Origin of the sequence: Corynebacterium sp. HMSC055G02, from assembly GCF_001809065.1 — a bacterium.
Lineage (GTDB): Bacteria > Actinomycetota > Actinomycetes > Mycobacteriales > Mycobacteriaceae > Corynebacterium > Corynebacterium jeikeium_D.
In genome coordinates this window covers 1-57,205 of the sequence record NZ_KV795636.1, presented here as the reverse complement: position 1 = coordinate 57,205, position 57,205 = coordinate 1, and the positions used below count along the sequence as shown (strand labels likewise).

Below are 57,205 nucleotides of genomic sequence, written 5' to 3'. Positions count from 1 at the left end.
CCCGGAAAAGACACACTTTTCTTTACTTAACCCCCTACCCCGCATCCCCATCAACGGGCCCTACAAAAAAATCACCGCGAGAAAATTCTCGCGGTGATTTCACTGTGCCAGATGATGGATTCGAACCAACGAAGGCAATGCCGACGGATTTACAATCCGCTCCCTTTGGCCGCTCGGGCAATCTGGCGTGCACTCTTAAACGGTGCGAATGGAATGCTACCCACTACTCTGTCATTTACACAAATCGGCAGGTCGAGAGGATATTTCCCTACCTGGATTCACCCCTCAGCAGAACTCACCCCAGAGCAGAGCTCACCTCAGAGCAGTGCTCACCCCTAGGCCCATCTCGCCGATGGAGCTCAATCCACTACCCCACGCGCTCCACGGTGTAGCGAGCAACGTGACGCAGGGCCTCCTTGGCCGCACAGTCAGGAAGGTCAGCGATGACGCGGTCGGACTCATCCAGCAGTTCATTGACCTTCTCCATCGCGCGAGCCACACCGTTGGTCTGAGCCAGGAGCTCGAGGGCCTCGTCGACAAGCGCGTCGTCGGAGACTGGGCCGACGAGAATCTCACGGAGGCGGTCAGCGGCTGGGGTGTCCTCCTGCAGCGCGTAGAGAACCGGCAGCGTGAAGACGCCCTCGCGCAAGTCAGTGCCCGGAGTCTTGCCGGACTGATCGGTATTGGAGGAGATGTCGATGATGTCGTCGACAATCTGGAAAACGATACCGATTAGTTCGCCATAGCGGCGCAGCGCGTTGGAAATCTCGGCGGACGCACCGGCGTGATAGGCGCCGAGATAACCGGCCGATGCGATGAGCACACCGGTCTTTTCGGCAATGACCTTCAGGTAGCGCTCGATGCGCTCTTCAATCGGCAGGTCCAAGTCGTTGAGGCACTCGCGCATCTGACCTGTGACAAGAACACCGAAGGTCTCAGCGAAGTGAGCCACGCTCTCGGAGCCGAGCTCTGCCAGCAGGCGGGACGCAGCAGCGAAGAGGTAGTCACCGGCCAGAATGGCGACGGTGTTGTCCCAGCGCGAGTTTGCGGAGGGCACGCCGCGGCGCTTATCCGCTTCATCCATGACGTCGTCGTGGTAGAGCGTCGCCAGGTGCGTCAGCTCCAGCACCGTCGCGGCGGTGATGACCTTATCGCACTCCGGGTTCTCACCGAACTGCGCGGCCAGCATGGTAAACATCGGGCGGAAGCGCTTACCACCAGCGTGAGCTAGGTGGGAAACCCGCTCGACTAGGAAGTCCTCGCCGCGCCCCAGCTCGGTAATCAGGAGGTCCTCGCTCTTGCGCATTCCCTCGGTGATTGTTGCTTCCAGCGCCTCATCAACGAAGTGAGAACTAGTGGCGGTGTGCTCACCAGTGCCCTGAGCACTTCCGGAACTAAGCCCGGAGTAGTCTCCAGTACGCATTCGAGACCTGCCTAACTGACGATAAAAGATAAGAAACTGCTAAATAAACTACCTTACGAGCATAGTGGCTAGCAGACCAGTTCCCATATTTGTTTCAACGTCGTTATACGCTGGGGCAATGACCTCAAGCCCGATTTCGCGAGTTTCCCCCACGTTCGACGGCACCGTCGCTCTACCCAGCAGCACTGACGTGCTCATTGTTGGCGCAGGCCCCACCGGCTCCGCAGCCGCGATTCACGCCGCCCGCGCCGGTTTTTCGGTCACTGTGGTCGACTCCCAGCGCTTCCCGCGCGACAAAACTTGTGGCGACGGGCTCACTCCTCGCGCCATCGCTGAGCTACGTCGTCTAGGGCTTGACGACGAGCTCCTGCGCCGCAACCGCAACCGCGGACTCAAGCTGCACGGCTTCGGCGGCTCCATCACCGCACCTTGGCCAGATGATGCCTCGGGCACTTTCCCCGCTGTCGGATCCGCGATGTCGCGAGTTGAGCTCGACACTTTCTTGCTCAATGCCGCCGCTGATGCCGGTGCGCAGGTCTTTGATGGAGTCGCAGCGCGGAAGGTGGTTCTCGGAGCGCTGAACACTGGCGGCACGCGGGGTCATGGCGTGCGCGAGGTGGAGCTTTCCGACCGCGAGGGCAAGCCACACACCATCTCGGCCCGCTGGTTGCTCGTGGCCGATGGGGTCCGCAGTACCGTCGGCAAGCAGCTGGGGCGTGCGTGGCATCGAGACAGCGTCTTTGGCGTGGCCGCACGGTCGTATGTCAGCTTCGACAGCGCAGACGTAGCGGATGACTGGATTCACTCGCACCTGGAACTGCGCGACTCCGAAGGGCATACGCACCCGGGCTATGGCTGGATTTTCCCGCTGGGAGAAGGCCGGGCGAATGTGGGGTGTGGGGCGCTGGCGACATCGGCACGCCCGGCGCGCACGAACGTGAAGAAGTTGCTGCGTGAGTACCACGGACAGGTGCGCGATCAGTGGCAGATGAGCGAGCCGGAGCACGTGACGTCGGCGCTGCTGCCGATGGGCGGTGCCGTGTCGAATGTGGCGGGGCCGAACTGGGCGTTGCTCGGTGATGCTGCGTGCTTGGTCAACCCGCTCAACGGTGAGGGCATTGACTACGGCATGGAGTCGGCGCGGCTAGCGGTGGAGCTGATTAGTTCGATTGGTGCGGGCCGCGATGGGCTGACGCACTCCTGGCCCGCCCTACTTCGCGACCACTACGGCACCGGCTTCTCGCTGGCTCGCAAGTTGGCGCTGACGCTGACGTACCCGAGCTTCCTTCCCACGGTCGGCCCGCTGACCATCGGCGCCCCGTGGGGAAGCCAGCTCATGGGTGTTGCCGCACGCCTGATGGGAAACCTGGTCACGGAACACGACCGCGACGTAGTGGCGCGACTCTGGCGCGCTTCGGGGAGGACAGCGCTGGCCTCCGATAAGTGGTTCGGGCGCCAGCCCTGGCAGTAGGAATCGCTTTACGACGGACCCTGCGACCCAGCCCGACTGAGAGCTAGCGAGCTACTGCACGGGCTTGGTTGCCGAGTGCAGCGCTGCGATACCGAAGGTGAGATTCTGCCAACCGGCATCCTCCCAGCCAGAGGCATTGATGTCGCGGGCAAGCTGCGGCTGGTTTGGCCAGGCGCGAATCGACTCCGCCAAGTACACATAGGCCTCCGGGTTCGAGGAGACAACCTTGGCAATCTGCGGCAGTGCCCGCATCAGGTATTCCTTGTAGAAGGTGCTGAACACCGGCACCACAGGGGTGGAGAACTCACAGACTGTTAGCTGGCCTCCGGGCTTGGCCACGCGGGCTAGCTCAGCGAGGCCCGCCTTGTAGTCCACGATGTTGCGCAGACCGAAGCTGATGGTCACCGCGTCGAAGGTGTTGTCCGGGAATGGCAGCTTCATGCCGTCACCGCAGACCTTGGGAACATCGCGGTGTGCACCGGCCTTGAGCATGCCTCGGGAGAAATCACAGGCAACGACGTATGCGCCAGACTTTGCCAACTCCACTGATGAAACAGCCGTACCGGCGGCCAGGTCGAGGACTTTCTGGCCAGGCTGCAGGTTCAGGCGCTTTGCCGTGCGCACGCGCCAGTAGTGGTCAATGCCACCGGTGAGCACGGTATTAGTGATGTCGTAATTCTTCCCCACGCCGTCGAACATCGAGGCGACTTCGCTGGGATTTTTCGTTAAATCAGCCCTAGACACGATGTCCAGATTACGCGACCGACTTCTGACGCGTAGCAGCACCTGCATGGGAGGCATCAATCGCATCTGCTGCGACCTTGCTTGACGTCTCGGCCGCGGAAACCCCAGAAACCTCCTCGTAGTGGCGAACCAGGTCTGCACACAGTGCTTCCCAGGTGCGTTCGGTCACGGTGTCGCGGCAGCGGTTGCGCAGCTGCTTGCGTGCCAGCTCATCGTCGACGAGCAGTAGCTTGTCGACCGCCTCAGACAGATCGCGGGTGAAAGTCTTGGGTTCCAGCAGGTAGCCGTTGACGTCGTTGGTAATCAGGTCGCGCGGGCCGCCTGCGTTCGGAGCGATGGCCGGCACACCGGAGGCGTGGGCTTCCTGTACCGCCTGGCAGAAGGTTTCAAAGTCACCGGTGTGGACGAACACGTCCAGACTGGCGAATGCCGCTGCCAACTTATCGCCGGTGAGCTGTCCGGTAAAGACGGCATTCGGCATCTGCTTCTGCAGCTTCTGCAGCTCCGGGCCATTGCCGACAATGACCACCTGGATATCATCGCGGCCGTTCAGCGCTGCCAGCCGCTCCACAGACTTCTCCGCCGCGAGCCTGCCGACATAACCAACAATCGGCTTGCCCTCCGGGCTCCACTGCTTCCTGAGCTCTTCACTACGCTTTGTCGGAGTAAAGCGAACCGCATCAACACCGCGGCCCCAGCGGTAGACATCACGAATCTTGTGATCCTGCAGGTCCTCAATAGTCGGCGACGACGGCGCCAGCGTTCGGGCGCAGGAGTTGTGAATCACGCGCGTCCACAACCATGCGGCCGTGGAGAGCCCCGCCAACTTGTAGTTCTTGGCAAAACCCGCAACGTCCGTCTGATAGATGGCCACAGCCGGGATGCCCAGTGCCTTGGCAGTCAGCGCGCCCGCACCACCGAGCACAAATGGCGAAGCCAAGTGGACAACATCCGGCTTAAACTGCGTCAGCGCCGACGCTACCCGACGGTTCGGCACACCAATCGGTAGCGAATCAATCAACGGCACCATCACAGTGGGCACACGCTCAATGCGGTAGTCGCAGTAGAACTCTGCCTCTTCCTGCCAGTCCCGAGCACCCGGCGCAATCACCAGCGCCTCGTGTCCTTCACGGCGTAAGTGTTCCAACACCCGCAGCACGGAGTTTGTCACTCCATTGATGTTGGGCAAGAAGCTTTCAGCAATGATGGCAACGCGCATGGTGCTAGTTTTCCATCTCGTCGGAAAGCGAAAGTGACCCTCTGTTTACCTTTTGGGGATCTCTTTGTAAACGACGGGTTGCGCGCAACGACAACCACCACAACGGCGCGACGACGATAAACGCAACCGAAGCGATGCTGGTCGCCGGGAGAAGTGACAACGTCCATGTGCGTCCGGCGACGCGGACGACATTGGGATCAGTGCGGTCGTATTCGACGCGGACGCGTTGCCCCTCTTCCAGACCAACGGGATAGAGCAAACCGGTTGGTGGCGACTGAAAATCACCATTCTCGTCGACGAAATCAACCGTGGTGCGAAGGAGCTCGACCGAGCGCACATTGGCTACGGACTGCCCCATGTTCGACTCGATATTGCGGTCATTAATGAAGCAGCCAACCACCATGGCCAGACACGACAGCAGCAGGCAGATGATTACAAAAAGCAGTACCTGACGAAGGAGGCGCGGCCAATTGGCCAGGGCAGTTTTCCACTGCATGGCGGTCGCGACCTCCCTATTTTTCTGTCTCTGATTGTTTCCAGCTCTGATTGGATGCTGCCGGCCAGCTAGTGCTTGTTCAGCGAGCCTTGTCCAGCTAGTGCTTGTCCAGCACCCCAATCTCCGCATTGTATGCCAGCTTGTGATGCAACTGCCGACGCGTCGCACGCGTGGTCGCCACCTCAATGACGCGGATGCCATCGACGTCGGTATCCGGGTGCAACTGCGCGAGCAGATCTGGGAGGCGGTCAACGCGCACGTGCTCGACCCCGTAAGCCTGGCAGATGCCCTCAAAGTCCACGCCCTGCGGGGTGCCGAAGATGCGCTCAAAGCTTCCCCGCAGAACCGGGCTGCCCGCCTCCAGCGTCTCGAAAATACCGCCACCTGCATCATTGGCCACCACGATGGTGAGGTTTTCCGGCCTCGGCTCCAGCGGCCCAATTGCCAACGCTGCGGAGTCGTGCTGGAACGTCAGGTCCCCCATAAGTGCAATCGTCCGCGGCGGGCGGATCTCGTCGGCATGCTCGCGGTCGGACGCCAGCGCAATACCGATTGCCGTCGCCACCGTGCCGTCGATGCCCGCGGCACCTCGTCCCGCATACGTGTTCACACCGGGGAAAGGCAGGCCCGTGTACGACGCATCGCGCACCGGGTTCGACGCGCCCAGCACCACATTGTCACCCGTGCGCAGGCTGTCCGTCAGAGCCGCCGCCACATGAAATCCGGTCAGCGGTTCCTCCGCTTCAATCGACTCGGTAAGCGTCTCTCGCACGGACTTCACCGCCAACTCGCTGGCGGCCTCACAGATTTTCGTCCACTGCGGGTCCTGCTCCCCCACAGTCTGCACATGCCTAACGACGGCCCTTGCGTTCGCCGTCACATCCGGGAACTCCACCCCAAAACCGTGGTTTTCCGCTTCGGAGACAACGGTCAGCTCGATATCCGGATTGGCCAGCAGCTTAGAGATACCTCGGTGCAGCGTCGGCCTGCCGACCAGCACGATCTGCTCCGGCGGAATCTGCGCGAAAGTGCCCGCCGCGAGCGGGTGCACCGGGTGCGCCGGCGCATACGCATTCGGCTCAGCGATGGTTGGCAAATCCTCCAGCGCCGGCAGGTGCGGGGCATTCGAACCCGCAATCACGAGTGTGCGGCGGCTGATGTCAATTGTGGCTGTGCTAGCCGCGTTGGCCGGGCCGGTTGCGGTGGCGGCCACGCCGACGTTGTTGCTGTTGGTAGGCGCAATCGTGGTCCAGGGGCCGCCATCGGCGCGGCCCTCGGGGATGTCGGCGACGGAGTCGTCGTCAGGCACGAGCGGTTCGACAAAACGGACGTTAAGGTGGCCGGCGCCGGATGCCATGGCGGCGACAACGCGATCAATGCGAGCGCGGATCTGCGCGGCGGTGGCCTTCATGACCGGGGCGGTGCCGTCCAGATCGAACTCGACGACGGAGGCATCAGCGAACAGGCGGTCCTGGACGATGGTCTGGTTCGCGCCAGTGCCTCGATAATGCGCGGGGCGGTCGGCGGTCAGTGCCAGCAGCGGAATGCCCGACGCGGTGGCTTCCACCATGGCGGGCACGAGGTTCGCCACTGCTGTGCCGGACGTTGTAATTACCGGGGTCACCTTGCGGGTGCGCGAGGCCAGGCCGAGGGCGAGGAAGGCCGCGGAGCGTTCATCGATGCGCACGTGTAGGCGAACCTTCGCCGCGTCAGCGGCCTGGACCAGAGCGCGGGCGAGTGGGGCGGACCGGGAACCCGGGCACACCACGGCATCGACCATGCCGAGACGCAGCAGCTCATCGACGATGAGGCCCGCTACCACTGCGGATGGGGCTTGTGTGGACTGGACGGCGTGAGTGGTTTCGGCCGCGCCGGTGTCCGGGTCTTGAGGGGTGTCCTGGTTATTGTTCACACTCAATAGGCTACTTGCCGGAAGTTACTGACTAGGTTTATGTCAGTTTGGAAGCCGTTTTTCGGGCTCAAAGTGTCATAAACCTAGTCACTTTCTTGGCGTTATAGATGGGCATACGCCGCGCGGAGGCGGTCGAACCACCAATCGCGGCGGGGGCCCGGCGCGGCGAGCTCGGCCAGGCGGGAAGGGTCGGGCGCGGGGTTGGTGACGGGCAGTCGGCCATCGATAAGTGGCCGGGGCTCGATGACGTCCTCGATAAACAGCGAGGACGTGGCCAAACCCGCCGCGTTCGGCTCCGGCTGCAGCTCTGTGGCAGGCAGGGCCGCCGCCGTGAACAAACCGGCGGCCATGCCAACACCGGTGTCCAGGGCGCTGGCGACCGTCACCTTCATCGCGAGCTCCTCGGCCAACCGAAGCAAGCAGCGTGGTCCACCAAGCGGCGCGACCTTCATTACGCCCACGTCCGCCGCCTGTTCGCGCGCAACCAAATACGGATCCTCGGCCTTGCGAATCGACTCATCGGCAGCAATCGGACAAAACTCCCCCACTGCGTCGCGGACCGCGCGGAGCTCGGCGACAGTCGCAACGGGCTGCTCCATGTACTCCAGCGGCCCCAACTCATGAGCGGCGCGGATTGCCTGCTCCACCGACCAGCCACGGTTCGCATCGACCCGCACGACAGGTTCATAGCCATAAGCTTCGGCCACCGCGGTGCGGACGGCGGCTACGCGCTCGATGTCGTCGTTAAGCGATTGGCCGCTCTCTGCGACCTTGACCTTAAACGTGCGGCACCCGGGGTAGCGCGCCACGACCTCCGGCACCTGGTCGGGTGTGACGGCGGGGATGGTGGCGTTGACCTCGACAAACTCGCGCTTCGGGATGGGCAGGCCGACGTATGCGCATTCGATGGCCGAGCGCAGCCACGCGGCGGCCTCGGACGCCTCGTATTCCAGGAAGGGAGCGAACTCGCCCCAGGTGACGGGGCCGTCGATGAGGAGTGCCTCGCGGGTGGTGACGCCACGGAATTTCACTGCCATGGGCAGCGCGACGACGTGGGCGCGGTCGAGGATGTCGTCGATTGGCGGAAGCTGGATGTTGGGCGCAGCGGACACAGACATACCCCTCATGCTAGAGACCTTTATGCTGGGAGCCATGACTGATACCGCGAAGTACTCGACCGATAACCCCTTCCGCCCCGAGCAGTGGAAGACGGTTGATGGTTTTGAGGATTTGACCGACATCACCTACCACCGGCACGTCGGCGAGGGCCGCGAGAACGGCATTGTGCGTATTGCGTTTGATCGCCCGGAGGTTCGTAACGCATTCCGCCCGCATACCGTCGATGAGCTCTACCGCGCGCTCGACCACGCGCGTCGCACTCCCGATGTCGGCGTAGTGCTGCTGACCGGTAACGGCCCGAGCACTAAGGACGGTGGCTGGGCATTCTGTTCGGGTGGCGACCAGCGCATTCGTGGTCGTTCCGGCTACCAGTACGCAACGTCCCACGAGCATGACGACGCTACCGCGGACGCATCCACCATCGATACCGCGCGCGCCAAGGTCGAGGGAGGTCGCCTGCACATCCTGGAGGTGCAGCGCCTAATTCGCACTATGCCGAAGGTTGTCATTGCCGTGGTCAATGGCTGGGCCGCAGGTGGCGGACACTCCCTGCACGTCGTGTGTGACCTGACGCTGGCATCGCGCCAGGAGGCCCGCTTTAAGCAGACCGACGCTGACGTGGGATCTTTCGATGCCGGCTACGGCTCGGCTTACCTGGCGAAGCAGGTTGGTCAGAAGTTTGCCCGCGAGATTTTCTTCCTCGGCCGCTCCTACGACGCTGAGACCATGCACCGCATGGGAGCCGTCAACGAGGTCGCCGACCACGCTGACCTGGAAGATGTCGCGGTCGAGTGGGGTCGCATGATTAACGGTAAGTCCCCGACGGCGCAGCGCATGCTGAAGTTCGCCTTCAACCTGACCGACGACGGCCTGATGGGCCAGCAGGTCTTCGCTGGCGAGGCTACTCGCCTGGCGTACATGACCGACGAGGCCGTCGAGGGCAAGGAAGCGTTCCTGGAAAAGCGAGACCCGAACTGGGACGAGTTCCCGTTCTACTACTAGGGGCAGTTAGGGGGGGGCGCCGGCTGGGGCGCTCGTCGGGCCCTGCACTTTAGCGCTCATTCGTGGCTGTAGAACAGCCGAGAGCGTGCGCTACAGTCACGGGTCTGCGCTAGAGTGCCTCCGACGCTTCGACCGCCAGCCCGCCATTGCGGGTCGGGAGCACCGCACCTTCTACCTGATAAACCTCTCGCAGCATAGCTTCATTAATGACCTCTGCCGGAGGCCCTGCACTGCTGACCCGACCATCGGCTAGAACAACGACATGTTCGCAAAAGCGCGCCGCTTGCCCCAGGTCATGAAGTGTCATCACTACCGCGCAGGGCAATTCCCGCGCACACTTGCGTACCTGCCCGAGAAGCATCAATTGGTTACGCAGGTCGAGTGCGCTGGTGGCCTCGTCGAGAAGCAATACCCGAGGTCGTCGCACAACCGCCTGCGCAAAACTCACCAACTGCCGCTGTCCCCCAGACAACTCAGACATCAGCCGCGATGACAACGCAACCAACCCAAGTCGTTCAATGGTGGCCTGCACTTCTGCCCGCACTGTGGATCCGACACGCAGTGCAGAAAACCCAGAAAACGACTGTTGCCGGGCAAGCAGGACGCTTTCGTACACGGTCAATGAGCTCAGCGGCGGAGGGTCCTGTGGCAAATATAGAGATCTTTCAGCACGTACCTGCCCCGAGCAGTTTTCAAGGCCCGCCAAACACCTCAGCAGTGTCGATTTGCCAGCTCCGTTGGGACCGACCAACGCAGTCACGCTTCCCATCGGAAGAGGCCCAACGTCGACATTGTGCAGGACATGATGGCCGTCGTAAGCAAAAGACACTCCTCGCGCGCTAAGAGCGGACGATTCTGGAGGGGTTTCGCCGAGGGGTTTACCGTCAGATTTACTGGGGCTGTCGTGATGACCATGTACAGCGTCGTTCCCGACAAAGCGACTTGCCTTTAGCCAAGCCACATCTTCCTCCTCTGGCCAGCGATAATCGCGACAAATACGGGCACTCCTACAATTGCGGTAATAATGCCTACGGGAAGAATTACACCCGGTTGAATCACCTTCGACACTGCCGATGCCGCAACCAGAAGCAGCGCCCCTACCAAAGTCGAAGCAGTAAGAAAATAACGTTGATCTTCGCCTACCAGTAAGCGCGCAACGTGTGGGCCGACGAGACCGATAAATCCAATCGTACCGGCCATCGACACAGCGGTTGCCGCCATAAAGGACACCACGATAAGGGTCAGCGCACGCAGTCGATCAACGTCGACGCCAAGGGCTTTTGCGCGGTCATCTCCCATCCGGAATGCAGTCAGCGACCAGGCATTGAGGTAAAAGAAGAGTAGCCCCATCACGAATATCACCGCGAGCAACGCAATCTGCGTCCAGTTCGAGCGGGTGAGACTACCCATCGTCCAGAACACAACCTGTTCCAACTGCGTCTCCGAGGCCAGGTATTGCATCAGGGCCAGTAGAGCGTCGAAAAAGAATACAATCGCGATACCGAGAAGAATCATCCCCTCGACTCCTGGGCCACGAAATCGGGAAAAGAGCAGAATCGCAGCGCAGGCCAGCATCGCGAACACCCACGCAGTCCCGGCCATCCCCAGCACCGCACCGATTCCCTCAGAAGCGAAGCCGGTGACCACAGCCAGGGCAGCACCGAATCCGGCCGCCGCTGACACGCCCAGGGTGTACGGCTCGGCCAGGGGATTTCCCAGAATTGTCTGCATTTGTGAGCCCGCCACTGCCAGCGTCGCTCCGACGAGCACTGCAGTCACGGTCATCGGAAGCCGAATGTCGAAAACAATCTGGTGGTCAATGGGTCGCGCACCAACCGGATGGGTCAATGTATGCAAAACTTCGCTGGCAGGCATGCTACCGCCACCGAGTAGAAAGTCAGCAAGCGATGTCAAAGCCAACACCACAGTAATCAGAGCGATTATCACCCACTTCTTCCGTGCTGCGCGCTGATACCAGTGAAAGGTTGACTGCACCATTACTCTATCAGGGCTGTCTTCCTGCTCCCCGCGAACGGCGTCTCCGCTCCCCTGCGTTGTTGCCAGGTTTCCGTGCGAAACTTGCATGTTCGACATCACTCCAGCCCAGTCCAGAAGGTGCCCGAGGCCTCGATTGGCAGGAACTTATCGTGCAGGTCCTGTACCTCTCGTTCAGTGTCAATGTCGCCGAACAAGTCCGGGTGCATGGCCTTTGCAAACATCTCGACTGCCAGGAAGTTATATGGCGAATCGTAAAAATGATGCCATGCGACGAAAGTACGCTTACTTTTCACCGCGTCGACTTCACGCACAGCGGGCTGCTTACCGACGACATCGTGAAGGGCCTTTTGCGCCTCTTCCTTCGATTCCGAGTAACCCAGCGGTACGTAATTTCCTTCCTTGACCGGAGTCTTACCCTGATCCCAGTCTGCGCCTGTGGCAATGATGACTTCAGGATTCTTCCCGGCCAATGCCTCTGGCGATACCTGCCCTTGCTTCGCATCAATCATTTCGTCGCCAAGGTTTAGTCCACCGGCAGAATTGACAATCTGCGCCAGGTTGGACTTGGCGAAGGTTGAGCAGCAGTCAAAGTAACCGGGTGCTCGCCACAGGAATGTCGGTGTCGGTGCTGGTTTCTTCTCGGCAAGGCGGTCAGCGACCTTGTTGACCTTCTTCTCGTAGTAGTTGATAAAGTCTTCCGCCTGCTTTTCACGCCCCAGCAGTTGTCCCATCATTCGAATACTGGGCTCGGTGTTTTTCACTGGATCAATGAAGTAGTCGACAGTCACCGTCGGCACGCCTGCCTTTTCTAATCCATCAACGATTCCAGCATCTTTAGCCGCGTCGAAGACACCCGCATTTACTACGAAGACATCGGGTCGGGACTCCAGAGCCTGTTCCAGCGACATAGTGTTGTTGTAAATCTCGCCTGTGATCGGGATGTCCTTGATTTTGGGGAACTTCTCAACGTAGCGGTCGTAAGTGGCTTTGTCGTTTTCCTTCAGGTCCTCTGGCCAGGCAACGATCTTGTCAGTTGGATTGTCTGGGTTCAGAAGCGCCGTCGTGTAAAGCATCTTCTGCCCGCCCATCAGGATTCGCTCGACATTCTGCGGGACTTTAACTTCGCGTCCTAGCGCATCGACAACGGTACGCTTCTCACTGCTAGCGGATGCGTCTCCATTTCCATCTGAGCAAGCGGCGAGAAGGACGAGCGACATGCATAGGAGTACCGCGAAAAGCACCCTTGCGGGGAAGTCACGCAGTAGCACGCTTGGAGTAAGAGGAGAACTAACCTTCATTTTCTTCTTTCCGGAGCAGGCGGTCAGTCGACCGCATATTCAGCTCCTCGGATCCCCTTCGGTAGAGGGAAAACGTCATCTTTACGTGGATGGTTCAGAGGATTTCTGGATGGGTGTTACGAAGCTTCGGCCGTCACACGGAACTAGTGGGTTGCAGGTGACGCTGCAGAGCGCGGTAAAGCAGAGCAGCGGTCGTGGAAAAGCCAAGGATGAGCCCAACCCAAACGCCATATCCTTCCCAACGAAGGCCAAGGCCAAGAATCAGGAGAGCTGGAACCCCCACCGCCCAGTAGCCCCAAAGGGTCGCACTGAGACCCGACTTCGTGTCGCGCAGCCCACGAAGGAGCCCCACCAGCACGTTCTGGGAACCTTTAGCGAACTGCTGTAGCACGGCAAGGCACAACAAGATTGTCGCTATATGGCGTGCATCGGGATTGGCACTAACGTTGGAATCAGTAAGGAACAGTCCAACGACGTACTTTCCCAGTAGCAACCAGAGCAAACCGACGACGGCAAGATAAATACCCACTGCGTGCAAAACCCGACGTGATACCTGTTTGACTGCCTCGGCACCATCCGCTAATGCACGGCTGACCAGTATAGATCCTCCGTGCGAGAAGCCGATACATACTTGGTAGACGATATAAGCGAGTTGGTTAACAACGGTGTGCGCTGCCAGCATGACTGGGCTAACCAGGCCCATCGCTAGACCTGCGATAGTAGTAATCGCAGCTTCAGAGCCGTAGGTAAGCGAAACTGGAATCCCAAGCCGAATAATGCGCCTCATGCATGCTGCGTCGCCGGGCCTCGGAATGACCGCGAAGAATTTCCGTAGCTGACGGTCTCTTTGCAGCAAGCCAGCAAAGGACAGCAGGGTAAAAACCTGGACGCAGGTGGTCGACAGACCGATGCCCACCAGTCCCCATGCAGTTCCCCATTCATTGACGCTTGTTAGCCAGAGGAATCCAGCGTTGAGAGCAGCGTTGACAACGATGGAAATGAGCGTAACCACCAGCAGAGAGCCCGGCCGACGCATGCCGACTGCAAACTGCCGCAGGACATTGAGCCAAATCATCGGGATAAGGCCTGGTGCAAGCGCGACCGTCATCGAGAACGCTAGCTCGGCAACAGTGTCGTCGATGGGCAGGATGAGTGCAAGCGCACCAAACGAAATCACGATGAGGCCACCAATGATCGCAGTTGCGGTGCCGACGGTCATGCAACTGCGTACCGCTTGGCGGATTCGCTCAGCCGCAACTTCCTCGCCTGTCTTTTCCCACTCCGACGCGGCCTCGGCTACTAGGTTGCCTCCGGCGGTGACCATACCGACACACATGGTGCGAATCTGGTTGTAGAACTGCATTGCGAGTCCGCCGCCGGCAATTGCCACTACACCGAGGGTCTGCAGCATCAGCACATCGGTCGTGGTTAGCGCAACCCCCGCTAGTTGAACGCCCACGATGGGTAGCGCAAGCGAATAGACATCACGGTAGGACACGGTTTGCTGGCCAATTGCACGAGCTGGATCTATCACCCGGCCACCTCGAAGGAATTAGCAATGGCACGAGAATCACCATAGGCTCTGAGCATTCGCGAAACTTGACGCTCCATAACTTCTGAATACAAATGATTTTTCTGAAGCCAATCAGTATCAAAAATTGTGTCGAGATATTTCTCACCAGCATCACAAACAATGACGACCATTGTTGTTCCTGCCTGAAACTCGTGTAGATGACGCAAACCTTCGTAGATTGCAGCACCTGCTGTGCCTCCAACCATGAGCCCATGTTCCCTAGCCAACACTCGGGCCGCGGCGAATGCCTTGACATCGCTAACTTTGACTCCATGGTCGATGAGGTCGTAGCGGACGTTATTGCCGATTTTGAAACCCGACGGAGCACCGGCACCTGATTGCTTATATGCCCCTGGCACCCCACCAAAAATGATGGAGCCTTCGGGTTCAACAGCCAACGACTCGGCGGTATGCCCAAGCTTCCTCAGATGTTCCGTTGTACCGCACAACGTCCCGCCCGTTCCGATTGCCGCAACGAGAACGTCAACCTTTTCTGGGATTTGCTCATCGAGTTCGTATGCAAGCTGCCAGTAACCAGCTGGGTTGTTGGGATTATTGTGCTGGTCTGGCCACCATGCATCCGAGGTCTCGGCGACAATTTCTGCGGCCTTCGCACGTCTAAGGCTCGTAGACGGAACACAGGATTCTTTATCCCCGACGAAGACCAACTCTGCTCCAAGTGCTTGCATGGAACGCAGCTTGTCCTTGGCAGCGTGATGATCCACAATCGCCGTAAACTTGTATCCCCGCTGAGAGGCCACAAATGCCAGACCTAAACCAGTGTTTCCACTAGTGGGTTCAATGATTCTTCCGCCCGGCTTGAGCTCGCCGGAGATCTCCGCAGCAACAATCATCTCCAGCGCCATTCGCACCTTTACGCTTCCCGTCGGATTTAGGCAATCCATCTTCAGTAATAACCGGCTTCCGGATCCGGTATTACACAGTTCAAGAATTGGCGTGTTTCCAATTAAACTACAACTCTCAAGCGAACACGTTGCGCAAGGTTTTCTTAATTTTTTTTCAGAATATGGAAAATCAATCATGACAGACCCCAATTAGACATTTAAACCAATTCCCGATATAAAGGCCTATCTATTTTCGGCAAGCTTCCCTGACCTTCCCAAACAAACCGCATGGGCAGACGAATTTGATGAAATTCGCTTTCATTTTTATCCATCTGATAACCAGCCGTATTGTGATAAATAACCAAATCCCCAACTCTCGGAATTCGATTCATTTGGACCTTTCGCCAGGTGAGCATGTCATATTCCATACAGCTACTTCCGCCAACACAGACACCAACCGAGCGCGATAGACAATTACTGCCACCGCTAGGCCTGCCCATGTAATTGGCGACATCATCTGAGCAGGGATTCTCCCATAACGTCATGTCAGGCATGTATTCACTGCCTTTCCATTGCTCAGAAAGACTCATACTTAAACCCGCAACAGTAATAATTATGTAGTTGTCTCTCCATTTCACACCCTGAATTGGAAAAACGCTCAATCCACAACCATCTAACGCCGCTCGGCCTGGTTCAATGGCCAACTGAAATCGCCCATTTTTTAGCCGTTCCGCAAGCGAAGCGCTAGTTCTATCAATCCTCTCAACTGAAGGCGAATTAGCTAATCCCGAAAGAATTTCATCTAACATTTCAGGGCCATCATTGCCCTGCCCGCCATACGGATAAAGCCCTTCTGGAATTCGACCAGCATGAAAATAGTCTCGCTTATCCGGTGAATCAATAACTTTTTCCCGAAACATTTCCCACTGGGATGGCTCACAATACTGAACCGAAAATCCTCCACCTATGTCCAGCATCTCTGCCGTCCATCCTTTAATTCGAAGAATTTCCATAAAATCCAAAGCTTTATGTGCTTGGCGGTTACGCTGAGCGGGACTGTATCCGTTCAAATGGAAGGTCACGCCCCTACAGTCAATCCCATTACTAGATTGTTCTCGCAGGACCTCAAGCTCTCGAAGCCACTGTGCCATGGAGGTGCCGAAGCGAGTCTCAGGCTGTTCTTCAGGCAGTAACCTAATCAACACCGGAGCATCAACGACTCCAAGATCCTTAGCCAGCGAATTAATTCGGAATAGTTCGCTCGGAGAATCTACTGCAATTAGAACTCTCTGCTTGAGAGCAAGAGTCAAAAGCGATTGCGATTTTTCCGCACCCGTAACAACTAAGTCGGCAGCACACACACCAGCGCCTAAAGCGCCGGTGAGCTCCTCCCCGCTCGCAACATCTACGCGATGACCCTCTTCGGCGACTGCGGGGATCCAGCACGCAGACTTATTTGCTTTGTGAGCGAAGTAGATATGCGAGTCGACTCCGTGACGCTCGCAAACAGCAGCAAAAGCATTCAAATTCTGGCGAAAAACCTGAGTATTTAGAACATGAAAAGGCCCTGCCGCTAGTGTGGCTAAACGAGTTAGTTCCGAGACGCCGTCACTTGGAATTGACAGTAAATCTTTCGCCCAGTCACGTTGTTTCGGGACCAGGGTCGAGGTCTTGGGCACAGAGAGTGTAGAAGCAAAAATTTTATCGTTCACTTTTCATTTCCCGTAGTGCCGACAGCGAGCGTTACGACCATAGCGACACCTCCGTACCTCGCCCAGCAGAAAATGCACGAACCGCAAGTTCCTGAGCAACTGGAATATCCGTAATAATCATTCCCGTCGAGAATGCAAAAACTCGGTCAGTTTCATTCGTGCGCCCTGGGGCCTTTCGCGCGAGAATATCGGGTAGTGTTGCATCCAATTCCACTTCTTTGCCCTGGAGCAATCGCTGCCCAACTAGCTCGAACTGTCCGGCACTAGTAGCAATTACCCTGTCTGCAGCAGCAACAGCACCATCCGCAATTCCCTTGGAAGCAACAGAAATTAGCAGCCCACCTTCGGGAATCCATTCAGTTTGAATCGATGGGTGCCAGGCACGACCGGAAGCAACTACGGTGATATCGCTGCTTTGAACTGCCTTCATAACAGAAGCATCATCGCGTTCAACTAGTTCGATATTCCGCTCGGGAAACCAGTGATTAAGCGACTTCCGGCTTTTTTCTAATCCTCCCGGATGAGTTCCATGCAGCTGTAGTTTTTCGAGGCTCGGCACTGCTGTGACCAAGTAGGAAAGTGTGTTAACTGACTGAATCCCAGTGCCAAAAACAGTCACAGTCTTCGCATCAGCGCGTGCACATTCTCGCGCAATCAATGCTGTCGTAGCGGGAGTTCGCGAGGCTCCAACTTTTTGGCAGTCCATTAGCGCGTATGGCATGCCGCTTTCATCGTCGTAGAGACTAATGGTGGTGTAGTACTTATCTGGGTTGTCGCTTCCGTGGCGATAAGAGGTCTTGTATCCAACGAGATCACGGTTGGCATCAAAACCGAGCATCGAAAAAGCAATCGAGTCCCGGCTCTCAACCGGTAAGTCAATCATCATTTTTGTCGGGCACTGCGAGGAACCTTCCGCGAATGCCAAGTATCCATCTTCTACTGCACGGATAACCAGCGAAGGTTCGAGTTCGATATCTTCCAAGTCCGATCGGGTCAAAAGTCGAAGCTTTGGAGTTTTTGAATCAATCAATAGAAGTCCTTCAAGCAAGTAACGATTGATAGCCAACCATTCAACCAACAAAAGGAGAGCCTACACTACCTGTCATAGGTATGGCTACCCTAATTCCTAAATTCTATCGGCGATCACAGGCAGTGAAGGTTCAATGACTCCAAGCTGGGCGCTAAGCAATATCGCTACTCTAAGGCGACGACGCCGTCGCACACGGCGGCGAGAAGCCTGTGTTCATGGCTAATCATGAGAACACCGCCGCCAGATACGGCGAAATCCCGGATGACCTCGACGATTGCCGCGGAGTTGGCGGCGTCGAGCATGGCGGTCATCTCGTCGCAGATGAGGTAGCGTGGACCGGCGGCCAGGGTGCGAGCGACTGCGGCACGCTGGAGCTGCCCGTCTGAGACCTGGCTAGGGAAGCGATCGAGAAGGTCCGGAGTCAGCCCAACGTTTCGGATGAGCTCGTCGATGTCCACACTTTTCCCGGTTCGCTGACCATCCCGCCGCCCTTGCCGCCCCTGTCGTGCGGCTGAGCGAATGGTGCGCCCCAAAGTCATCCGCGGGTCGCAGGACCTTCGGGGAGACTGAAACACCATCCCAATCTGGCCACGAACCCGCTGCCCGGCGCGGCTGCGCACAGCGCCGACCGGCACCCCGTCGCAGAAGCACTGCCCTAAATCGGGCACTTCCAGGCCTGCGAGGATACGGCCGAGCGTGGACTTGCCAGCCCCCGAAGGCCCACGAAGCCCGACGATCTGCCCTGGATCAACCCTGATGGAAACGTCCGATAAAACGACTCTCGCAGAGCCGTCCTTGGCGCCGAATGACTTCGACACGTTCTCGGCGACCAGCGCTTTGCCACTCGCCTGCGCGTCACAGCTCACCGAAGCCTGCTCACTCACCAACGCCTTACTCACCACAGCCTCCTCGTTCATTTCCCCGCCTCCTCGAGCCTGCGCGCGTAGCAATAGTCCTCGTCCAGGTTCGTCAAGCTCGGCACCACGCCGGGCATCGGCTGCATGCCGTTTTCGGGCAGCGCTGCGAGCAGGTCGCGCATGTATTCGCTGGCTGGGGCCTCAATCACCTGTTTTGCCGGTCCCGTCTCCTCAAGGCGCGATGCGTACATCACTGCAACTCGGTCGGCGATGCCGCTATCGCGCAGCTCGGAAATGTCGTGCGTAATTAGCATGACTCCCACACCACTGTCGGCGATTTGGCGAAGCATGCGCAGCAGGGCCATGGTCAGGTCGGGGTCGAGGGAGGCCGTCGGCTCGTCAGCAATCACCAGAGCAGGGTCGCCAGCCAGGGCGAATGCCACTGCTGCGCGCTGCGCCATACCCCCGGAAAGTTCGTGGGGATACAGCGCCGCGACCTCCGCATCCAGGCTGACTCGCCGCAGCATCTCCTCCACCGTGTGGTTGCGCCCCAGAACGGAAATTGTTTCTTTTAGCTGTGCCCCGACCGTGCGCACCGGTGTCAAAAACGTCGCCGCCGACTGCGGTACTAGCGCGATTTGCCGCCCCGCCAGCTCCTCGTCAGTGCGAGCAAGGCCCGCGCCGGTACGTCGCCGCGCCAGAATTTCGATGGGCTCGGCGTTCCTCTCCGCTTCTGCACCACTGTCAGCTGCCCCTTCGCGCGGATAGAAACGCACCTGCCCCTCTACTCTCGCGTGCGGCGGCAGCATGCCAACCACCGCCGAGGCAATAATCGACTTTCCGCAGCCCGACTCACCCACAACCGCGACGACCTCTCCCCTACCCACAGTCAGGGACACGCCCGTCGCGGCATGCACCACGTCACCACCGCGCAGGGGAATCCGCACTGTCAGTCTCTCAATGTCCAGCAGCTTCTCTCGCTTGCCGACGCCCTCCCGAGCACTCACACCAGCACCTCCTGTCCGGTCACCCGCTCCTTCAAATGCGTGCCGACGGCCGCAATACACAACGTTGTGGCGACGAGGAAAAACGAGGGAAACACCAAAATCCACCAATGGCCGAGAAGCAGGGCGCCCTCGGCGTCGGCAAGCAGAGTCCCGAGAGACGGCTTGTGCGGAGGCAGGCCCACCCCAAGGAAAGACAGCGTCGACTCGTGCCAGATTGCGTGCGGGATCAGCAAGATAAGGCCGACCAAGGACTGCCCCAGTGCCGCCGGAACAACGTGCCGAGCTAGCACGCGTGCGCGGCTCATTCCGGACAGGAGCGCGGCCTCGACGAACTCGGCGCCCCGCAGATGCAGCACGGACGCACGGACCGTTCGGGTGATGGTCACCCAGTGCGTCAGTACCAGGGAGATGATGATTGCGGGGACCGAGCCTCGGAAAAGGCTGACGATGAGCAGCCCCAGTAGCAGGTGCGGCAGCGCGTTGGTGACGTCGGCGCTGCGCATAATGACGCGGTCGACGCGCCCGCCGAGCATGCCTGCGGTAACGCCGAGGACGATACCGACGATCGCCGAGCACACTGCCGTGACCAGTGCAATGAAAAGGGAAATGCGCATTCCCGCAGCAACTCGAACGAAAACGTCGTGCCCCTTCGAATCGGTACCGAAGAAGTGCTCAGGCCCCGGGGCGACACCGGAATTGGCGAAGTCGGTGAGCACCAGGTCGGAGTCGTGAAACAGCGGAGTTAAAAAGGCGTAGGCAGCGATGAGACCAGGCACGCCACGGCCACGACCGGGGCGACCGGCCTCTTTGTCGTTTTAAGCATCTGCATCCACCCGTGGGTCGAGGACGACGAAGGCGACGTCGGCAAGCAGATTTCCGAGCAGGACGATAGCCGTCGTCGCGATAGTGAGAATGCTCAGCAGCGGAAAGTCCAAGCTCTGAGCCGATTTGACCAGCGCGGTTCCGAGCCCAGGCCACGCGAAGACCGCCTCCACCAGTGTCGATCCGACGACCAGCTCAGACAGTCGCGCGCCGATGAGCGCGAGGAAAGGCGGCACTGCGGTCGGCAGGATATGGGAGAAAATGATCGTTCGGCGCGGAATGCCGCGGACCTGCGCTCCGGTGACCGCGCCGGAGTCCATGACCTCGACGATGGACTCACGCAACGACAGCACCAGCCACGGCACCTGCGTAATCGCAAGAACGACAGCTGGCAGCGTAAGGTGCGCCACCGTAGAGGAGAAAGTCACGGGCTCGCCCGGGTAGGTCAGGCCTCCGGTGGGAAATAGCTTCCAGGCCAACGCAAAAAGGCCGAGGCCGCCGAGTGCAACGACGAAGGGCGGGGTCGCCTGAATCACCGTCGAGATCGACAGGACTAGCCGGTCTAGCACTCCCCCGCGCCGCACCGCAGCCCACAGTGCCAGAACGAATGACAGCGCGATAGCTCCGGCAAGTCCGCAGGCGCCGAGCAGCATCGTCCACGGCAGACGCTCGGCGAGCACCTGCGTCACCGGCTGTGAGTAGGACCTCGAAATGCCAAGGTCGCCCACCGCCAGGCCCTGCAGCCACACCAACCACGACTCCCACCAGGGCCTATCCAGCCCCAACTGGTGAGAAATCGAGACTCTCTGCGCTTCGGTCAGGTTGCCCGCCTGACCTTTGAGATACGCATCCAAAGGGTCGAAGGGGCTCACCGCCGCCAGCGCGAACACTGCTGCCGTCACCGCCACAACGATGGGAACGGCTACCAGCACTCGCCTCACGACGATTCCTGCGACCTGCCGTTTCCGGCTCTTGAAACGGGGTTGATGCTCAGAGGGGTGTAGACGCGGGTGTGAGTGCGGGCGCGAGCGAGGGTGAGGACGTGGGTGTGGCTCGGCTTTTGTCATTTACTTGTGCCATGCCCCCAGGTTGAACCACGGGCCGAAGTTCAGGCCGTGGGCATGGGGCTCAAGGATGGCATCCGGGTGCGTGTAGCCACGGTCGCGCTCGACATAGACATGGTCAACGTAGACCAGCTGCAGCATGGCGGGCTTTTCGGCGTAGAGCTTCTGAATCTTACGGTAGAGCTCGTCTCGCTTGGCCTGGTCCGCTTCGACGCGCGCCTGGTCGAGCAGCTTGTCGATCTCCGGGTTGACGTAGTCGGAGCCGTTATCCCACTTGGCACCGGCACCCGGCTCAGCGTACTTGGAGTGCAAGATTGAGTAGATCTGGCCGTCGACGGAGTACGGGGTACCGCCTCCTCCCAGCATGACCGGGGTCTTGGCGTAGTCCTCGCGGGTGACAGACTTGGAATCACGGGCGACCGGATTGACCTCAATGCCGACCTTCTTCAGGTCGGAGGCTGCGGCCAACGTCAGGTCTGTGCGGGCGTGATCGCGGTTCGGGAAGTAGATGACATCGAACGCGGCGCGCTGGCCGTCCTTGACGCGGATGCCGTCCGAGCCCTTCTTCCACCCGGCGTCGTCGAGAAGCTTCTCGGCCTTCGCGGTGTCGTGCTTGATCTCGGCGGTCGGGTCGTAGGCGTCGCCGTAGAAGTCCGCGAGGAAGGTGGAGTTCGGCTTCGCGTGGCCCTTCATCACGTCTTTCGCCATGGCCTCACGGTTGACAGCCAGGTTGACCGCATTGCGGATTGCCTGGTCACCGGTGACCGGGTTGCCCGCTGGAAGGGTGATTCCGCGCCAGTCCGCCGAATGCGCCGACTCGACCTTGAATCCCTCCTGGCCTTCAAATTCCTGCGCCAACGCCGGCTCCATAATGGTTCCGTCGCCCTCGCCGCCGCGCAGCTGCTGAGCACGGGAGTTTTCGTCCTGATTGACTCGGTAAATGACTTTCTTCAGCTCAGGGGCCCCGCCGTGATAATCCTCGCGGGCCGTGAAGATGGCCTCGTCGGCACGCAAAGATTCGAGCTTGAACGGGCCAGTTCCCACGGGCTTGGTATTGAGATCTGAGTCCTCGGCGGGCTTCAAATCATCGAAGTTGAAGGCCTCCGACGGGGCGATGCCGTTGAGGAGCTGGTGATCGAATTCCGCGTACGGGATATTCAGCTCGAAGACGACCTTGTCTCCGTCGGCGTGCACCTCATCGAGCATTTCCCAGTTCGGAGCCTCAGAGGAGGCCGAGCGCTCGTCGAGGATGGCCTTGTAGGTCGCCACGACGTCCTCCGGCCCGAAGGTGGTCCCGTCGGAGAAGGTGATTCCGTCCTTGATTGGAACGGTCCACGTTTTGTTGCCATTGCTCGGCTCGGCGGGGCCGGAGGCTAGCAGAGGCTCAAAGTCGACGGGCTTCGTGGAGGTGTCACCCGACACCGGCTTGAGCCGGAAAAGGCCCTCGTAGACCGGGGAATCGCCGGACCTGCTGTAACCAGCAACCGGGTTGTATCCGCCGGTTTCGTTGTTATCCAGCAGGACCAGGGTCTGCTCGGCGCTGGCGCCGGAGTCCCCGGCGGCACCGGAGGCGGACTTATCATCGGGGTTCGAACAGGCGGTCAACCCGAGGCCACAAATCGCAAGTGCAGAGACCGAGACAGCCAGGGTTCGCCCCGTGCGGGTAGAAAACATTTACTCCCCTTTATTGAAGGATAGGCACAACTAAGTAGTAACCGTTTTCATTATCTACTCATTGGAAACTTTATTTCAATGGTTCAAAATCTTTTCTTCTTGTTGCGCAAATGTTTAGAACCCAGGTAAAAGGCAGAAAAATCCCGAAGACCTGGTACGACGATGGCGGCAACACATAAGTGCTGCCGCCATCGACTCCCCCTATATTCGCTTATAAAGCGCTACGCTACCTTCGTAACCTCAAAACGCTGCTCCGGGTGGACGTAGGCCTCCTGCGCGCGCACGAGCTCCAGCTCGCCAGAGCCGGACTCGTGCGTGACCTTCAGCAGCTCAAAGATACTGGCCGCTGTGTTACCCAACGCGACCGAAAGGTCACCGTAAATACCGCGACCGCGCAGCAGGTTGCCTGCAAACAGCGCAGCCGCGACATCGCCGGAACCGTTGCGCTTCAGGGGCAGGTACGGCGTCGCCACCAGCCATGCGCCCGCACCATTGACGGCGAGCATCTCAATCTCGCCCTCCTTGCGCTCCGGACGCAGCACGCTGGTGACCAACACGGCCTCCGGGCCCATCTCACGAGCAGCATGAGCTGCCGCAATGGTGGACTCCAGGTCGCTGACCTCGCGGCCCGTCAGGTAGCCCAGCTCGAACTGGTTTGGCGTAATCACATCTGCCACCGGCACGACCTTGTCGCGCAGCAGCGGCGGAATGTCGTCCGAAACGTGGCAGCCACTCTTGGCATTTCCCATCACCGGGTCACACGAGTAGATAGCCTTCGGGTTGCGCTGCTTGGCCATCGCCACGGCCTCGATGATGACATCCGCAATATCGCTACCGCCCTGGTAACCGGAGATAATCGCGTCGACGTCGTCAAGCTTGCCCAGCTCATCGATACCCTTGATGACCTCGCGCACATCCGTGGCCGGAATCATCGGGCCGCGCCACTGGCCGTAGCCGGTGTGGTTGGAGAAATCGACGGTGTGGACCGGCCACACTTCAAAACCTGCGCGCTGCAGCGGGAAGACCGCAGCGGAGTTGCCCACGTGGCCATAGCTCACATGCGACTGGATGGACAGAATCGAGGGCACGCGGTTGAACTCCGCAACAGCTTCAGCTGCCTTTTCGGTAGGGGCCTGGTTTTCGCTCATACCATCTATATTGCAACGGATGCGCGAAAATCCCATATTCCCTAGTAGGCGCTGGGGCGACGTCGGCTGGCTTTGAGCTCGGAGCGGCGCTGCTTCTGCGCTTTACGACGGGCAATCGAGGCCCGACTCGGTCGAGTCCGCCGGCGCCTCGGAGGCGGTGGCTGCACAGCTTCTCGGATGAGTTCCGCTAAGCGCCGCCTGGCTTCCGCGCGGTTGCGTACCTGGGAGCGCTGCGTGGTAACGGACACGGTCAGTGTGGTGCCGTCGAGGCGGTGGCTGAGGTTCTGGAGAGCGCGGCGGCGGTGGACGTCGGAAAGCACGCTGAGCTCGGCAATATCGACCGATAGCTGCACTTTGGAGTCGGTGGTGTTAACGCCCTGACCGCCCGGCCCTCCGGAGCGTGCGAAGCGTTCAGTGAGCTCCGCTGCGGGGATGACGAGACCCTTTGGGATGCCGGGGCCTGGTGGGATGTTCAGGGGTTTCATGGTGGCCAGTGTAGCCAGGGCGCGTTTGTAATCGGGGCGCGTTTTCTCATTCGCCTGTTTCAGACCAAATGCTCGCTTAAGCTGGCGGATAACACTCTCAAGTTATAAAAACAGCAAGAAAAGGCAGGATTGAGGCACCATGGCCACTTCTGATTCCCCGTCCATTTTCATCTCCGGCGGCGCGCAGGGCATTGGTCGCGCGGTGGCCGAGAAGTTCCTGGCTGCAGGCTGGACCGTAGGCGTCTACGACATCAATGAGGATGCCCTGGCCAAGCTTAAGGCTGAGCGCCCGGAGATAGTCGTCGGCAAGCTGGACGTGACGGACTTTAAGCAGTGGGAGGACGCGCTTGCGGACTTCACCTCCCACACCGGCGGCAAGCTGACGGTGCTGGACAACAACGCGGGCATCATCGGCGATGGCGATATCATCGACCAGTCGCCGGAGATTATTCGCGCGCAGGTGGACATCAACTGCACCGGTCTGACTCTGGGTGCGAAGGCGGCGCACCCGTACCTGAAGCGCACTAAGGGGTCTCACCTGGTCAACATGGGTTCGGCTTCGGGCATTTACGGCCAGCCGCACATCGCGCCGTACTCCGCGTCGAAGTTCTACGTCTCTGGTCTGACGCAGGCTCTGGATCTGGAGTGGCGCAAGGACAAGATCCGCGTCGTCGCAATCATGCCGCTGTGGGCGAAGACCAAACTGGCGGACGTTTCCGCCGGTTCCACCCGTCGTCTTGGCGTGCGCATTACGCCGAACCAAGTCGCTGATGCTGTGTGGAAGGCAACGCACCCGCAGAGCTTCATTGAGCGCCAGCGTCACTTCTACTCGGTGTCGGCGGCAGACTTTATCCTGCGCTACCTGGGCAAGATTGGCCCGCAGTTCCTGTCCCGCCCGGTTAACGCAATCATCGCGGGTTAAGAGGCAAACTAAACCTATGCTCTTTGATCAACTCCCGCGCGATGATGCCCGCATCACGCCGGGAGTTGTTCATCTGCCGGGATGGCTTCCATTGGAGCGGCAATCGGGCATCATCACGCAACTCCGCGACATCGCCCGCGACGTTGCCGGCACTCCCCTGGCCATGACTCGTCCGCAGCTCAAAAGCGGCCAGATGCAGGTATTCATGCTGCATCTCGGCCGCATGTGGGCCACAAATCCCTACCGCTACGTCACGCACGCAGGCGGCGTTCGCGTCCCGCCCGTGCCTGACAATCTGCTACAGCTCGCCACCGAAGCACTTCGTGCCGCCGCGCTTTACGACGAATCCCTCAACCAGTGGCCCACCACTTTTCGGCCCGACATGGCGTTGGTCAACTACTACCCACCCGGGGCCACCATGGGGATGCACCAGGACCGAAACGAAAACTCCCCTGCCCCGATTGTGTCACTCTCTATCGGCGATGAGGCCCTGTTCCGCATTGGCGGGACTGAAAACCGCAACAAACCCTGGGATGACGTGACTCTCGCCAGCGGAGATGTGATTGTGTTTGGTGGTCCGAAGCGGCTTGCGTTTCATGGTGTGCCCAAGACTCGTCGCGGCACTTTGCCGGAGGGGTGCGGGCTTAAAGAGGGCCGCATCAACATCACATTCCGGCAAGTGGAAAACTCACACTAAACCGCGCAAGCCACCGACCGCTAGCCTAGACACATGCAGCGCACCGCTTCCTCCATGCACGCACAGCCTGCCACCGCGCAGACCCCTGCCCCACTCGACTGGCGCAGCCGGGTACGTTTCTTTGTCGGCTCGTTCCCAACTGCCGATCTCGCTATTGCGACTGCTTTCCTGCTGTGCTGCTGGTTGAGCATGACGCCGCTACTTACTTATGGCCCGAGCTTTACTTATGTCACCAATGTGATTCTGTCCGCGATGATTGCCGGGGCCGCAGCGTTTCGTCGTAAAGCAGTGCGTGCATCGTTTGTGGTTACGTACAGTGCCCTAGCGGGTCTCGCCTTGCTGGTGTGGCTATCCCCAGTGAACCTTGGGCTAGACCCCATTATTGTTGCTGCCCCACTATCTCTATGGGCTGTGACCAGGTGGGAACCGAATCGCACCTGGGGCATCGTTGGGCTGTTTTTAGGGTTGATTGGCAGCTTCCTCAACCCGGCAGTTCCTGCCTTCGGCTTTACCCCGGAACGACTGTTGGTCTTCGGTCTGCCGGCGGTGCTTATCACGGCGAGCGCGTACGCAGTGCCACTATGGCTGCGCATCAACGCCGAGGAACATGCCGCGGAGTTGGAGAACGTCGTGGCGCTCAACAAGCTGGAGTTGTCCAGGGAGCTTCACGACGTCGTGGGGCACGGACTCACCTCTATTAAGGTTCAGGCCCAAACCGCTCTGTACCTGGCGGAGATGGATGGCTCACGAGCGGAATCCGCTGCTGAAAAGACCACGCTGGAAGGTATTGCCCAGACCGCAGACCAATCGTTGCGGGATGTGCATGCGCTTGTCGATGCGCTACGTGATGGCGGCGAGATTAGCGCTGACCCGAATGAGATTCCGCGTCTGGTTGCGGCAGTTTGTCCGCCGGGTCGCGATGTTTCGGTGACTCTGCCGGAGTCTTATGGAGACCTGGCGGATTGGCCACTCGCGAAGCGTTTGACTTTGGTGCGGGCAGTGACGGAGTTGGCCGCGAATATGGCCAAGCACTCATCGGGCGCTGGTCAGCTGGCACTGGTAATCGATCCACCTGCCGATGCTGATGACAGCCCGGCGCGGGTTCATTTGGTGACTGCAAACCGGGCTGAGAGCGAAACTTTGGAACCCAGGAAGCGAGCTGGCGCTGGCCTGATTGGTCTGGAAGAACGCGTGGCTCAGCTCGGTGGCGAGATGACTTATGGTGAAAGCGACGGCATGTTCCGCGTCAGTATTCGGCTGTAAGCGGTTCGACCGAAGCAGGGCTGACTGTCAATCCTGTTGAGAAAGACGAGCAATGGATGTAATTCGAGTATTAGTGGCTGAAGATCAGGCTTTGATTCGGCAGTCTTTCGCGCAGCTTATTGATGCCCACCCGCAGATGAAAGTCATTGGTGCCGTGGGCGACGGCGCCGAGGCTGTGCGTCGTGCCTCCGGAGCCGATGTGGTCGTCATGGACATTCGAATGCCCGTGATGGACGGTATCGAGGCCACACGGCAGATTGTGCAAGGCGTGCCGTCCGGAGGTGCGGCTCGCGCTTCCACTCCAAAAGTCTTGGTACTGACCACTTTCCGCGAAGAAGACCTGGTGCTCGGCGCTTTAGAAGCTGGGGCCGCAGGCTTTTTGCTCAAAGACTCCAATCCCCGTGAGCTGCTTTCGGCCATCATGCGTATCCACCGTGGTGAAGGAGTCATCGATCCGAAGGTGACGCCGATGGTGTTGCGGCATGTTTCACCGCGCGCACCGCACTCAGGACAGCCAGCGAGAGCGTTCTCGACACATGGCGCTGACTCAGACCCCACTCACACAGGAACCCAATTCACACCCCGCGAACAGGAGATTTTGAACCTCGTCTGCCAAGGGCTTTCCAATGACGAAATTGCTCGCAGGTTGGTTGTCGCCACGACGACAGTGAAAACCCATGTGAAATCCCTGTTGACCAAGACAGGCTCACGCAGTCGCGTGGATCTTGTCATTTGGGCTGCGAAAAACGGGCTGCTGTAGCTTCTCCTCGCTGGTACCGTCATCCTCGCTATCGCCTCCTCCCTAGGGAGGATATTTCCGCCACCTCATCCTCAGGGAGGGCGCGAACCGTGCCAAACACTCCTATTACTTAAGGCATGAACGCACCAACCCCCACCTCAGGCCCTTCCGCAGACGCCGCCGCTCCCCTCCTCCAGCTGCGCGGCATCACTGTCTCCTACGGCAAGAACGAACCTGTCCTGAACGGCCTCGATATGAACGTCCGCGCCGGCGAGGTCTACGGGCTATTGGGACTCAACGGCGCAGGTAAATCCACGTTGATGAGCACGGTGCTTGGGCTAATTCCCTACTCCGGTGAAATCAGCATCGCGGGACACCCGTGGTCCGTTGTCGACCTGGACCGCATCGGCGCCTCCATCAATGGCCCGGCGTTCTACCCACAGCTCTCAGCCACCGACAATCTCAAAGTGCACGCACGTCTGACCGGCACGGACAAGAGCCGTATCGCCGAAGTCCTCGACTTGGTCGGGCTTCATGCTGGTAACAAGCGTGGCCGCGCTTTCTCAACGGGCATGAAGGTTCGTCTTTCCCTGGCGATGGCGCTGCTCACCGACCCCGACATTGTGCTTCTCGACGAGCCCACCAACGGCCTCGACCCCGAAGCTATCGTGGGCCTGCGCACCTTGTTGCGAAATCTTGCCGCTAGTGGCAAGGCCGTCGTGGTGTCCTCCCATCAACTCGGAGAGGTCGAGAAGAGCGTTGACCACCTTGGCGTCCTTGCTGGTGGCCGACTGGTCTACGAAGGCCCGCTGGCTGACTTTGCGGCTGCTGGTCAATCCCTCGAGCAAGCTTTCTTCACCGCAGTAGGTGTTGCCCGATGAGCACTCAACCGCACACGCGCACTCTTAACACGCGCACCGTTCCTGCCCGCCGCTACTTCCGCGCCGAGCTACTGCGGGCAAAGTGGTCACTCACCATGTTTCTTCCCATCATCATGGTGGCAATCGCTCTGGTCAGCATGGTCTTTTCTAGAGGCGTTGACGCCACCGCCATGGCGAGCGCCCACATCTACTCGCTTATCCTGCTTCCTCCCCTGGCTGCTATTACGTCCGTCATCGGCCAAAACCGTGAAGAAAAACTCCGCCAAGGCGGCCTAATCTGGCGCAATATCTCGGGCACTCGAGTGCTCCTTGCCCGCGCAGCCACTGTCATTGCCTCCGCGGCCCTCGGTCACGCATTGATGGCTGCACTCCTTGCCCGGAGCGTGAGCACCGCATTGCAATTCACGCTCTTTAGCACGTTGTCATTCTTCGTCTTCTGGACATTCGGCCTTGCCCTATGGCGCCTTGTGCCACGCGCAGCTCTCTTCCTCGCTCCGCTCGCTTCCATCGCTTGGGCCATCGCAGGAACACTGGACGCCATGAGCCCAAACTGGAAAGTTCTCCCGTGGACCTGGGCAATCCGCCCAACGTTACCTATCCACGGAGTGCAGGCTAATTCCATCTCGGCTCCCGCCGACAGCGAGATCTGGAACATCGCCATCCTGCCGCCCGCGTTGCTGCATTTACTCCTCGGGCTAGGTCTATTTGCCATCGCATTGCTTGCGCACGGAAAATCTCTCAGCTTGCCGACGGGCCGGGAACGCAGCACTTCGTCGTTAAGCCATGGCATGAGCGCGACCCTTCCCTGGCGCACCTGGTGGAGTCTCGCAGCGCTGATGCTTGCCGGACTTGCGGTCGTGCGTGTGGTGTGGAACCCGGAGTATGCGCTGGGGCTGCTGAGTTTCGTCTGCGTGCCGACGGCCGCAACCGTGGTGGCCATCATGACATGGACTTCGCAAGCCGATGCCTGGCCAGCACTGATGTATCGGCGTGCGCGACGCAGCATCACGCTCCGACTGTTTGCCTTGGATATGGCGTTTCTCCTGCCGGTGCTGGTGGTTGCGGTGGTTATCAGTGGTGCAGGCGGCGAGACCAATAGCCAGACGGGCATTAACCCCTGGCCGTACCAGGCGGTAATCGCGTCTCTTGTGGCCGCGATGATTGTGGCCGTGACCGGCTTAATTGCGCGTCGAAGTGTGGCGGCCGCAATCTTTGTCTCGGTCGCGCTCGGCGGTTGGGCGGTGATGGTTGGCGGTGATGTCCTCAGCGCCTCACCGTTGTGGTGGACCTCGGAATGGGGATGGACTTGGGTAGTCCGTGATTACCCCGATCGGTGGCCAGTGATGGTTCTCGTGTCCGCCATTGTGATGGCGGCGTTCGTGGCTTGGGCTCGGGCGACATCATTGAAAGCGATCCGATCCCAAGACTGACGGCGGCGCTACGAGCAGCCCACCTACTCCTCGATCGCCTCGCGGACCTCTTCGACACTGAGGTTGGAGTCTTCAATCTCCTCGCGGGCCTCCTTGTTCCGGCCACGGCGGACCAGGCGGAAGATGCGCTTGCGGCGGGAAGTCTCTTCACTGATGCGCTCGCGGCCGCGCAACCAGGCAACAAGCATGACAGTAATGAGCAGCAGACCGATGTAGCCCAGGATTGGGTAGACCCAACCGATTAGGTTCTGGAAGCCCATGAAGCTCAAGGCGAAACCGAGCAAGACCAGCGCGACGTAGACAATCTTGAATTTTTCCGGGTGATTTGCGGTGACGCGACGCCCCAGTGCGTAGAACATGCCAAGTGCCGTGTTGAAGATCATGCCAAGGATTACCACGGCCATGGCCTGGCCCAGCCACGGGTGCAGTCGATTAATGACGGTGAGCATTGGCACGGCATCGGTGGCGACAGTACCAACAGTGTGGAACAGCGTGATGGTGGTAATCAGCAGCATCGCGGAGTAAATCAAACCACCGGTAAACCCACCGGCTCCAGCGGCGCGGGGATTGAACAGGCTACCGCCAATAACAATCGCCATGGAAACCGCAACCATCAGGTTAAAACCAACATAGTTCACTGCGGCGACAACCCAGTTCGGCAGGGTAGTCGGGACTTCCGCAACGGCAGCTGCCTGCTCCGCGGCCGGGGTGGCATCGGTGAACGCCAGCGTATAAACACTGGCCAGCAGGATAAAGCCGACGATAAACGGCGTGATGGAACCGATCACTGTGGTCACTCGGTCAACATCGAGGAAACCGGCTGCAATGGTCACCAACACCATGATTACGGCACCGATCCACACAGGGATGCCCCACTGCTGCTCCATGTTGGCACCGGCACCGGCGAACATGACGAACCCGGTGGCGAAGAGCGTGATAATCACGCCAATGTCCAGTACTCGCGAGAAGATGGGGTGCGATACGCGTCGGAAAACTTCGCCGTGCTCGCTGGCCTGAAAATAGCTTCCCAGCTGCAAAATGATCATCGCCATCAGGCTCATGATTACCGCTGAGAGAACGGCACCCCAGACACCATTGATGCCAAAGGCGACGAAGTATTGCATGATTTCCTGACCCGTCGCAAAGCCCGCGCCGACGACCACGCCGACGAAGGCAAATGCAACGCGCAGTACTTGCTTCACCACAAGGGTTCACTCCTATTCGACTATCGGATTAATATAACCACCTTACTTTTCTCAGTGAGTTTTACTAATCGCAATTAAGCGTTCTACGAAGTTTCGCCTTTAAATTCCGCAGGCCACGCCGGTCGAATGCACTGGGCAGTAGCCGTTCGGATTCTTAAACAAGTACTGCTGATGCTCATCCTCAGCCCGGTAGTACTCCCCTGCCGGGGTCTCCGCGAGTGGCTTAATCTCCGTGGTGATGGCCCCCAGGCCAGCGTCGGCAAGCTTCGGCGCGTAGGCATCGGCGATCTCCTGTGCCCGGCGCGCTTGCTCGGGCGTCTTCGTGTAGATCGCGGAACGGTACTGCGTGCCGACATCATTACCCTGGCGGTAGCCCTGCGTGGGATCGTGGGCCTCGAAGGCCTTGGCGATCAGCTGGTCGAAGCTAATCTGCTCCGGGTCGTAGACGACCTCCACAATCTCGGTGTGGTTGGTGCGTCCGGTGCAGGACTCGCGGTAGGTGGGATTCGGCGTCATGCCCCCGGCGAACCCGACCGATGTGCTGAGCACGCCCGGTGTTTCCCAAAACAGCTTCTCAGCACCCCAGTAACAGCCAATCCCGATGTAGACGACCTCCTGGCCTTCCTCCCATGGGCCGGTGATCGGCGTGCCGAGCACCGCATGCGGCTTCGGATTTTCCAACACCGGGTGCGAGCCGCCCTTTAGCGCCTCATCTTCCGGCACCAGCTCCGCTGATCTACCAAAAATCCAACCCATCTTCGACGCCTTTCTATCTATGACTGTCTTTGGTCTGCGCAACGCGCCCGAGGCCACGATTGTTCCGACCTCGCCACCAGAAACTACGGAATAACACCGACTATGGTTTGGGTTGTGCGTACGCTCAGCCTGCTTTCCATCAATCCCCACAACCCGACCGCCATCCTGCCCGACCTCCGCGCTGCGCTGGACGGTGAGGTCTCTCTTCTTCCCGTTCCGCTTCACGACGGCACGCGCGCCTCAATCTTGCGGAACTCGCAACGCGCAGGTGAGCCAATTGATGAATCCATCGCGCTTGTTGTCGGCACCTCCGGTTCCACCGGCACACCGAAGGGTGCACAGCTGACGGTGGATAACTTGGTCTCCTCTGCTACCGCTACACATCAGTGGCTCGGCGGTGAAGGGCAGTGGCTGCTGGCGATGCCGGCCTACCATATCGCTGGCCTGCAGGTTCTCATTCGTTCGCTGCTCGCGGGCACGAATCCGGTGTGTGTGGATGTGACCGACGGTTTTGATGTGGCCGCATTCGCCGACGGCGCCGAGGCCCTCACCAGCGACCGTGCCTACACCTCGCTGGCTCCGATGCAGCTGGCCAAGGCCATGGAAGAACCCTTTGGCGCGGCAGCCCTGCGCCTGTTTGATGCTGTCCTTGTCGGCGGCGCAGCCTTGAACCCGCAGGTGGCAGCGCGCGCCGAAGAACTCGGCATCAACGTCGTGACCACCTATGGTTCCTCCGAGACAGCCGGCGGCTGCGTCTATGACGGACAGCCCATCGAAGGTGCACAGGTCGCCATCGAAAATGGTCGCGTTTGGCTGGGCGGACCGATGATTGCACACGGTTACCGCAACGCGCCCAGTCACGAGGCTTTCCATAAACCAGGTTGGTTCGCCACCTCCGATGCGGGCGAGATCCACGATGGCCGACTAGTCATTACGGGACGCCTGGACACCATCATCGACTCCGGCGGGTTGAAGCTGCACCCCGAAGTCCTCGAACGTGAACTGCTCGCCATCGATGGAGTTACGGGAGCCTGCGTGGTCGGTGTGCCACACCCAAGGCTCGGCCACGCTATCGTCGCAGCGTATGAAGGCATCGCTGAGCTCGGCGATGTCATGGACGGGCTCGGCGATGCTGAAGACGCCGGGCGAATCAATCACTGGATGATTCCCAAGGACCTGCGTCGCGTGGAGGTCCTGCCACTGATTGGTCCGGGCAAGGTCGACCGGAAGAAAGTCGTGGCGCTCTTTTAGCTCATTCAGACACGCATTAGTTCAAGGCATTTGGTGTCACGTCCTATTATTAATTCATGTCTGAAGCACCAAAGAGTCCTGCAACGGCGTCGTTAAGCGATTGGCTGGAAGGCGCGCGCCCCCATACCTGGGCGAATGCGTTTGCGCCGGTCATCGTCGGTGTCGGAGCGGCATCGACGCACGCGCCGATTATCTGGGGACGTGCGGTGCTCGCGCTGGTTGTCGCGTGGGCGTTGATTGTGGGCGTGAACTTCGCCAACGACTACTCCGATGGCATCCGCGGCACTGACGATGACCGCTCGGGCCCGCTGCGCCTGACGGGTTCTGGTCTGGTCGAGCCGAAGGTTGTGAAGTACGCGGCGTTCGGTTCCTTTGGTGTCGCCGGTCTTGCCGGTGTGGCGCTGTCCCTGATGAGCGCGTGGTGGCTCATTCTGGTCGGTGCACTGTGCATCGCGGCTGCGTGGTTCTACACCGGCGGTAAAAATCCCTACGGTTATCGCGGACTTGGCGAGGTCTCGGTCTTCGTCTTTTTCGGTCTCGTCGCGGTGCTCGGCACGGAATTCACCCAGACGGGCTCGCTGTCTTGGGTCGGCCTGGCCTGCGCAATTGGTATTGGTTCGGTGTCTTCTGCCGTGAACCTGGCGAACAACTTGCGCGACATCCCCACCGACGCCGCTACCGGCAAGATCACCTTGGCAGTTCGCCTGGGCGACTTCCGCACCCGCATCGTCTGGCAGATTCTCTCCCTCATGCCCGCGCTGGCCAGCAGCTTTATCGCTTTCTGGCGCCCATGGGCGCTGGTGGGTCTGCTCATCGTGCCGCTGTGGGTGAAGGCCTCCGAGCCAATTCGCATGCATAAGAAGGGCAAGGAGCTCATCCCGGTACTGGGGCTTACCGGCAAGATGATGCTTGCCTGGTCCGTCATTACGGCACTCGCACTCGCGCTCAGCTAGGGGGTACCGATGGACTTCCGCACACTGACGCACAAGGCGCTTGACGACGTCCAGGAGGCCGCAACCCGAGTTGGCGACACAGCAGCCAAGGCTCCAGCTTTCGCCCGCAGCGCTGCTCTGCGCCTGACCAAATCGGGACGACGCCGACTGGCGCTGGAGCACGGCGCGCTGCATTCACAGACCCGTGAACCGGGACTCACCAATCTCACGTCAACCGGCGTGGTGCATATCAAGACCGCACCGGTCACAGCCGAGATTGCGGCCAAGGACGATGAGCGGAAGGCCAGCGACAAGCCGGATGCTGTCACCACCGATATTCCGGTGCACTGGTACGAGGTTGAACCTAGCGAACCCGCCAAAGAACCCGTGACCATCGTCTTCGTCCACGGCTTCACCCTGGCTGGCGAGTCCTGGTACCGGCAGTTCAACGCGCTGCGGAAGTCGCACCCGGAAGCACGCCTGTTGACTATGGATCTGCGCGGCCACGGCCAGACCGGTGCGGTTCCGGCTTCACTCTGCACGGTCGAAGGGGCTGCGGCCGATGCGCTTGCCGTGATCGCGGAACGTGCCGCGACCGGCAAGCTCATTGTGGTTGGGCATTCGCTAGGCGGTTTGATTGCACTGCACATGGTGCGGGCTGCCGAGGAGAGCATTCGCCGTCGGATCGCGGGCGTAGTGTTGATTTCCACGTCTATCGACAAGCTGGCCGCCCAGGGTGTGCCGCAGATTCTGGCGTCCCCGGTGGCGGATGCGGCGCGCAATGCAATTGAGTCCTCGCCGAAGGAGATTCGCAAGTTCCGCGAGGCAATCGCGTCACTGATGGCGCCGTCGTTGGCGGTGGCGGTGTTCGCCCGGCGCACGGACTACGAGATCATCGAGTTCCACGCGGCCATGATTAATGAAACACCGCTGGAAACTTTCGTGGGATATCTCGACGACCTGCAGGATCACGACGAGTTCGCGGCCGGACCTTACTTGGCGAGCTTGCCAGGAGCGGTACTGGTGGGCACGAAGGACGATGTCACTCCGCGCAAGCAAGCAGACCTAATTATGGAAAAGTGGCCGGACGCCGAACTGGTTGAAGTCGACGGGGCCGGCCACATGTTGCCGCTGGAGGCGCCTGAAGCGGTGAACCGGGCAATCGAGCGGGTGCTGGAGAAGGTGCGCTAGTTTTCCTCGCGGTCCTTAATCTGCTGCGCAATGTATTCCTTGTGCGCGCGGCGGTTCTCCGACCACACTGCAACAGACTCATTGGCCTGGACGCGCAGCTTCGGGAACACAAAAACCGACAGCGGCATCGCAATAATCAGTGCGAACACAGCCGTAATTGCAGCCGGAATCTGCACATTAACGAGGTAAATAATCACGAGCAGAATGAAGAACAGCACCAGGAATAGCAGCAGGCGCGCAAGGCCGTACCAGAACAGACCCTTCATGGCATTGCCGCGACCAGCATTCTTGGAGCTAGGAGCTGACTGCTTCGGAGCTGCTGAAGCCGGAGCCTGAGTCGCCTCCACTTCAGCCTCAGAAGCCAACTTGTCCTGCTCTGCTGGATTGGTCATTAAACCCTCACCTCTACGTGTTACGCCTGTACTGCGCCCCGGGCGTTGTTAGCGTCCATGGCTGTTCGTGTCCAACGTTCCTTTGTACCCTAACGAACTCTGTACGCCGTACCGCATGCAGTGCGATACCCCTCGTGGGCACTACGGGACTCGTTGCGTATTCTAGTCGGTAAATCCAGGAGGTTAGCTATTACATGGGTCGGCTCATTCTGCTGCTGTTCATCATCCTTGTCGTAGTCATGCTGTGGAAGGCATTTGGCCCCGGCAGTCGCGGCAACGGCATGCGACGTATTTCCGCTCCGCAACCGGAACCCCGTCCGCTCGCTCCCGACGATGATCCGGAGTTTCTCTGGAAGCTCAAGAAGGCCGAATTCGATCGCCGTAAACGTGAGCAGGAGCTGCAGGAGCGGCGCGAACGGGAGCAGGACGACAACCCCGATAATCCCGGCGAAACTGACTAAACGTCCTTGCCACGCAGCAACAACTGCTGTAGATATTCCCCGTAGCCACTGGCGCTGAGGGCGTCGGCACGCGCGCTAAGCGCAGCATCGTCAATGAATCCCATGCGCCACGCCACCTCTTCCGGCGAGCCAATCTTTAGCCCCTGCCGCTGCTCAATCGTGCGCACGAAATCACCCGCGGCCATCAGATTGTCCACCGTGCCCGTGTCCAGCCATGCCGTGCCGCGCGGCAGCACCTCTACCTGCAGTTTCCCGCGCTCCAAGTAGGCGCGGTTAACATCCGTGATTTCCAATTCGCCGCGTGACGACGGTTGCAGCGAGCGAGCTATTTCTACAACCTCGGCATCATAGAAGTACAAACCAGGCACCGCGAAATGGCTGCGTGGTTTCTTCGGTTTCTCCTGGATCGCCACGGCTTTGCCGCTTTGGTCGAAGTCCACGACTCCATAGGCTGTGGGATCTGCGACCCAGTAGGCGAAGATCGCTCCGCCATCGACGTTATGGAAGCGGCGCAGCTGCGTGCCCAAGCCAGCACCGTAAAAGATGTTGTCGCCGAGGATGAGGGCAACGGAGTCATCGCCGATGTGGTCCGCACCGATGATGAACGCTTCAGCGAGACCACGGGGCTCGTCTTGGGTGGCAAAGGTGAGGTTGAGGCCCCACTGCGAGCCGTCGCCAAGCAAGCGTTCAAACTGCGGGGCATCATGTGGCGTGGTGATGACGAGGATGTCCCTGATTCCCGCTAGCATCAGCGTGCTCAGCGGGTAGTAGATCATCGGCTTGTCATAGACGGGAACCAGCTGCTTGCTTACGCCAAGTGTGATGGGAAACAGCCGAGAGCCCGTACCACCTGCGAGGATGATGCCCTTCATAGTGCTCGCGCCTTTCTGCCTTACTGCCCGGCCGCTTCGTTGGCGATTGCCCACTCGTCGCGAGCCATGTTCTCAAGATCCTTGCAGTCAAACTCACTGGGGAGCTTATTGCCCTCGGCCTCGAACTGCTCGATAGTCGGAGCCTTCTGATCGCGCTCGGAGAGAATCATGTCCGCGTCGGTGAGACCACCCTTGGCCAGCAGCGCAGCCAGGTCAATTCCGAGAGTCGGGTCCTGGATGCTAACAGCACGCTCTGCCTCCGGGTTGTAACCGGTGGAAGTGAGGTAAGTGAGCACAGAGTCGTCGGCAAGCGAGACGAAGCCATGTCCGATGCCGTTGGGCAGATAGACCACTCGGCGGGTCTTGCTGTCGAGCTCGAAAACCTCGACCTTGCCGAAGGTATCGGAGCCGCGACGCAGGTCAACCGCAATGTCGAGGATGTGGCCCGCGGGACAAGTAACCAGCTTCGCCTGGCCGGGGTGGCCATCTGGCGCGGTGCTGACGTCAGCGAAGTGCAGGCCACGGACAACGCCTGCGGCGGAGACACTCATGTTGGCCTGCTCCGGGAAGAACGGGTAGCCCGTGGCCTCGGCGAATGCGTCGAGGCGATACCACTCGTGGAAACTACCGCGGCTGTCGCCGTGGATGACCGGTTCGAAGGTGAAAACGCCGTCGATAGAAGTGGGCTGGAATGTGCTCTTAGGGCTCATGGGTAACAAGTGTAGACGGGGCGCCCGGGCTGAGGCTGTGGCACGCGTTGAGTGTGCACTGAGTGTGCGTTGAGGGTTCGCTAGGCATGCCCCAGCAGCGAACTACAACTCCTGCTCGCGCTCCGCGTAGCCAGCCTCAGCGGCATCGTAGGCCGCCGCCCACCAGGACTCGTTGGCGCGATACCAGTCGATGGTCTCGGCGAGCCCCGCGGAAAAGTCTTGGTAGCGCGGCTGCCAGCCAAGGCTGCGGATGGATGCGGGGTCAATCGCATAACGACGGTCATGCCCCGGGCGGTCAGTGACATGGACAAAGTCGGACCGCTCACGACCGAAGCCCTCCAGGATGTCTCCGACCACGTCGAGGTTGGAACGCTCGCCATCGGCACCAATCAGGTAGGTCTCCCCCACCTCGCCAGAATCCAAGATTGCCCAGACCGCGTCGTTGTGGTCATCGACGTGAATCCAGTCCCGAACATTCTCGCCAGTGCCGTACACGCGAGGGCTACGACCGCGCAACAGACCACAGATCTGGCGGGGAATCAGCTTCTCCGGATGCTGCCTCGGCCCGTAGTTGTTCGAGCAGTTACTAATCGTCGCAACCAACCCGAAGCTGCGCACCCACGCCCGGACAAAGTGATCCGCTGAAGCCTTGGAGGCCGAGTAGGGGCTGGAGGGTTTGTACGCGGTGGCCGTCGTAAAGCGTGCTGGATCGTCGAGAGCGAGATCGCCGAAGACCTCGTCGGTGGAGATGTGGTGAAGGCGGACGTCGTGGGTGGCGCAAGCCTTGGCCAGATTCACGGTGCCCATGACATTAGTGGTGACGAAGGGATCGGCATCCACCAGCGAATTGTCGTTATGGCTCTCTGCGGCGAAGTGGACGACCACGTCGAAGCGGGGCACGAGGCGATCGATCAGCTCCGCGTCACGAACATCGCCGCGGATGATTTCACAGTCCGCGCCATCCAAGCTCGCAGGGTTCGCGGCATAGGTGAAAGCGTCCAGCACCGTGACATTCACATCGGGCCGTGTAGCCAGAGTGCGGAGAACGAAGTTGGAACCAATAAAGCCGGCACCACCGGTGACGAGAACGCGCATGGAAGCGATTCTAGTTCACCCGGCGATGCCGGCTTTGTACAAGTGTGAAGACTTAGTTCAGACCAGCGTAGGAGTGCAGGCCCGAAACCACCTGGTTGATGAAGAAGAGGTTGAACACCATGGTGGCAAAACCGAAGATGTTGATCCACGCGGCCTTGGTATTACGCCAACCCGAAGTCGCGCGAGCGTGCAGGTACAGGGCGTAGATAATCCAGGTAATCAGCGCCGTGGTCTCCTTCGGGTCCCAGCCCCAGTAACGACCCCATGCGGACTCGGCCCAGATAGCGCCCAGCACAATGCCCAGACCGAACAGTGGGAAGGACCAAATAGCGGTGCGGTAAGCAATCGCATCCAGCTTTTGAGCATCCGGCAGCGGCGCGACCAGTTTGCCCAGGAAGCCCTTTTCCTTGCCCTCGCGGTTGTACATCCGCAGCATGTAGAGAATCGAGGCAACACCGGAAATCAGTGCGATACTGCACCCGATAGAAATAATCGAGACGTGAACCGGAATCCAAATCGACTGCAGTGCCGGCACCACCGGAGCAGCCTCAACATATAGGTTCTTACCACCGTAAAACATCAGCGCCAGAATCGGAGCCAACAGCCACGGCCAGAACACACGCATGGTTTCACGATGCAGTACGCCAGCTGCAATTGCCATAGCAAAGAGGATTGAAACTGATACGTACTCGTAGAGGTTGCCCCACGGGAAACGCTGCACGGCCAGGCCACGCAGCAGCACCGATGCAAAGTGCACGGCCACCCCGACGTAAATCAGCATTTCCGTCACAACGCCGAGTCGGTTCGTCAGCACCTGGTTCTTAGGCTCGCTTGCCGACGACTTCGTCGCCGACTCCCCCGAGTCAGCAACACTAGCGGTGGTAGCTCCCTCACCCGCACCGGCGGCTACCAGCTCGCGTTCCGCAACCTGGCTTTTCGCTTCAGCGGCCGCGATACGACGACTGTAGTAGGCAATGGAAATAACAAAGGCCACAAGATAAAAGGCGAAGGCCGTGAAGTACGACCAGTCCGAAAACTGCGCCAGTGTCTTATTGACGAGCATGTACTTGGCTCCAAAGTGTGGAATTAGCGGAATACTTCTTCAAACCCTAGTACTAAAGCAGGACTAAGCAAAAGGGGACCGGGGACACGGGGGACGCAAAAATGCGCGGAGGCGCAATTCTCGCCCCCGCGCATTCACCCTGCAGTAATGATGGACCAGACTTAGTGGTCAGTTAGCTTTTGTCCTTGTCGTCCGCGCTCTCGTCGGTCGCAGCATTGTTGTCAGCAGCATCCTCGTCATCACTGTCACGTTCCAGGATGTCATCTACGATGTACTGGAACTCCTCGCCCCAACCTGCCTTGTCGGTGCGGGCAAGGCCACCGAACTCAACGCGAGTGCGGCCATCTTCCAGCGGGAACATGCGCACCCAAACACGTCGGCGCTTAATGCCCAACGAAAGAACCATGCCCGCCAGTGCGGCCACAGTTGCCACCAGCACCCAGAACTGCGTGGGATCGTGCGAAACCTGCAAGTTGACGAATTCCTTCGCACCGAGGAATTCAATCTTGGTGCCGTCGGCAAGCTCGGTGGATTCGCCCTGCTTGAGGTTGACGCGGGCTTCCTTAGCCAGCTGACCCGAGTGCATCAGATCGCGGTCGAGGGAAAACAGCCCCTGCGAACGACCGGTGTCCAAGCCCGCGTCGCCGCGGTAGATGTCGACAGCCACGGCCGGGTCTTGCATCGCCGGGTAAGAGGACTGCAGCAGAGCACCCTTTTCACCAGTAAACTCCGCGGTCGGAGCGAACAGTCCCTCGATTGCAATCTGGTTCTGGCGGCGCTCGAACAAGTCCGGGTACATGCCTGCTGGTGGGTCGAAGCGCAGCGCACCAGAGGACAGGAAGAAGGTCGGATCATCCGGACGGAACTGGACAATCGACGTACGCGACTCGCCATTCGGCCAGGTCACCTTAAAGGCCGGGGCAAAGCCGTGCCCCTGCAGGTACACACGGTCACCGGCGACGCGCAGCGGATGGTTGACCTGCAGCGTGGTCTTTTCCCACTCATCGACCGGCTTGCGCATATCCTCTTCTTCTGCGAATCGGATATGAGAGGTAAACATCTTGGCCTGACCGTTCGGCAGGTAATCGGCGAAGAAGTCATCGACCTGAATACAGAACGGGTTCAGAGTTGTACCGTCGAAGGTGTTTCCCGAGCGCAGCGAGTCATAGTTCGCCGCAGCGGTGTTACAGAACGGAACGCCCACCGCGCTATTGACGTTGTCGTCAGAAATCTCGGTGCCGGTGTTGGTCAGCAAAATGACCTGACCCTCGTAATAGATCATGCGGCCCAAGCCGACGATGATAATCAGCAGCGCAATGCCCAGGTGGAACACCAGGTTGCCAAACTCACGCAGGTATCCCTTCTCCGCGGAAAAGGATCGTGCCCCAGCGCGATCTTCATCTGCTGGAGTCTCGGTCAACGCCCACTTGTTCAGGCGCTCACGCACCCGCTTAGAAACTTCATCCGCAGAGGCATCGACCACGGCTTCGTCGTGAAGCGGAAGACGCGCCAACCGTTTCGGCGCCTTGGCCGGTGGCGTCTTCATGGCCTTGTAGTGGTCGATGGTGCGCGGAATAATGCAGCCAACCAGGGAAATCAGCAGCAATGCCACGATGGCGACGAACCAGACGGACGAGAAGACATCGAAAAGCTGCAGCTTATCCATGATCTCGGCGGTCTTGCCGTTGGCGGCTAGATACTGGTCGACCTTGTCCTTATTCAGCGAGCGCTGTGGCAACAGGGCGCCCGGAACCGCTGCGAAAGCGAGGATGAACAGCAGAATCAGCGCTGTGCGCATGCTGGTCAACCAGTTCCAGACCTGCTGGAAGGGCTGTCGTACCTTATTCCAATTCACCGACATCGAAAAATCTTTCACTAAATTGGCGTTACCGTATCAGTAATAAAAGCGGCCTGAACCCAGGCAACAAAAACATCCCACAGTCCCGTGACCAGGGCAATTCCGACCAGCACCAGCGCCACACCACCGATGAGCTGAATAGTTCGCGAGTGCTTACGCAGGAAGTCCACTCCACGCATCGCGCGTGCCGACCCCAGCGCCACCAAAATGAACGGCAGCCCCAGCCCCAGGCAGTAAGCGATAATCAGCGCCACTCCCCTGGCCGCGGTCATACCCTGCGTGCCCGCGGACACCGAAATAATTGCAGTCAGCGTCGGGCCCAGACACGGCGTCCACCCCAGCGCGAACACCGCGCCAAGCAGTGGCGCTCCCAGCCACGTGGTCCAGCGCTTCGGCGCCATGCGGGTGTCCTTCTGCAGCGCCGGCACCATGCCCATGAAGGCGAGTCCCATCACGATGGTCACCACGCCACCGACAATCGTCAGCGTGCGCGCCTGCAGACGCAGCGTGGACACGAGCCCGAAAATTGAGGCCGACCCCAGCACGAAAATGACAGTGAAGCCCAGCACGAACAGCAACGCAGCCAGGCCGACGCGGGCAGTTGCGGAACGCTTGCCACGCCCTCCATCGCCGTCACGCTTATCGACGGCGGTTGCGTCCGCAGTGCCCGTCGTCAAGCCCTGGCCCTGCGCCCCCGATGCTCCGGAAATACCGGTGAGATACGAGACGTAACCGGGCACGAGCGGAATGACGCACGGGCTGGCAAACGAGACGAGACCAGCCAGCGCAGCAGCGAGCAGGCCTAATAGGATGGGACCGCCGGTGGCGGCGTCGGCGAACTGCTGGCCGATGCCATCGGCAAGATAAATCGTGTCCATGGCAAGAGTTCCCATGCTGGGGCCTAGCCCTCCGCCTTCACTTCATTAACAGCCTTCATCAGCATGGTGTGATCGACCTCGCGGAGGAAGACCTTGGCCGGGCGGTGCTGCTTGTCCAGAATGATGGTTGTCGGAATCACCGAAGCCGGGATGCCGCCGAGTGCGCTGGCGTTGACGAAGGCCGGGTCATAGATGGACGGGTAGGTGATGCCGTTGTCCTTCACAAAGTCGATGGGAGCCTGGCGGACATTGTCGCGGACGTTGATGCCGAGAACGGTGCCGATACCTTGCTCTTCCATCTGTTCCTGGACATACTGCAGGTCATCCGATTCGGATCGGCACGGTGCGCACCACTGCCCCCAGGCGTTTAGGACCACAATCTGGTCCTTGAAGTCATCGAGGGAGATTTTCTTGTCGTCGTCCTCTAGAGAAGGACCGAACACCTTGCCGACCGGTTTGCGCTCCTCGGGTGCGTAGTCAATGATCTGCTGACCCCCTGGAGAAACAAACTCGAACTGACCGCCGACGGCAACGGCATCGTGTCCCACTGAATCTCCGGGGTTACATGCTGCGAGCGACAGAGACAGAGTTGCTGCCGCTAGCGTTGCTGCAATTCGGGACGATGAGACCTTGGCCACTTGGGGTGCCACCTTCCGGGGGTCAGTGAAACTTCAACAAAACTATTTATTCACCTTACAGGTGACCGGCCGGTTCACTGTAGCGCACGTCGACAATGGTGTCGCCGACGAAGACCAAGGAGGTCACGCTGGCCAGATCGCACTGCCTAGTTGCCGGGTTGTGGGCGAGCTTCAAGTACCGCGCACGACGCTGAGCTGCAATGATGCACAGCTGGTGTGTCACCAGCACCGCTTCCGCTCCCTCGGCGGCCTCGCGGGCTCGCTCGATGGCGTGGAACATACGGTCCGCGATCTCCTCGTAGGGCTCGCCCCAGCTGGGCACGCTCGGACGACGCAGTCGTGGCCAGTACTTCGGATTCCACAGTGCGGAGTCAATGCCCTTGATGTGCAAACCCTCAAAGGAGTTGCCAGCCTCCAGCAAATCTTCATCCAGGGTCGGCTTCATGCCGATTACCTCGGTGAAGGGCCGTGAGGTTTCCTGCGTGCGCTGCAGCGGAGAGCAGGCGAAGTAGCGGATGTCGTGGCCTTCGAAGGACGCGGCCGTGGCCGCTGCCTGACGCTGACCGCGCTCAGACAGGTGCCAGCCGGGCAGGCGACCGTAGAGAATCTTATCCGGGTTATAAACCTCGCCGTGGCGGACGAGATGTACGACCGTGGTCTTGGCGTGCTTTGTTGCACGCTTAGACGCCTGGTTTTCCGGCGGTGTCGGCTGCGATTCCTGCTGTGCTGCCTGCTGCTCGGCCTGCGAATTGGTCTTGTTCGACACGTGTCACCTACTCCGGCTTGGCGGCTGCCGCCGCCTCGGCCGCGCGGGCTGCTGCACGCTCGATGATTTCGAAGTCGGCGTCGGTCAGCGCAGCGGAGACGAACCAGGTCTCGTAGCAAGAAGCCGGCGGGTAGACACCATTGGCCAGTAGGGCGTGGAAGAAAGCCGGGTAGCGGAAAGTATCCGCTGCCTGCATCTGCTCAAAGTTATGGCCCTCGCCCTCGGCGAAGCGTGGCGAGAGCATCGTGCCCGCACGCTGAATGTGGTGGGCCACGCCCTGCTTGGTCAGGGCATCGGACAGAATCGTGGCCAGGCGATCTGCATTGGCTGCGACGGTGTCATAGACATCCTTCGTGGCATTCTCCAGGTTGGCCAGGCCAGCTGCCATAGCGACCGGGTTACCGGAGAGTGTGCCTGCCTGGTACACCGGACCGTTCGGAGCCAAGTACTCCATGACGTCGCGGCGACCACCGAAGGCAGCTGCCGGCAGACCACCGGAGACGACCTTGCCGAAGGTGGTCAGGTCACCGGCCACACCATCAATGCCGTACCAGCCGTTGTAGGAAGCGCGGAAGCCAGTCATGACCTCATCGAGAATCAGCAGTGCGCCGTCTGCGTGGCAGACTTCCTTCAACTTCGCGTTGAAGTTGTCCTGCGGTGCGACGGTACCCATGTTGCCCGCTGCCGCCTCAGTGATGACACAGGCAATCTCGCCCGGGTTCTCAGCGAATGCGGCCTTGACGGCCTCAATGTCGTTATAAGGAACAACAATGGTGTCGGCAGCCGATGCACCGGTGACACCCGGCGAATCCGGCAGACCAAAAGTAGCGACACCGGAACCGGCCGATGCCAGCAGCGCGTCCACGTGACCGTGGTAGCAGCCGGCGAACTTGATGATCTTGGAACGGCCAGTGAAACCGCGAGCCAGGCGTACTGCGGACATAGTGGCCTCAGTGCCGGAGTTGACCAGACGCACCTCATCTACCGACGTGCGCTCAACGATGTGACGAGCCAGGTCGGTCTCAGCCGTCGTCGGAGCGCCGAAAGACAAACCGCGAGTGGCGGCGCTCTGAACGGCCTCCACCACTGCCGGGTGCGCGTGGCCCAGAATCATTGGACCCCACGAGCAGACCAAGTCCACATATTCGTTACCATCAACATCCACGATACGAGAGCCCGCGGCGTGGTCAATGAAACGTGGGGTGCCACCGACGGAACCGAAGGCGCGGACCGGCGAGTTCACGCCACCCGGCGTCACTGCCTGAGCCTGCGTAAAGAACTCTGCCGAACGATCGGTGAGCTCAACGTTTTCTGGGACATGAGGAGCATTAATGTCTTGAGTCACGGTGACCATCGTAGACGGCCACTCGGATGAAGAGCTACCCTGCCCTACCAACGTCCCAGCTTCACCCTGAATAGATGCTTGCGGCGAGAGGACACTCGACGGGATCGCCAGTCGATCCACAAGCTGGAGAAAATCATCAAAAGCGATGCCAGCAGCGGGTGAATCATACCGGTCATACCCAGCAGGATGACCGCAACGTTGTAGAACCACGCAAAGTAGATGTTGGAGTCCATCATCCGCACCACAGCACGTGCGATTTCAATGGCCTCCGGAATCGACAACACGTTGTTCCGCAGTGCCACGACATCGGCGTAATCAACATCAAGATTCTGATTGCCTTCGGTGTTGTCCATCAAAACACCCACGTCAGCGGCACGCAGAGAGTCCCGGATGTCCTTGTCGCCAACCATCACGACAGTCTCGCCGTCACTGTGGACCGAACGCACCGCAATGGCCTTGCGGGAGGCAATGATGCCCGCGAATACTCGTGAGATATTCAGCCGGTCAGCAAAACGACGGGCTACTGGATACGGATCTCGCGTGATCATCATGGTGTCCACGCCCATATCCTCAAGCTGGTCAATGCTCTCGACCGCATCGGGCTTAATGTCCTCACCAATGGTGATGACACCACGGACCTTGCCACGCCACGACACCACCATCGGAGTACCGCCACTGAGCGCAGCCACGGCCATTTTCTCGCTGAGTGCAGTGAGATCACGCGGACGCCAAACACGCCCCTCAACAAAGCGCATCTCCAACTTGTCGTCCGAGTCCTTCACCGGGATCTCTACCTGGCCAACGAACGCACCGTCTTCCGCAATTGCGACGTGTACAGTCTCAATCCAGTGCGGCACCTCGCCACCGCCGGAACCGGCGTCGCGGGATACACGGCACGCGCGCACGATTGCCGCTGATGCCGGGTGGTTGCTCTCCATCATGAGAGCGCCCGCCACACGCAGAACCAGATCCGGATTTTCATTGCGCTCAGCGGCGACACCGAGCACGTGGGTGTCACCCTCGGTCAGCGTTCCAACTCGGTTAAAAATCACCACATCGGCAGCGGCCAGCTTTCGGAAAGTCTCATTGCCACGAATCAAGATTCCGTTACTAGCACCGGCCAGAATCCCGATGCGCTGCACGGTCGACGTAGACATTGCCAATGCCACCGGCGCGATGCCCGAGAGCATAGCCAGCGCCACCGCGAGGGCACCGCTCATCGTGCCAGTCGCCAGCCACCAGCCGCAAAAAGCCACGCCCGCCAACGACAGCGTCCATGGCACCAGCTCTGATGCCGAGTGCACTGCGGTCTGGTGCATCACCGTTTCTTCTCGAACCGCTTGACGAAGCCAGCGCGCTATCGATGACGCCCGGGTCTTGAAACCGGTGCGTTCCACGCGCACCTTGAGCTCCGAATCCAGGTTGATTGCACCGGCCCAAACCTTGGAATTGACCTTGACCTTCTGCGGTTCAACGCCGATACCGAGTAGCTGCGCATCCATCGTGGACGCACCACCGATGACTGAGCCATCAACCGGAATCACCGAGTGCGGTGGAACCACGATGTCATCACCGATATTGAGCTCCGCGACCGTCACCTCCACCCGTTTCGGCTCCGCGGATTTAGCGCTCTTGCGCACGACTGTCACGTTTCGCTCAGCTGGAATGCGCAGGTTGCGCAAGATTTGTCCAGTACGCACCTTGTTGTAGCGCGTAAACATGCGACCTGTTAGCAACAGCACAGTCAGGCCGCACGCAACGTCGAAAAACACCTCTGCCGAGGCGCTTTCCCGGTAGTTGAAAGCAAACCAAGTGGGCGCAGTGGTATATCCAATCTGTCCCGCGGGACCAAAGATAAGCTGCGCTAGCGACCACAGCCACGCCAGCAGGATGGCAATGGAGCTCGCCCCATCCAGCGCCGACATCCGCCGACGCAGGGACGCCGCCATTGCCCGGTGGAACGGCCAACCACCCCACCACACCACAATCGTGGTCAGCACAAGACACATCCACTGCCAACCCGGGAACTGCCAGTTGACGTTCAACGACGTCACCAGCACCGGAATCGATAGGAACAGGCTTCCCCAAAAGCGTTGCTTGGTCACCAGTTCACGCGCCGTGAACAGTACTTCCGCGCCACCGCCGCTTCGGCGCAAGGCCGCTTCACGACGGCGAATGCGCTCCTCCTCATTCTGTTGAGCGGCAGCCGGAACAGCGGGACGGCGATGTTGTGACACATCCAGCCGAGTTGCACGACGCCGAAGCGTGCTGCGCGTGAGGTACGACTCGACCCCAATTTCGCGGAGAGCTTCGATGAACTGATTCGGATCGATGGTATCGGGCGCGGTAATCCACGCGCGTCCGGGCTTGTAGACCACAGAGGCGGTCACATCTGGAAAGGATTCCAAAACATGCTCAGCACGCTCAGCGCTCTCGGCGTTTTCCAAGTTTTCCAGGATGAGTGCGAAAGCTGTGTTGGACTGGCCTCTGCGGTGTGCAAGCCGCTGATGGGCACTTTCTTCGTCGATGTCCTGACGGCTTCGTGGCAATGCCTTACGAGCAGCGACCTTGGCATCCACAATCGCTTGTTCAACGCGATTGTCCAGAGAGAAATCAAACTCACCGATGTCACTCATGGCCTTTGAAACTTTCCGTCTAATCCTGTGGCTGGTTGGCGCGCGTGAGCGCTAATTCACGATAGAGCAACAGTAGTCCACACGCCATCGCCAGGCTGGGCGCGATAACCCATACAGTCAGCGCTCCAGCCATAATGGCAAAGAACATGGCGAGAGCCGTGATAATCACCATGATGAGCAGGCAGTTCCGGGAGAGTTTGAACTCAGTGGCCGTCGGCAAGCAGCCGCTACCAATAAGCGAGCAGACCAGCGTCACACCGGCGACGATGTAGATATCGCGGCCAACGGCGGCGGGAGCCTGCGAATAGTCGCCGGTGACCAGTATCAAGCTCAGGACAATCTGGGCGATGAGCGCGACGAAGAGCACCCACTGCCAGGGCCGACTCGGCAGGGACATCATCGCTTGGACTCCTCAGGCTGCTTGGATTGCTTGGGCTGTGACTGGCCCAGCTGCTGTTGCCGCTTTGGATCAGCGCCATGCTTCGACGCTCTCGGCAGATGCGATTCCGGAGCGGACGGGGTCCACGGTTTCGACGGGCGCTGATGATCGAAGTAGTCCTTGGATTCCTTCGAAGCGGCGAGCACTAGACCCGCTACCGCGGCAGTGGCCGAGGCGATTCGCACAATTCCGCTGATAAGAACGAGGGATGCCGGCACTCCCGATTCTGAAGCCGTAGAAGAGAAGAAGGACATCAGCGCCGACAGTGCCAGGTAAAGCGAGCCGATAACCAGCACGGTGCGAGCACCTTCGCTCCCCTTGCGCATTCGCTCGATAATGGCGAAGAACGCGATGCAAAGCCCCACTGCGAAAAAGAACGCGATAACGATAGTCGCCTTCATGGCAGCATCAATCTGGCCCTCGCTGAAACCCGGGAAATTCTCCTTAGCGGTTGAGGGGCTCATCAGCATTTCCGGATGCAGCCAGTAGGTCACCGTAGCTACCGCAGCGACGAGCAGCTGCAACACGGCCGTAACCCGCCACGCCTGCCTAGCTCCCTCGACCTGCTCGGGAATTGCGGGCTTCTTCTCTTCTTTAGTCATCCGTCCACTTCTCGATATTTGCTACTGCACGTTCACCCGAGCGAATTAGAACTGGGCGCGCAGCTTCTTCGCCAAGTCCACCGCTGCGTAGGTCAAAATCTGCTCCGCACCGGCACGGCGAATGCTCAGTACTGCCTCCATCATCGCAGCATCCAGGTCAATCCACCCGTTGGCGGCAGCGGCGTGAATCATCGCGTACTCACCAGAGACCTGGTAGGCGGCAACCGGCACCGGCGACATATCCGCGACCTCGCGCAGAATGTCCAGGTAGCTCATGGCCGGCTTGACCATCACCATGTCCGCACCTTCGTCAACGTCGAGCTGCACTTCAAGCAGGGACTCACGACGGTTTGCAGGATCCTGCTGGTAGGTACGGCGATCACCCTGCAGCGAGCTGCCCACAGCTTCACGGAATGGACCGTAGAAGGCGGAGGCGTACTTTGCCGAGTACGCCATGATGGAGACATCCTCATGGCCAGCGGCATCCAAGCCCTCGCGAATTGCGGCAATCTGGCCGTCCATCATGCCCGAAGGGGACACGATATGGGCACCGGCGTCGGCCTGCGCAACGGCCATCTTGATGTAGTTAATCAGCGTGCGGTCATTCTCAACGACCGTGTTGCCGAAGCGGTCCTTGCCCAGCACACCACAGTGGCCGTGGTCAGTGAACTCATCCAGGCAGGTGTCGGCCATAATCAAAATGTCATTCCCGAACTCGTCGCGGAGACGACGCAGGGCACGGTTGAGTACGCCCTCCGGATTCCAGGACTCAGAGCCCTCGCCGTCCTTGTCCGCATCCAGCGGGACACCGAAGAGGTCAACTGCCGAGATACCTGCCTCAACAGCCTCGCGCACAGCTTCTACCAGGGAGTCCTCGGTATGCTGCACTACCCCGGGCAGGGAGCTGATTGGCTTCGGCTCATCAATCCCATCTGCAACAAACATGGGCAGGATGAGATTTTTCGGAGTCAGTGTCGTCTCCGCCGTCATCGCACGCATCACCGGGTTGGTGCGCAGCCTGCGTGGGCGACGAATCGGGAGAGGAAATCCAAACTGTTCGAGATCGATTTCGCGGGATGATTCAGAAGCTCCAGATGTAGTCATAAAGACAACCTTAATCAAAACGCGAACTCGCTCCGGTACGCCCCTGCTCAGTCCTTGGTTTTACGCGAACGACGACGCTTCTTGCGCGGTGGTGGCAGCTGCCCTGCCGCCCGCAGTTGCGCAACATGCTCTGCCAGCGCATCCACCAGCTCCGGGATGCTTGCGCGCTCCGGCACGACATCTACCCGCAGGCCGTACTCGCGAGCCGTGGCTGCGGCCATCGGCCCGATGCAGGCAATGATGGTGCGAGCATGCGGCTTACCCGCGATGCCGACCAGGTTCTTCACCGTCGACCCCGAGGTGAAGCACACTGCGTCGAAGCCACCGGACTTAATCATGTCGCGGATATCCGCACTCGGTGGCGCTGCCCGCACGGTACGGTAAGCGACCACATCATCAACTTCCCAGCCCAGGTCAATCAGACCGTCGACAAGCACATCGGTGCCGATATCGGCGCGCGGCAGCAGCACGCGGTTGACCGGATCGAGATCCTCGATGTACTCCGGGAACACGTCGACAATGCCCGCGGCATTTTGACGAGTGTCATCCGGAAGCAGCTCCGGAGTGATGCCGAGATCGCGGATGGCAGCGGCGGTGCGATGGCCGACGGCTGCGATGCGGACCCCAGCGAAGGAGCGCGCGTCCAAGCCGAATTCCTGGAACTTCTCCCACACTGCGGTGACGGCGTTGACGGAAGTGAAGACAACCCACTGGTAACGGCCGTCGACAAGCCCCTTGATGGCGCGTTCCATCTGCGCCGGGCTGCGCGGTGGCTCGATTGAGATGGTCGGGACCTCAATCGGGATGGCGCCGTGCGCAACGAGACGGGCACTCATCGGGCCTGCCTGCGCCTTGGCACGTGGGACCAGCACCTTCCATCCGTAGAGAGCGCGGTTTTCCCACCATGAGTACTTCGAACGATTGTCCACACCCTTGCCAAGCGTGACCACCAGCGGACCGGTCAGGTCACCCGAGAGCTGCGCCAAGGTGCCCAGCGTGACGTCGTAGGTGCGCTGCAGACGAGTCGTACCGTTGACAGTCACCGACACCGGCAACGACGACGGCAGGCCGCGTTCGCCGAGCTCAGTTGCAATGGCGGACAGGTCGTCCTGCACGGCCTGCAGTACCAGCGGCTGCGGTGCCTGGGCCAGCTCGTCCCAGTCCACATCGGCGCGATCGAGATCGGTCTCCGTGTACGTCGAGCCCAACGCGATACCGGCAAATGCCGGGACGGTGGAGGGCACGGACATGCCAGGGACGATCTGGAACTCAACATCGGCGTGCGAGACCTCGTTGATTTCGGCCAGCAGCGAATCGTTGGTCAGCGGATTGCCTGCCACCAAACGCACCACGTCATTGCCTTTAGCGGCTTCCTCGACGAGCAATTCTGCCATCTTCTTGGGATCGTCGATAGGCGTGCGCAGATCTGCGGCGGTCGGTGGTGCCGGACGCGGCGGCTTACGACGAGATCCCTTGGCCTTGGCTGCGGCGCACATGCGCTCGTACTCTTCCTCGGCTTCCTTCAGCAGCTCGGGAGGAACAGGCACATCGGTTGCGACGAGCTCTCGAACCCCCGGCATGACATCGGCGTCGACGTAGGCGATAGCGGTGTCTGCGAGAATCTCACGGGCGCGAAGCGTCAGCAGGTCGGGATTTCCAGGACCAGCGCCGACGAACAGGATGCGTCCCGTTGCTGAGGGGAGGGAGGTGTTCATCGTTGCGGAGTGATTTCTTTTCTATTGGTTGTTCACTTTTCGTGCCGATGAGTCTCTAAGGAAGAAAGCGGACATGCGCCAACGCATGTGAGGGGCAGGTAGATACCTGAATCTCACATGCGAGCACACGAAGGAAACCCTTATCCCAACGGCATGCATACAGGCCTATTAGCATAAAGGGTTTGAGCCAAATTAACTAACCGGCTACTTTTGAGATTCCCGCAGGGTATCGCCCATTACCTCATGAGCACCCCGTTCGAGCAGGGCCGCCGCAACCTTCCGGCCAAGCTCATCGGCCTTATCCACGTTTGCGGTAGCGGTCTCGAGCAACTGACGCGAACCGTCGAGTGCGAACACCCCCGCCTGCAGGGTGAGTTCACCACTGTCGCTCACGGTTGAGTAGGCCGCGACCGGAGCGGTGCAGCCCGCTTCCAGCTCATTGAGTACCGCGCGCTCAGCGACAGCCCGGGCATGGGACACCGGGTGGTCAATCTTGCGCAGAATATCCACAATTTCGCGGTCAGCAGTGCGGCACTCCAGCGCCAGGGCGCCCTGAGCCGGGGCTGGCATGAGGACATCCACATCCAGGGATTCCGCAATCTCTCCGAGGCGACCCGTGCGCTCCAGCCCAGCGCGAGCCAGAATGACAGCGTCCAAGTCCTCAGAGACGCGCCCCATGCGGGTTTCGATGTTTCCACGCAATGGTACAAGTTCCAGATCGGAGCGCAGCGCACGCAGCTGAGAGACACGACGCGGCGCGGAGGTACCCACACGAGCCCCCTCAGGCAGGTCCATCAGCGGCGTGGCATCGCGGGAAATCAGCGCTTCTCGCGGATCGACGCGCTCCGGCACGGCTGCGACCATCATGTCGTCTTCCGGCAGGGTCGGCAGGTCCTTAAACGAGTGCACGATAATGTCGCACACCCCCTCGCGGAGTGCATGACGCAGCGCCTGGGTGAAGACACCGATGCCAATCTTTTCCACCGGGTCGTGGCGGTTATGGTCACCGGCGGTCTTTACAATCACCAGCTCTGCAGGCTGTCCCAGCTCAATCAGTGCATCACGGACGTGACCGGCCTGTGTCGTGGCCAGTTCCGAGCCCCTGGTACCGATACGAATAGTCGCTGGGTCAGGCATGTTTCCCTCCGGGTGTTAATTTTTGGTGGTTTCAGCAACGCCTTCAATGATGGCACTACTGTCAAGACCATACTGCTCAAATCCCTGCATCCGCCCAATTCGGCCCTCTACCATGAGATCTGCGGGGATATCGGTGTCAGCATACAGGCCAGAGGGGGTGGATAGGGGCAGGTCGAAGAGCTTCTGCAGGGCAAGCGCGTAGTTGCCACCACCCTGCTGGCTAGAAAGCTTCTTGACCTGCACCGTTGGCGCGTGCAAGAGCTTATCGACGACGCGGCGAACCGTGGATTCGACCTCGCGACGTTCCTTTTGAGTAAGACCCGGTGTCTTCGCCTCCAAGCGAGCGAGCTCAGCCGCCGCCACATCTGCCGCACGCTCACGCAGAGCACGAACAGTCGGTGCTACCTCGCTTGCGCGCTGCGCCGTGAGGTAGGACTCCAACTCTTCGGCCACAATGTCGCGCGCTGCAGCCTCATCATCACGACCCGGAACCTCCGTGCGAGTCATCTGCAGCAATTCGATGTTGAAGAGTGCGATCCCCTCAAGCCCGGAGACATCCTCCGCGACGTCGCGAGGCATAGACAAATCGACGATGGCGAGCGGGCCGTGGTCGACAACATCTGCAGCTGAGACCACTGGCGTCATGGCTCCGGTGGCACTGACGAGAATGTCCACATCATCGAGGACATCAGCGAAATCATGCAACGCAATAGCAGTAGCGGGGATGCCCGCTTCGATCGAGTGGTTAGCCAGGTTCTGCGCCCGGTCAACGGTGCGGTTGGCAATAATCAGACGATCAATGCCGCAGCGCCCCAGGTAACTGGCGGCCAGCGAACTCATCGCACCGGCGCCGAGGATAAGGGCCGAACGTCCGGCCAGAATATCGGTACCCTCAGCGACGTCAACACCAGAGTTGAACCCAGGATGCAGCGCAGCAATCGCCTCGTCGATGGCCACGGAGACCATCGATGCGCCCGCATTATCAATCAGTGTTTCGCTGTGGACTCGCTTGCCTGTGTGCAGCGCCTTCTGCGCCAAGTCATGCAGCATGCGGCCGACGGTGCCGGCTTCGTCCGCTTCCTGGTAAGCATTGCGAAGCTGACCGATAATCTGCTGTTCCCCCAGCACCATCGAGTCAAGACCAGCACACACCGAGAAGGCATGCTCCGCTGCGGCCTGTGCGTACCGCACATAGAGGTGCGGTGTCAGTTCATCGAGTTCGAGCCCAGTACGACCGACAATTTCACGGACCACGGCCGATAGGCCAGAGTGGAAGCCGTTGGCCACCACGTAGTACTCAACGCGGTTACAGGTCGACAACAGCATCGCTTCGCTGATCGCTTCATCCGCGACCAGCCGAGCCAAAATGGCCTCTCGCTCAGTTTCACCGACGGAGACCTTTTCAAGAAGGGTCACCGGTGCAGACCGGTACGACATTCCGACGAGAAGCACACTCACCGCTCAATCACCGCTCTATTGCTCCTTCACAGGCCCCGCTACGGGCTTTTTCACACAGCTATGACTGTTAACGCTAGACAACTCCGCCATCTCGTCACAACAAAGGCATACTTTACTTAGTCTCTACCTCGATGTTCGCAGCACTCCCCTACTTCTTTGCCGCTACTCCACATTCTGCCATGTCTCCGCAGCTCCTAGCAGTTCGGCAGAGTTGTCTCCCGAACTTATTCGGCCTCCGCTATCGCTTCCAGGAGTTCATCATCATCGATTTCCCAGCAAGCGATCTCCTCATCATTGACCAAAATCACCGGCACGCGATCGCCAAATTCCATGGCCAAGTTCGGATCGGTATCGACATCTTCCACCTGGAACTGCGCATTTTGGTCCCGAACTAGCGGCTCAATCTGCGCAATCACTCGGGCGCACGAACCGCACGTCTTCCTACTCATCACCGTCACAGTCACCATAACGGCCAGTCTAAAGGTCGACTGTTTCGCTTTACGACGTCCCCCTCCCCACACTTCCCCTGCAAAAGTGACTCTTCTTATCCTTGCCCCATCCGCTCCTTGAATCTCAGCGCGCAGCTTTGCCTAAAGACCGGATACTATTCAACAAGAGCTTCCGATAACGGATGTCGGTTGCATACACCGTGGAAAGAGATTTTCGTGCCGTGAGTGAGTTCAGTGCCGACAACCGCTCCCCCTTCCCCATCGACATGCTGGGTGACCTTGCGTCCTCGCAGGGTAACGTCCGCAACTTCCTCGAGCAGGTAGTTCTCGCTCCGCTCAATGACGAAGCACAGGAGGAAGCTGGTGCTGCAGCGGCTGCCAATGCACTGGAAGCTCTCGGCGAAGTCTACGACGTCGGCGGCGAAGAACTGGCTACGGGATTTCGCAGTGTAGCTGGTGCCGAAGATGCCGCTGGCGGTGCCCGTGTGCTCTCGCAGCCCATTCCAGGTGTCGAACGCGATCAGGGCGCAGCCGCTTTCTTCGATGTGGACAACACGCTTGTCCAAGGCGCATCAATCTTCCTCTTTGCCATGGGTTTGGTCGAGCGCGGCTTCATCAAGAAGCGTGATTTGGCCGGCATGATTTGGAAGCAGCTGAAATTCCGAATCTCAGGCGCGGAAAACGCTGCCGACGTAGCTAAGGCCCGTGAACAGGCATTGGAGTTTTTCGCCGGCCACGATGTGGATGAAATGGTCAAACTCGGCGAAGAAATCTTTGAAGAAAAGATCAGCGACCGCGTTTACCAGGGCACCCGCGATCTTGCGGAATTACATATCCAGGCTGGCCAAGAGGTCTGGCTGGTCACCGCCACCCCGGTGCAGCTGGCCCAGGTTATCGCTAAGCACATCGGACTGACCGGCGCCCTTGGCACGGTCGCCGAGGTCAAAGATGGCAAGTTCACTGGCCGCCTGGTAGGCGATATTCTCCACGGCCCGGGTAAGAAGCACGCGGTGGCAGCTCTGGCAGCCTCTTCCGGGTTGGACATGTCTCGCTGCACGGCATACTCAGATTCCGCCAACGACATTCCCATGCTGTCCATGGTGGGCACCGCCGTGGCCATCAACCCGGACCGCAAGTTGCGGAATTACGCCCAGAAGATGGGGTGGACTATCTACGACTATCGCCACTTTCGCTCCGCAACCTTCGCCACGATGCGGTGGCTCTCGATCGGAGCACTGCTGGCAGGAGCTGTCGGGGGCGCGGGACTCGTCGGCAAGCGACTGTGGGACGCGAACAAGGAAAGTTAAACGCTGCTAGGCGCACTCGAGAGTTAGTGACTGCGTTTATGACAAAAATGGCTCGAAAAATGGCATGAAAGTGTCATAAACGGGTTAAGTAGCAAAAAGTGTGTCTGACTTTCA

Annotated in this window: 53 protein-coding genes and 1 tRNA gene; 13 read left to right on the top strand and 41 right to left on the bottom strand. The window is 59.7% G+C overall.

Going from position 1 to position 57,205, the window contains the following annotated elements; all coding sequences use genetic code 11:
- Positions 1–105: 105 nt before the first annotated feature.
- Positions 106–187 (bottom strand) — tRNA-Tyr (locus HMPREF2547_RS02645).
- A 180-nt stretch (positions 188–367) separates the two neighbouring features.
- Positions 368–1,423 carry a polyprenyl synthetase family protein gene (locus HMPREF2547_RS02640; RefSeq protein ID WP_070566360.1) on the bottom strand — a complete coding sequence of 352 codons (1,056 nt, stop codon included), beginning with the start codon at positions 1,421–1,423 and terminating at the stop codon, positions 368–370.
- Between the two features lie 118 nt (positions 1,424–1,541).
- On the opposite strand from HMPREF2547_RS02640, the gene HMPREF2547_RS02635 reads away from it, so the two are divergent.
- Positions 1,542–2,894 carry a geranylgeranyl reductase family protein gene (locus tag HMPREF2547_RS02635; RefSeq protein ID WP_168161652.1) on the top strand — a complete coding sequence of 451 codons (1,353 nt, stop codon included), beginning with the start codon at positions 1,542–1,544 and terminating at the stop codon, positions 2,892–2,894.
- Positions 2,895–2,945: 51 nt separating this feature from the next.
- On the opposite strand, the gene HMPREF2547_RS02630 is transcribed toward HMPREF2547_RS02635, so the two are convergent.
- From HMPREF2547_RS02630 to HMPREF2547_RS02610, 5 genes are all read right to left on the bottom strand, one after another.
- Positions 2,946–3,638, bottom strand: coding sequence for a demethylmenaquinone methyltransferase (locus HMPREF2547_RS02630; RefSeq protein WP_049172335.1), 693 nt, complete (start codon positions 3,636–3,638; stop codon positions 2,946–2,948).
- A 10-nt stretch (positions 3,639–3,648) separates the two neighbouring features.
- Positions 3,649–4,857 carry a glycosyltransferase family 4 protein gene (locus HMPREF2547_RS02625; protein WP_049172337.1) on the bottom strand — a complete coding sequence of 403 codons (1,209 nt, stop codon included), beginning with the start codon at positions 4,855–4,857 and terminating at the stop codon, positions 3,649–3,651.
- Positions 4,858–4,861: 4 nt separating this feature from the next.
- Positions 4,862–5,353, bottom strand: a complete 492-nt coding sequence (locus tag HMPREF2547_RS02620) for a DUF3592 domain-containing protein (protein WP_070601337.1) — start codon at positions 5,351–5,353, stop codon at positions 4,862–4,864.
- 97 nt (positions 5,354–5,450) lie between these two features.
- A complete protein-coding gene (menD, locus tag HMPREF2547_RS02615) occupies positions 5,451–7,175 on the bottom strand; it encodes a 2-succinyl-5-enolpyruvyl-6-hydroxy-3-cyclohexene-1-carboxylic-acid synthase (protein WP_168161653.1) in 1,725 nt (574 codons plus the stop codon).
- Positions 7,176–7,366: 191 nt separating this feature from the next.
- Complete coding sequence (locus HMPREF2547_RS02610) at positions 7,367–8,392, bottom strand: o-succinylbenzoate synthase (RefSeq protein WP_070604640.1); 1,026 nt, start codon at positions 8,390–8,392, stop codon at positions 7,367–7,369.
- Positions 8,393–8,405: 13 nt separating this feature from the next.
- Here HMPREF2547_RS02610 and HMPREF2547_RS02605 point away from each other — a divergent pair, with 13 nt between their 5' ends.
- Positions 8,406–9,386, top strand: a complete 981-nt coding sequence (locus HMPREF2547_RS02605; protein WP_193388702.1) for a 1,4-dihydroxy-2-naphthoyl-CoA synthase — start codon at positions 8,406–8,408, stop codon at positions 9,384–9,386.
- Between the two features lie 109 nt (positions 9,387–9,495).
- Here HMPREF2547_RS02605 and HMPREF2547_RS02600 read toward each other — a convergent pair whose 3' ends face one another.
- From HMPREF2547_RS02600 to arfB, 14 genes are all read right to left on the bottom strand, one after another.
- Positions 9,496–10,155, bottom strand: coding sequence for an ABC transporter ATP-binding protein (locus HMPREF2547_RS02600; RefSeq protein WP_246819601.1), 660 nt, complete (start codon positions 10,153–10,155; stop codon positions 9,496–9,498).
- Between the two features lie 179 nt (positions 10,156–10,334).
- On the bottom strand, positions 10,335–11,384 hold the full coding sequence (locus HMPREF2547_RS02595) for a FecCD family ABC transporter permease (protein WP_070604648.1): 1,050 nt from the start codon (positions 11,382–11,384) through the stop codon (positions 10,335–10,337).
- A gap of 95 nt (positions 11,385–11,479) precedes the next feature.
- Positions 11,480–12,601, bottom strand: a complete 1,122-nt coding sequence (locus tag HMPREF2547_RS02590; RefSeq protein ID WP_246819599.1) for an ABC transporter substrate-binding protein — start codon at positions 12,599–12,601, stop codon at positions 11,480–11,482.
- Positions 12,602–12,815: 214 nt separating this feature from the next.
- Positions 12,816–14,216 carry an MATE family efflux transporter gene (locus HMPREF2547_RS02585; protein WP_070604636.1) on the bottom strand — a complete coding sequence of 467 codons (1,401 nt, stop codon included), beginning with the start codon at positions 14,214–14,216 and terminating at the stop codon, positions 12,816–12,818.
- Positions 14,213–15,298 (bottom strand): PLP-dependent cysteine synthase family protein, encoded by a 1,086-nt coding sequence (locus HMPREF2547_RS02580; RefSeq protein WP_224784294.1) that lies wholly within the window; start codon positions 15,296–15,298, stop codon positions 14,213–14,215. The genes HMPREF2547_RS02585 and HMPREF2547_RS02580 overlap by 4 nt, the downstream gene beginning before the upstream one ends.
- A gap of 20 nt (positions 15,299–15,318) precedes the next feature.
- The gene (locus HMPREF2547_RS02575; protein WP_083296848.1) at positions 15,319–16,812 is read right to left on the bottom strand and encodes a type III PLP-dependent enzyme domain-containing protein; all 1,494 of its coding nucleotides are present in this window, start codon (positions 16,810–16,812) and stop codon (positions 15,319–15,321) included.
- A 31-nt stretch (positions 16,813–16,843) separates the two neighbouring features.
- Positions 16,844–17,842 (bottom strand): ornithine cyclodeaminase, encoded by a 999-nt coding sequence (locus HMPREF2547_RS02570; RefSeq protein ID WP_070653449.1) that lies wholly within the window; start codon positions 17,840–17,842, stop codon positions 16,844–16,846.
- Positions 17,843–18,006: 164 nt separating this feature from the next.
- The gene (locus tag HMPREF2547_RS02565; protein WP_016422021.1) at positions 18,007–18,759 is read right to left on the bottom strand and encodes an ABC transporter ATP-binding protein; all 753 of its coding nucleotides are present in this window, start codon (positions 18,757–18,759) and stop codon (positions 18,007–18,009) included.
- Positions 18,756–19,706: an ATP-binding cassette domain-containing protein gene (locus tag HMPREF2547_RS02560; RefSeq protein WP_070604634.1), complete on the bottom strand. Its 951-nt coding sequence runs from the start codon at positions 19,704–19,706 to the stop codon at positions 18,756–18,758. The genes HMPREF2547_RS02565 and HMPREF2547_RS02560 overlap by 4 nt, the downstream gene beginning before the upstream one ends.
- Positions 19,703–20,482, bottom strand: coding sequence for an ABC transporter permease (locus HMPREF2547_RS02555; protein WP_070604632.1), 780 nt, complete (start codon positions 20,480–20,482; stop codon positions 19,703–19,705). The genes HMPREF2547_RS02560 and HMPREF2547_RS02555 overlap by 4 nt, the downstream gene beginning before the upstream one ends.
- A gap of 39 nt (positions 20,483–20,521) precedes the next feature.
- Positions 20,522–21,460 carry an ABC transporter permease gene (locus tag HMPREF2547_RS02550; RefSeq protein ID WP_224783768.1) on the bottom strand — a complete coding sequence of 313 codons (939 nt, stop codon included), beginning with the start codon at positions 21,458–21,460 and terminating at the stop codon, positions 20,522–20,524.
- A gap of 135 nt (positions 21,461–21,595) precedes the next feature.
- Positions 21,596–23,266: an ABC transporter substrate-binding protein gene (locus tag HMPREF2547_RS02545; protein WP_016422017.1), complete on the bottom strand. Its 1,671-nt coding sequence runs from the start codon at positions 23,264–23,266 to the stop codon at positions 21,596–21,598.
- Between the two features lie 221 nt (positions 23,267–23,487).
- Positions 23,488–24,414: a pyridoxal kinase PdxY gene (gene pdxY / locus HMPREF2547_RS02540; protein ID WP_246819597.1), complete on the bottom strand. Its 927-nt coding sequence runs from the start codon at positions 24,412–24,414 to the stop codon at positions 23,488–23,490.
- Between the two features lie 41 nt (positions 24,415–24,455).
- Positions 24,456–24,899, bottom strand: a complete 444-nt coding sequence (gene arfB, locus HMPREF2547_RS02535) for an alternative ribosome rescue aminoacyl-tRNA hydrolase ArfB (protein WP_070429282.1) — start codon at positions 24,897–24,899, stop codon at positions 24,456–24,458.
- A gap of 139 nt (positions 24,900–25,038) precedes the next feature.
- Between arfB and HMPREF2547_RS02530 the strand changes: the two genes are divergently transcribed.
- The 6 genes from HMPREF2547_RS02530 to HMPREF2547_RS02505 all read left to right on the top strand — a co-directional run bounded on the left by HMPREF2547_RS02530 (position 25,039) and on the right by HMPREF2547_RS02505 (position 30,831).
- A complete protein-coding gene (locus tag HMPREF2547_RS02530; protein WP_070604630.1) occupies positions 25,039–25,821 on the top strand; it encodes an SDR family oxidoreductase in 783 nt (260 codons plus the stop codon).
- 16 nt (positions 25,822–25,837) lie between these two features.
- Positions 25,838–26,518 carry an alpha-ketoglutarate-dependent dioxygenase AlkB family protein gene (locus HMPREF2547_RS02525; RefSeq protein WP_070604628.1) on the top strand — a complete coding sequence of 227 codons (681 nt, stop codon included), beginning with the start codon at positions 25,838–25,840 and terminating at the stop codon, positions 26,516–26,518.
- 33 nt (positions 26,519–26,551) lie between these two features.
- Complete coding sequence (locus HMPREF2547_RS02520) at positions 26,552–27,781, top strand: sensor histidine kinase (protein ID WP_049192988.1); 1,230 nt, start codon at positions 26,552–26,554, stop codon at positions 27,779–27,781.
- A 73-nt stretch (positions 27,782–27,854) separates the two neighbouring features.
- Positions 27,855–28,541, top strand: coding sequence for a response regulator (locus tag HMPREF2547_RS02515; protein ID WP_246815967.1), 687 nt, complete (start codon positions 27,855–27,857; stop codon positions 28,539–28,541).
- Positions 28,542–28,657: 116 nt separating this feature from the next.
- Positions 28,658–29,401: an ABC transporter ATP-binding protein gene (locus tag HMPREF2547_RS02510; protein ID WP_070604626.1), complete on the top strand. Its 744-nt coding sequence runs from the start codon at positions 28,658–28,660 to the stop codon at positions 29,399–29,401.
- Entirely contained in the window at positions 29,398–30,831 is a 1,434-nt protein-coding gene (locus HMPREF2547_RS02505; RefSeq protein WP_048732383.1) for an ABC-2 family transporter permease, read from the top strand. Before HMPREF2547_RS02510 ends, HMPREF2547_RS02505 begins: the two co-directional genes overlap by 4 nt.
- Before the next feature lie 23 nt (positions 30,832–30,854).
- Here the strand turns inward: HMPREF2547_RS02505 and HMPREF2547_RS02500 are convergent, their stop codons facing one another.
- Both HMPREF2547_RS02500 and msrA read right to left on the bottom strand, forming a co-directional pair.
- On the bottom strand, positions 30,855–32,036 hold the full coding sequence (locus HMPREF2547_RS02500; RefSeq protein ID WP_016422008.1) for a YkvI family membrane protein: 1,182 nt from the start codon (positions 32,034–32,036) through the stop codon (positions 30,855–30,857).
- 99 nt (positions 32,037–32,135) lie between these two features.
- Complete coding sequence (gene msrA, locus HMPREF2547_RS02495; protein ID WP_070604624.1) at positions 32,136–32,792, bottom strand: peptide-methionine (S)-S-oxide reductase MsrA; 657 nt, start codon at positions 32,790–32,792, stop codon at positions 32,136–32,138.
- Between the two features lie 102 nt (positions 32,793–32,894).
- On the opposite strand from msrA, the gene menE reads away from it, so the two are divergent.
- The 3 genes from menE to HMPREF2547_RS02480 are packed head-to-tail and all read left to right on the top strand — an operon-like array spanning position 32,895 to position 36,166.
- A complete protein-coding gene (gene menE / locus HMPREF2547_RS02490) occupies positions 32,895–34,043 on the top strand; it encodes an o-succinylbenzoate--CoA ligase (RefSeq protein WP_070604622.1) in 1,149 nt (382 codons plus the stop codon).
- A gap of 56 nt (positions 34,044–34,099) precedes the next feature.
- Positions 34,100–34,996 carry a 1,4-dihydroxy-2-naphthoate polyprenyltransferase gene (locus tag HMPREF2547_RS02485; RefSeq protein WP_016422005.1) on the top strand — a complete coding sequence of 299 codons (897 nt, stop codon included), beginning with the start codon at positions 34,100–34,102 and terminating at the stop codon, positions 34,994–34,996.
- 9 nt (positions 34,997–35,005) lie between these two features.
- The gene (locus HMPREF2547_RS02480) at positions 35,006–36,166 is read left to right on the top strand and encodes an alpha/beta fold hydrolase (protein ID WP_083296847.1); all 1,161 of its coding nucleotides are present in this window, start codon (positions 35,006–35,008) and stop codon (positions 36,164–36,166) included.
- Here HMPREF2547_RS02480 and HMPREF2547_RS02475 read toward each other — a convergent pair.
- Positions 36,163–36,558, bottom strand: coding sequence for a DUF4229 domain-containing protein (locus tag HMPREF2547_RS02475; protein WP_070438046.1), 396 nt, complete (start codon positions 36,556–36,558; stop codon positions 36,163–36,165). The genes HMPREF2547_RS02480 and HMPREF2547_RS02475 overlap by 4 nt on opposite strands.
- Before the next feature lie 194 nt (positions 36,559–36,752).
- Here HMPREF2547_RS02475 and HMPREF2547_RS02470 point away from each other — a divergent pair, with 194 nt between their 5' ends.
- The gene (locus HMPREF2547_RS02470) at positions 36,753–37,019 is read left to right on the top strand and encodes a hypothetical protein (protein ID WP_016422002.1); all 267 of its coding nucleotides are present in this window, start codon (positions 36,753–36,755) and stop codon (positions 37,017–37,019) included.
- Here HMPREF2547_RS02470 and rfbA read toward each other — a convergent pair.
- From rfbA to HMPREF2547_RS02385, 17 genes are all read right to left on the bottom strand, one after another.
- Positions 37,016–37,891: a glucose-1-phosphate thymidylyltransferase RfbA gene (gene rfbA, locus HMPREF2547_RS02465; RefSeq protein WP_070604620.1), complete on the bottom strand. Its 876-nt coding sequence runs from the start codon at positions 37,889–37,891 to the stop codon at positions 37,016–37,018. The two genes, HMPREF2547_RS02470 and rfbA, sit on opposite strands and share 4 nt — an antisense overlap.
- 20 nt (positions 37,892–37,911) lie before the next feature.
- A complete protein-coding gene (locus HMPREF2547_RS02460; RefSeq protein ID WP_016422000.1) occupies positions 37,912–38,601 on the bottom strand; it encodes a dTDP-4-dehydrorhamnose 3,5-epimerase family protein in 690 nt (229 codons plus the stop codon).
- A 102-nt stretch (positions 38,602–38,703) separates the two neighbouring features.
- Positions 38,704–39,696 carry a dTDP-glucose 4,6-dehydratase gene (gene rfbB / locus HMPREF2547_RS02455; RefSeq protein ID WP_016421999.1) on the bottom strand — a complete coding sequence of 331 codons (993 nt, stop codon included), beginning with the start codon at positions 39,694–39,696 and terminating at the stop codon, positions 38,704–38,706.
- A 52-nt stretch (positions 39,697–39,748) separates the two neighbouring features.
- Positions 39,749–40,759: a c-type cytochrome biogenesis protein CcsB gene (gene ccsB, locus HMPREF2547_RS02450; protein WP_016421998.1), complete on the bottom strand. Its 1,011-nt coding sequence runs from the start codon at positions 40,757–40,759 to the stop codon at positions 39,749–39,751.
- Positions 40,760–40,931: 172 nt separating this feature from the next.
- A complete protein-coding gene (locus tag HMPREF2547_RS02445) occupies positions 40,932–42,620 on the bottom strand; it encodes a cytochrome c biogenesis protein ResB (RefSeq protein ID WP_070604618.1) in 1,689 nt (562 codons plus the stop codon).
- Between the two features lie 14 nt (positions 42,621–42,634).
- Complete coding sequence (locus HMPREF2547_RS02440; RefSeq protein WP_042389096.1) at positions 42,635–43,495, bottom strand: cytochrome c biogenesis CcdA family protein; 861 nt, start codon at positions 43,493–43,495, stop codon at positions 42,635–42,637.
- A 23-nt stretch (positions 43,496–43,518) separates the two neighbouring features.
- On the bottom strand, positions 43,519–44,133 hold the full coding sequence (locus HMPREF2547_RS02435) for a TlpA disulfide reductase family protein (RefSeq protein ID WP_016421995.1): 615 nt from the start codon (positions 44,131–44,133) through the stop codon (positions 43,519–43,521).
- A 55-nt stretch (positions 44,134–44,188) separates the two neighbouring features.
- Complete coding sequence (locus tag HMPREF2547_RS02430) at positions 44,189–44,899, bottom strand: histidine phosphatase family protein (protein WP_016421994.1); 711 nt, start codon at positions 44,897–44,899, stop codon at positions 44,189–44,191.
- A 7-nt stretch (positions 44,900–44,906) separates the two neighbouring features.
- Positions 44,907–46,253, bottom strand: a complete 1,347-nt coding sequence (hemL, locus tag HMPREF2547_RS02425; protein WP_070604616.1) for a glutamate-1-semialdehyde 2,1-aminomutase — start codon at positions 46,251–46,253, stop codon at positions 44,907–44,909.
- Positions 46,254–46,288: 35 nt separating this feature from the next.
- On the bottom strand, positions 46,289–48,880 hold the full coding sequence (locus HMPREF2547_RS02420; RefSeq protein ID WP_070604614.1) for a heavy metal translocating P-type ATPase: 2,592 nt from the start codon (positions 48,878–48,880) through the stop codon (positions 46,289–46,291).
- Positions 48,881–48,899: 19 nt separating this feature from the next.
- The gene (locus tag HMPREF2547_RS02415; RefSeq protein WP_016421991.1) at positions 48,900–49,280 is read right to left on the bottom strand and encodes a hypothetical protein; all 381 of its coding nucleotides are present in this window, start codon (positions 49,278–49,280) and stop codon (positions 48,900–48,902) included.
- Positions 49,277–49,921, bottom strand: a complete 645-nt coding sequence (locus HMPREF2547_RS02410) for a hypothetical protein (protein ID WP_016421990.1) — start codon at positions 49,919–49,921, stop codon at positions 49,277–49,279. The genes HMPREF2547_RS02415 and HMPREF2547_RS02410 overlap by 4 nt, the downstream gene beginning before the upstream one ends.
- 45 nt (positions 49,922–49,966) lie before the next feature.
- On the bottom strand, positions 49,967–51,025 hold the full coding sequence (gene hemB, locus HMPREF2547_RS02405; protein ID WP_049172406.1) for a porphobilinogen synthase: 1,059 nt from the start codon (positions 51,023–51,025) through the stop codon (positions 49,967–49,969).
- Between the two features lie 47 nt (positions 51,026–51,072).
- A complete protein-coding gene (locus HMPREF2547_RS02400; RefSeq protein WP_070546360.1) occupies positions 51,073–52,740 on the bottom strand; it encodes a bifunctional uroporphyrinogen-III C-methyltransferase/uroporphyrinogen-III synthase in 1,668 nt (555 codons plus the stop codon).
- Positions 52,741–52,944: 204 nt separating this feature from the next.
- Positions 52,945–53,877: a hydroxymethylbilane synthase gene (gene hemC, locus HMPREF2547_RS02395; protein WP_049190547.1), complete on the bottom strand. Its 933-nt coding sequence runs from the start codon at positions 53,875–53,877 to the stop codon at positions 52,945–52,947.
- Between the two features lie 15 nt (positions 53,878–53,892).
- Positions 53,893–55,335 carry a glutamyl-tRNA reductase gene (locus HMPREF2547_RS02390; RefSeq protein WP_042388369.1) on the bottom strand — a complete coding sequence of 481 codons (1,443 nt, stop codon included), beginning with the start codon at positions 55,333–55,335 and terminating at the stop codon, positions 53,893–53,895.
- A gap of 224 nt (positions 55,336–55,559) precedes the next feature.
- Positions 55,560–55,802, bottom strand: coding sequence for a glutaredoxin family protein (locus HMPREF2547_RS02385; protein ID WP_016421985.1), 243 nt, complete (start codon positions 55,800–55,802; stop codon positions 55,560–55,562).
- 164 nt (positions 55,803–55,966) lie between these two features.
- Here HMPREF2547_RS02385 and HMPREF2547_RS02380 point away from each other — a divergent pair, with 164 nt between their 5' ends.
- Complete coding sequence (locus HMPREF2547_RS02380; RefSeq protein WP_070604613.1) at positions 55,967–57,091, top strand: HAD family hydrolase; 1,125 nt, start codon at positions 55,967–55,969, stop codon at positions 57,089–57,091.
- The last annotated feature ends 114 nt before the right edge of the window (positions 57,092–57,205 follow it).

Bases quoted from the DNA above. Each gene is read 5' to 3' on its own strand.
- HMPREF2547_RS02565 (WP_016422021.1), bottom strand. From the start codon at position 18,759: ATGAACGAGGAGGCTGTGGTGAGTAAGGCGTTGGTGAGTGAGCAGGCT.
- HMPREF2547_RS02380 (WP_070604613.1), top strand. From the start codon at position 55,967: ATGTCGGTTGCATACACCGTGGAAAGAGATTTTCGTGCCGTGAGTGAG.
- HMPREF2547_RS02635 (WP_168161652.1), top strand. From the start codon at position 1,542: ATGACCTCAAGCCCGATTTCGCGAGTTTCCCCCACGTTCGACGGCACC.
- HMPREF2547_RS02620 (WP_070601337.1), bottom strand. From the start codon at position 5,353: ATGCAGTGGAAAACTGCCCTGGCCAATTGGCCGCGCCTCCTTCGTCAG.
- HMPREF2547_RS02605 (WP_193388702.1), top strand. From the start codon at position 8,406: ATGCTGGGAGCCATGACTGATACCGCGAAGTACTCGACCGATAACCCC.
- hemB (WP_049172406.1), bottom strand. From the start codon at position 51,025: ATGACTACATCTGGAGCTTCTGAATCATCCCGCGAAATCGATCTCGAA.
- ccsB (WP_016421998.1), bottom strand. From the start codon at position 40,759: ATGCTCGTCAATAAGACACTGGCGCAGTTTTCGGACTGGTCGTACTTC.
- hemL (WP_070604616.1), bottom strand. From the start codon at position 46,253: ATGGTCACCGTGACTCAAGACATTAATGCTCCTCATGTCCCAGAAAAC.
- HMPREF2547_RS02545 (WP_016422017.1), bottom strand. From the start codon at position 23,266: ATGTTTTCTACCCGCACGGGGCGAACCCTGGCTGTCTCGGTCTCTGCA.
- HMPREF2547_RS02470 (WP_016422002.1), top strand. From the start codon at position 36,753: ATGGGTCGGCTCATTCTGCTGCTGTTCATCATCCTTGTCGTAGTCATG.
- HMPREF2547_RS02640 (WP_070566360.1), bottom strand. From the start codon at position 1,423: ATGCGTACTGGAGACTACTCCGGGCTTAGTTCCGGAAGTGCTCAGGGC.
- HMPREF2547_RS02590 (WP_246819599.1), bottom strand. From the start codon at position 12,601: ATGTCGCTCGTCCTTCTCGCCGCTTGCTCAGATGGAAATGGAGACGCA.
- HMPREF2547_RS02525 (WP_070604628.1), top strand. From the start codon at position 25,838: ATGCTCTTTGATCAACTCCCGCGCGATGATGCCCGCATCACGCCGGGA.
- HMPREF2547_RS02595 (WP_070604648.1), bottom strand. From the start codon at position 11,384: ATGGTGCAGTCAACCTTTCACTGGTATCAGCGCGCAGCACGGAAGAAG.
- HMPREF2547_RS02510 (WP_070604626.1), top strand. From the start codon at position 28,658: ATGAACGCACCAACCCCCACCTCAGGCCCTTCCGCAGACGCCGCCGCT.
- HMPREF2547_RS02460 (WP_016422000.1), bottom strand. From the start codon at position 38,601: ATGAGCCCTAAGAGCACATTCCAGCCCACTTCTATCGACGGCGTTTTC.
- HMPREF2547_RS02600 (WP_246819601.1), bottom strand. From the start codon at position 10,155: ATGGGAAGCGTGACTGCGTTGGTCGGTCCCAACGGAGCTGGCAAATCG.
- HMPREF2547_RS02530 (WP_070604630.1), top strand. From the start codon at position 25,039: ATGGCCACTTCTGATTCCCCGTCCATTTTCATCTCCGGCGGCGCGCAG.
- HMPREF2547_RS02505 (WP_048732383.1), top strand. From the start codon at position 29,398: ATGAGCACTCAACCGCACACGCGCACTCTTAACACGCGCACCGTTCCT.
- HMPREF2547_RS02415 (WP_016421991.1), bottom strand. From the start codon at position 49,280: ATGATGTCCCTGCCGAGTCGGCCCTGGCAGTGGGTGCTCTTCGTCGCG.
- HMPREF2547_RS02625 (WP_049172337.1), bottom strand. From the start codon at position 4,857: ATGCGCGTTGCCATCATTGCTGAAAGCTTCTTGCCCAACATCAATGGA.
- HMPREF2547_RS02385 (WP_016421985.1), bottom strand. From the start codon at position 55,802: ATGGTGACTGTGACGGTGATGAGTAGGAAGACGTGCGGTTCGTGCGCC.
- hemC (WP_049190547.1), bottom strand. From the start codon at position 53,877: ATGCCTGACCCAGCGACTATTCGTATCGGTACCAGGGGCTCGGAACTG.
- HMPREF2547_RS02440 (WP_042389096.1), bottom strand. From the start codon at position 43,495: ATGGACACGATTTATCTTGCCGATGGCATCGGCCAGCAGTTCGCCGAC.
- HMPREF2547_RS02475 (WP_070438046.1), bottom strand. From the start codon at position 36,558: ATGACCAATCCAGCAGAGCAGGACAAGTTGGCTTCTGAGGCTGAAGTG.
- HMPREF2547_RS02485 (WP_016422005.1), top strand. From the start codon at position 34,100: ATGTCTGAAGCACCAAAGAGTCCTGCAACGGCGTCGTTAAGCGATTGG.
- HMPREF2547_RS02420 (WP_070604614.1), bottom strand. From the start codon at position 48,880: ATGAGTGACATCGGTGAGTTTGATTTCTCTCTGGACAATCGCGTTGAA.
- HMPREF2547_RS02410 (WP_016421990.1), bottom strand. From the start codon at position 49,921: ATGACTAAAGAAGAGAAGAAGCCCGCAATTCCCGAGCAGGTCGAGGGA.
- msrA (WP_070604624.1), bottom strand. From the start codon at position 32,792: ATGGGTTGGATTTTTGGTAGATCAGCGGAGCTGGTGCCGGAAGATGAG.
- HMPREF2547_RS02520 (WP_049192988.1), top strand. From the start codon at position 26,552: ATGCAGCGCACCGCTTCCTCCATGCACGCACAGCCTGCCACCGCGCAG.
- arfB (WP_070429282.1), bottom strand. From the start codon at position 24,899: ATGAAACCCCTGAACATCCCACCAGGCCCCGGCATCCCAAAGGGTCTC.
- rfbA (WP_070604620.1), bottom strand. From the start codon at position 37,891: ATGAAGGGCATCATCCTCGCAGGTGGTACGGGCTCTCGGCTGTTTCCC.
- HMPREF2547_RS02445 (WP_070604618.1), bottom strand. From the start codon at position 42,620: ATGTCGGTGAATTGGAATAAGGTACGACAGCCCTTCCAGCAGGTCTGG.
- menE (WP_070604622.1), top strand. From the start codon at position 32,895: ATGGTTTGGGTTGTGCGTACGCTCAGCCTGCTTTCCATCAATCCCCAC.
- HMPREF2547_RS02480 (WP_083296847.1), top strand. From the start codon at position 35,006: ATGGACTTCCGCACACTGACGCACAAGGCGCTTGACGACGTCCAGGAG.
- rfbB (WP_016421999.1), bottom strand. From the start codon at position 39,696: ATGCGCGTTCTCGTCACCGGTGGTGCCGGCTTTATTGGTTCCAACTTC.
- pdxY (WP_246819597.1), bottom strand. From the start codon at position 24,414: ATGAGCGAAAACCAGGCCCCTACCGAAAAGGCAGCTGAAGCTGTTGCG.
- HMPREF2547_RS02580 (WP_224784294.1), bottom strand. From the start codon at position 15,298: ATGATTGATTTTCCATATTCTGAAAAAAAATTAAGAAAACCTTGCGCA.
- HMPREF2547_RS02610 (WP_070604640.1), bottom strand. From the start codon at position 8,392: ATGAGGGGTATGTCTGTGTCCGCTGCGCCCAACATCCAGCTTCCGCCA.
- HMPREF2547_RS02400 (WP_070546360.1), bottom strand. From the start codon at position 52,740: ATGAACACCTCCCTCCCCTCAGCAACGGGACGCATCCTGTTCGTCGGC.